Genomic DNA, 54,502 nt, shown 5'->3' on the forward strand with positions numbered 1-54,502 from the left:
AGGAGGTTGGCAACATCAGTATACTTAACTGGTGTTCTATCTTTGGAAATAAAGGTGTTATTTTTCCATTTTATCTCGAGAAAAACTTCACTCTCCTGGCTCACTTGGTTATAGCCACGCACGCGCAGTTTCTTACGCATCTGAAGTCCAGCATGCTTCTCGTAGTAATCCTTGAGCTCAAACGAGTCAAAATAAATAGATCTAATTTCGTAAATGTTGGATTCCTGCAAGGCTCGATGGTTATCAGCAATCACATAGGGAAGTATGGCTTTACGGATTTCATCCATTGAGTACATGGGGATGAGATATTTGTCTTCTTGACGACCAGGCATGTATGAATCCTAAAACAAGTCTTTTAACATTTGGAAAACACTCTTTGAGTAAAACTTTACGGAAGCTTCCAGCAATTGACCTGGTACCAACAAACCTTCAGCATTGTCAATTCGAATACGCACCAGAATTAATTGGTTACTGCCAACCCTTAAGATGTGGTCATCAACCTGCATTTGTTCAGGTCGCACGATCTGTTTGAAATCAGGACCAATCAGGGTCAATTGAGATGTCCATTCAACCGTGCTATGGGATCCCCCCTGGATTGGCAACATGGCTACCAGGGTATCAACTTGATCAATGCTCATGAGGGTATCCGGGGATAGTGGGAAAGATAATTTTCCAGAAAGTGGACTCACAAATGTCATCTCCATCAGCACATCCCGAGCCAGCGCTAATTTTTTTTCTTCATCGGCAATCTGCGCACGATAGACATCTAATTTCCTGGATTGGGCACCACTCAGGGCAGATCCAAGATTGGCTTCAGCGATGGAAACCCGGATGGCATCCAGTTTTTCCCGGCGCACTTCAAGGTCATATTCTTGTTGAGGTATAATCTTCCCATCCAGGAGGCTTTTTGTACGCTCCAGGATTTTTTGCTGTTCTTCCAGACGTGTTTCAGCATATGTCAGCTGGAGTCTGGCTTCTTCAATTTCAGTTGCTTTGCTGCCGGAGCGTTCAAATTCAAGAGAGGCTTTGAGCGTATTGATATTTCCTTCAAGACTTACAATTTTGTCAGCAAGTGTTGATGAGTAAATCCAGGCCAGGGTATCCCCTGCAGCCACAAACCCCTGAGATAAACCGGGATTTGCCTTATAAAGGACAAGTCCTCCCCGATCTGGCACCAAACTCCTGGAATCGAGCGTACGATTCCGCCATAAATCATTATGAAATGTGGAGTAGGAGCCATTTCCATTGGATATGACCTGGAATTGAGTGGAAGCGGTAACCACAGCTTTGAGCGAGGTTCCCTGTGGAAAAGGAACAAACATAAGTATCACAATTAATACTGACGCGATTGCGATGTAAGGGGTTGTCCGCTTGTGCTTTACAATCATCTAGATACCAAATTCCTTCAGATTAAATCGAATTAGTTTTCAAAGCATGAGACGCTGTAATCTTAACATCCATTTGCTACAATTTAAAAAACCATTGACCTCACATTGGTAACTCACAACAAACCTTGATCATGGAAGATAAATCATTTTCCTGACTTGCTGGTTGTCACCTACTGCAGCGCGATAGAGATATACACCTGCTGGAACGAACTGTCCATCAATATTTGTACCATTCCAGAAAAGATATGGGTCACTATCCTCGCCGATTTCAAAGGTCTTTACCGTGCGTCCCCTTACATCTAATATCTCCAATTTCAATGGCGTTTCGGTTTGGGTCGTCACAGGGATAGTCGTGGCACCATTGAACGGATTTGGAAAATTTTGTCCCAGCGTGAAGGCAGTCGGTACTTCAGGAAAAGTATATGCTGAATCAAGGGTAAAAACCATGGCTCTCAAGTTGGGACCTGATTCCAATATTTGTAGTTTTAATTCATGCTCACCAATGGGAATATCCAGTCCTTCGATGAGCAGGGGTGTATAGGTTGTCCAACTTCCTGTGACTGGAGTATCTTCAATCGTAATTAAGACTTCACCATCCAGGAATAATCGGAGTTTTCCAGAGTAGGATGTGCTGGCAACTTCTATGCTCAAATCATATATCCCGCCATATTCGGCAGTAAAGGTGTATTTCATCCATTCACCTTGGGTGGCCCATCCCACATTTGGGATTCCAGAAGCCTCAATTTGCAGATCAACGCCATCATTTCGGTACTGGTGACCATTATTCCAGGCAGTGTAATCATCCCAATGGACGGTTTCATACACATCATCTAAATATGCTACCCCTTGAGCACCGATGTCGTAATCGGCAGTTAGGATGGACCCGGGAATGCTGTGATCCGTGAAGGGTAGATTCTGAGAACTAAACTCAGGGCTGAACCAGGAGGCTACCACCCCAGGGCTAAAGCGACAATTCTCTGTTTTGAGGTTATCAGCCAACTCCATGAGAATTGTCAGAGAGGTGAGTGAACTGGGTTTGGGTCCTGTTCCCTGCCAATAATTTCTCAATAAGTCCCAGTTTGCCGGTCGCGAAGCTGAGTAGGGACTTGTAATGGTGTCTACTTTCTTGGTTGTCCACCAACACCACCCAATATCGTGTTCTTCGAACAATTGAACAGCATCATAAAACCAGGTATTTGAGTTTTCACCAGTTTCACTCATCCACAGAGGCACATTATTCTGACCTCTTAAATTGAGATAGCTCTGGATCGAGCCCTGGTCATTGGTGCTCCAGTATTTGTGAAAACTATAGGACATGTTGATATCAAATGGAGGAGTTAGCCCCGTAAAATCCGTTGCATACCAATTGCCTTCGATAAAAAGAATATGGTTGTTGTCCACAGCTCTTATGACATTGCGAATGCTTGAGTACAGGGAACGAAGATCCTGGGCAGTTACACCTTCGGGGAGTACAGGTTCATTGAGTAAGTCGTACCCACCTACCCAGGGTTCATCAACATAGCGTTGGGCAATGGCTTCCCAGATTTCAATAGTATGGGACTTATTGGAATCTGCGAGCCAGAGACGAGCCGTACCATCGCTGTCGCTAATAGGACCATGGTTCTGTCCTCCAGGTGCACAGTGCATATCCAATACCACATATATCCCAACATCAGCACACCAGGCGATCAAGGAATCAGTAACTTCAAAGCCCCAATCGCTCCATACGCCACGTGCTGGTGAGAACATATTATAGTGAAAGGGCATGCGAATATGATCGAATCCCCATTCAGCCAACTCAGCTATATCCTCTCGGGTCACATAGTTCTCGTGGTAGGCTGCATAAAATTGATCAGCCCCTGCCTCCCCTACCACATCGATAATATCATTTCTAATGGTTGTTGGAGATTGGGAAATGGTATGCAGCATATATCCCTCTGGAACCAGCCAGCCGCCCAGCCCCATGCCTCGCATGAGGGCAGGAATCCCCTCTGCATCTACAATATTGCGACCTTCGGCATGGATAAAAGCCTCAAGAGATACAGAGCTCAACACCATTATCAATAGCAATAAATTTTTCTTTAGAGTGCGCATAAACCTTTGATCATCCAAAAATATTATTTTAGCAGGATAACTTTCTGACTGCCCTGCTGACTCTCCGAACTTACCTGAATTATATAGGTCCCACTTGCCAGTGATACACCAGCCTGATCCCGCCCATCCCAACGAATTATCTGACGACTACGATCATTCCCATTCAACAAAGATTGGTGCATTAAATTGCCTAAAGTATCATATATGGATACTGTTAAATCAATGGATGCTGGTGTTTCCAGGGAGAGTTGAACTTCCCCATTGAAAGGATTTGGGTAGGCCGGCGACAGGTAGAAATCTGTGGGACTGGCACTCCGATCCTCATCTACTGATAAGGCAGGTCCATCATATCCTGTATTGGTTGGAGTGGTCATGCATAATACCAAAAATCCACCATTAAATACAGCGTTGGCAGGTGTGAAATCGACGTTATTCCCATCCCAGGTATGGGTCGCTTTCTGCCAGCGCGATGTGTCCCAATAATCAAAGTCATCCACCCAAAGTGGGGTAAAATCATTATTGGTCCCTACGGATCCATTGCCTGGATCATAGGCAGAATAGGATACCCAGTCGTAAAATGCATAAACTGGCAAGATATCGGGATTAAATGACCCTGCCCAGGTTGTGTTTGAAGGTTGCCAGATATTCATCATAATTTTCTGAGCATGATACACCGAATCTGCTCGCTCGCCGGACACAGTACGTATGAGTCGATCACCTTCATACCAACGAATAGCATCTGGTGTCCATTCAAAGGCATAGGTGTTAAAATCCAGATGGGGATTTACGCTGAGAAACACTTCAGACGCACTTCCCCATTCGTTCTGTATAATGACATTGGTCGATACTTTATTGTTGAGTTTGCCCATCCATTCCAGGTCAATTTCGTTCCAATGCTGTGTTCCGCTTAGTCCTTCTGCATGATAGTCTCTATAAGTGAAAAAGGAGCTCACAACGCCATGACCTGCCGCTGACTGCATTCTAACTTCAAAGCGACCGTACAAAAAACTTTCAAAGGTCCTGTACTCTGCCCCCCGGTACAGTTTTGCATAGCTTGTCACTGAGAGTAGCAGCAATAAACCTGTGGTAAAAAATCGGATTTTAGGGACAATTCTTATGGACATAAGGCTCTCATTTCAGCAATAATATTTTTCTGTTTTGTTGGAAATTGTCGGTTGAAAATCGAACGAAATAAACGCCACTGGCAAGATCACTGCTCTGCAGGAGGATTTGATAATCCCCTGGCGTATACATTTGAGAAGCTAAGGTTTTTACTTCAGCCCCTCTCAAATCATATAGTGAAATTTTGACCTCAGCCGTTTCGGGTATTGAAAATTCCAGACGGGTTGTATCATTAAATGGATTGGGGAAAATTTTTGTCAATTCATATTGTTGAGGGTGCGCTGGCATATCCATCCCAACCCAATAGCTGCCATCAATTTGAATGGCATTCAATAGTGGACCTGCATAGGCATAGGATTCACCATAGATGGTGGCTGCACCCACGATATCCAGGGTTCCATCAGTTATTTCCCAGCCAGTGAGTGTGACAGTATGGATACCATTATTCCCAGATTCTGCATAGACATCCAACTCAGCTACAACCAGGGAATCTTCCACAAATAGCTCGAATACCCGCTGCCCTGCGCCTGTATAATAGTGTTCGGCAAAATGGAGCTGAATATCAAAGACTCCAGGTGAAAGTCGAACATGATAGCGAGAGTATCGATTGAGTGAGGTTGCCATGACCGAATCCAGGTCGGTGCCTTCAAGATCGGGGTAATTATGTGCAGTCTGATAATTACCTCCATCATGACCATATTCCACCTCTGTGGACCACCATTGGTCAGGCAGGAATCCATTTGCACCAGGTCCAGCGCAATCAATATTGATGGGCAGTTCCAGGGGAGTCGGCATGATGATGGATGAAAAGGTAACGGCCTGTGAGTTGCCATTGACGGATTGATCCAGAACATTCTGGGCATATACAGTCGCTGAAGAACTAATATCCAATCCCTCAAGACTCAACTCAACGGTCCGTTGGTCTTCATTTAAAACAACCGAACTAATGGGGTAATTGGGTATGGAAAAGATTGTGGATTGACTGGTGTGCTCTACATCCAATTCTTTATTAAATCTAACGATAACTGAATCTGAGTTATGAGCCCTGGCCCACAAAATAGACGGGGCATTCGTATCATTGTAGCCCTCGTACCCTGGCCGGGTAAGGCAAAGTATCATATAGCCATCTTGATAAACAATATTTTCATCCATGAGAACTGAATTGTTCCCATTCCAGGTATGGTTATCACTTTTTTCCCATAATGAATCGGTGTAGGCGTCAAAATTATCAGTCCAAAGTGGGGAGAAATTAGAATCGGTACCCACACTACCCGTTCCTGGTGTATAGTCTGCGCAGGATACCCAATCGTAATAGGCGTACCTGGGCATGGTGCTGGGATCAATAAATCCAACCCAATCTGTATAGGAAGGCGTCCAGATATTCATCATGAGCTTGGCGGATTGGGAAAGTGTTGAGATATGCTCCCCAGTCTGTCGATAGAACTCCTCACCATCAATAAACCAGGCGACATAGTCAGGGGTCCATTCAAATGCGTAATTGTGAAAGCCTATGTGTGGATTAAAATTTATAGGGTGTTGTCTCAGATGTGAGCCTCGTTCATCGATGACATTCACATCAACATTATCAGCCCAGCGACCCAAAACTTCAAAATCGATTTCACACCAATCCGTTTCCGGGAAGGAATCATTATAAGTAAAAAAGCTGGCCAGGAAGCCTTCCCCCTGTGGGGATTTCAGACGCGTTTCAAAACGTCCGTATTGAAAATACTCGTGGGTTCTTAACTCAGCCCCACTGTAGAATTGTGCATGACCGCTACTCATTACAATGAATGAGGTAAGCAGGAGAAGTAAATATTTTGTGTGGTGTCGAAACATAGCTAGTCCTCCATTTTCCTACCATAATTCAATTTATTATCCGTTGTGAGCCGCGGAAAAGCCGGTACACTGAGTGGGAAGGGCACATTGCGGTTACTCACCACCATGGGGATGTTACTCAACTCTATATCCTCGAACATATCCGTGTCGATGCGAATAACATCTGAATACTTGTTTTGAAGTGAATCTATATAAGGATTCATATAGGTTTCCAGAATTTCAATTTCACTGAGCACCAATGAGTCAGATAGACCGCCCATAACGGATCTAAGATAATCATTACGGCTCTGGCGACTCACATAGTGATCTTCCCACATCTGTGAGGCTTGGACCACGTTCGGAACTCGATCATAACCAAGATCATAAGCCTTCTGTGCGAGATAGTAGTCCCGTACCATGTCAGCCATGGCAAATTTCAACTGCTCAGGGAATTCTCTGTGGGACATTTTCTTATTTCTGAAGACCAGAGGATGCTTTTTCAGGTAGGCTTCAAACCTGTCTACAGTCCAAATATCCCCACTTACATCAAATAAAACGGCATCACCTGGAATGCCACCAGGAAGATCGTTAAGGGATTCGGTAAATACCTGTTCCTCGGCATTCCACACTGCTCGATTGAGCATTTTCTTTTTTTCTTCAGGGGATCTTAAATACAGTTCTGCAGTTCTTGTGGAATAAGATTTGAATACTTCTCGATTGAGATTCATTTCTTTCTCTGCCATGATAGCGCCAACATAACGTTTGTAGATGCCATCTGCAGCACTTTCAACGAGACGGGTATGTACATCCTCCCATTGTTGCATTTTGGCTGCTTCAGTCACAGCGGGTCTATCCACCCAGCTTTTTAACTTGATGGCGATATAACTTTGATCTTCCAGGGCAAAGGGTCCGATCACAGCACCCTTTTGATGATGGGCATTAAAAATGGCGGACCTGATATTTTGATCTTCCCTGTCAAACCAGGTCAGAGTCCTTTCAGGGATGCTATCTGAACCAGCCAATGTCTTGGAAAGTGTCTCAAAATCATAACCATCAGCGGTGGCTGTATTCCAGGAGTTAGCAGTATTAGAATCTGGTAAACTCACAAATTGAATTGTATAGGTTCTGCTGGCCAGACGATTGGCAAGTTTCAACTCTGTAGTATCAATCTCAACCTTGCTAAAGGCCTGTTCTTTATAGAGCCACTGTCTCATGGTCTGTTCTTTGCGACCATCCATATACGCTCTAAAATCGGCATCAGCCTTGATGGGCGAGTCCGGGTATTCCAGAGCCAGTAGTTTTTCGGAGATGAGACTGTTCAATATGATCTTGCGATGGATATAATTGGTACCGCTACAGTAATCGGGACGAATGGTGTATTCTGAGCGGCGCATGAAGTCCTGATTTGTAATAACACGATCACCCACTTTTGCCAGGATTTCACCTACTGGAGGAGTTTCTGATTCGCAGCTTACTAAAAGCAATAAAGCCACCCCAATAGTTGCAATCAGGGTGGCTTTCATTGATGGACAATTCATGTGTTAGAAGGTCAGGCCAAGTGTATAAGCGTGAGTCCTCCCCATGATTCCTGCTTCTTTAAAAGCGTAATCAACTTTTACGGACCGATTCCCCATGGCAAAGAGTTCAATCCCTCCACCGGCGGTCAATCCAAATTCAGTCTCATCCATATAGAGAGCCTTATAGCCACCCCGGAGATAAAATTTACCGGCATTGGATATCTTGAGGGCATATTCTGCACCCATGTTGATTGATTCGGAATTGTTGTTGGGATGGAGAGCATCAACAGCCAGGGTTAAGGAGCTGAAACGGTTCTGAATAGGTTTGTAAGACAGTCCAATTCTGAACATCAAGGGGAGCTCCCAGGCCTGGGTTCTATACTGACCAATTACATCTCCATAGTTGCCGGTCTCATCGGGGGAAATGTCAATGGGCTGGACAAGGTCGATACCATCATATTGCATGCGACTACCATAATTGGAAATACTCATACCAATATCAAGACCACTCCCCTTCTCACCACTTGGTGAAAAGAACATGGTTTTGACTATCACACCAAGGTCGATGGCAAACGCAGAGGCACTCTCATGCCAGATCTGGGAATTGATCATTTTAGCCGTAGCACCAAAGGAGAACCAATTGGCTATTTTCCTGGCATAAGAGAGGCCCACTGCGAAATCATTAGCTGTAAAAAATTCACCGGTTCCATCCTGGTTAGCCAGATTGGTCACCTGCATTTCACCGTAACCAACCTGGGTCAGGGATATTGCAAGTGTTCCGACACCTGGCATGACAACTGCACCACTGGCGAATATAGTATTAATGTCTACCAACCAGGGCTGGTACATAAGGGAGAAGGAACTCCGATCCAGGTAGGCAACGCTGGCTGGATTCCAATATACAGAACTCAAGTCACCGGTGACGGCGACATAAGCTTCACCCATGGCTGACGGTGCACTGCCCATTCCTATTTCCAGGAAACTGGCAGCTGTGGAACCATAACGGTTAATTTGTTCACCAAAACCTGTAGATACAGTGATAAGGATAATGGCCAGAAAGATTGCGGTACGTTTCATTTCAAGCCTCCTTATTTGATAACGGCAAATTTGCCGGTTCTGGTTTCGTGGGCATCAGGGCCCGTTGCTTCAATGTGATAGAGATACATACCGGCTGCAATTTCCAGCCCCTCCCTGGTTAACATATCCCAGTGAACAATCCCGTTCTCCGGATCTGCGTTGTCGACTTCAATGCGATCCACAAGGGTTCCACTCACTGTGAAAATATTGATAACACACTCAGCGGGGATATGAGTGAACATTAATTTTCTGCGTTGGTTTAGAAATGGGTTGGCGACTGCCGTCTCCATCATATTTGTTACAATATATGGATTAGGTACAACCTGAATACTGTCCATCTTGGTGGCAAGACTAACCAGATCAAGAGCTTCAGTGCTATTTACCGTGAACCGCAGGGAATCTGTTTCCCAGAAGGGCCTATCAAATTTGATTTGATAAACATCATCTGGTTCAGGGAATGTATTCGCTGTCACAAACTTGAAGTTGATCTCAAAAGCGGTGGCCTTCCAGCGATCGCGATCCTGAACACCAACAAGGATCTTATCATCAAAGATGTTGAATTCACCATCGTCATTAAGATCGATAGCAACCATGTCAAATTTTTCATGGGAATTATTGCTATCAACAAAACTTGTATTGAGGACATAAAAGCTAAAGGGCTCCTGCCAGAGGACATCCAGGCCTGAGGTTCCATCAACATCTCGTACAGTACCTCCACGGGCAATACCCACATAGGCAGAGTCATCATTGGTAAAGATGATATCATAATCCCATGCTAATAACCGAGATTCAAGTACGGAAGGAATAATGTTTATCAGACCATTTCCAGTGAGCCAGCCTGAACGAGAATAGCTATACTCAGGTTCCAGTACGCCTGGATCAATTTCAAGCTGCAGGCCGTCAAATACATCTGTGGTTACCCCATCAGGATTGATGGTCACGAAGTCTGAATATCCTTGCCCGACCAGGAGAGAATCTCCCTCGATACTGCGGATATTTTTACCGGAGAAGTGATCTACATTTTCACTATACACCAACCTGCTACTATCGGTTTCATCCAGGACGGAGAAACCGCTGGTAGAATAAAAGATCCCATGCTCATAGCTACTCAGCTGTTTTATCGTATCTATTTCAAAAGTAACAATGTAGGTATGATTCTCCTTGAGTGATGTATTGGACAGGATTTGTGGGGTAACCGAGCCCGTGCCAAACAAATTGTCAGGTTCTTCAACAGTAAGATCTGGCTGAACGAATCCCGCTGCAGTTTGTCTTGGCGTTATAATGGCAACATTCTTACCGTATGAGCGCACTTCTTCTGCTTCATCCAATTCAATGACTGCATTATTCTCAGAGGGAGAAATTCCAGGACCAATATCAGGTGCACCATAGTCATATGCCACAACAGCATAGTAGTAAGTACGACCATTCTGCACACTATTATCTATATATCGGTGTGATAATCCTGTTTCAGATCCAAGGTAGTAGGCAGTTCCGTTCAAAAGACCGAAATCTGTAAAGCCCTGTTTTCCGTCTTTCAAATCACATTGGAAAATAGATGTTTTAAAGGTGGGCTGACCAAAACCATCTGTGATAATTTCTGGATCAGCGAGGAATTTATCTGTAGAACGATATATTTTATATCCTTCAAAATCATTGGCATTACCCACAAAAGGATCACGTGTACGCGTATCTGCGATATCATCCCAGGTCAGGATGACTCGGCCATCAGACGGCGTGGCTGTAAGGGTTGGCATTTTTGGTGGCTGGGCGAAGCGGTAATCTTTTTCATAGATTACCTGAACAATTTTCTTGAGTTCATATAATGCAGGTGCCCTGTGATCCACATCATTCAGTCCATCAAGATCATCAAAGGAATGCAACTCACTCATTGATATGCGCTCAGTTAATCCCTGTTGTAAGGGAAATGGACCAGAAGCAAACACTTCAATTAAGTTTGATGTATTGGTAGTGTATTCCTCCAGAGTATCAGACGCAATGAGGTTCCACATGGCCTGGTCATTCTTAAACCAGGTTGTGGTGTTTGATATGGAGTGGCTGGGTACTGGGAACATCTGAAAAGCAGTTAACCCCACCATGTCAGATTCAGAGACATCGGTAAAGTTAAAGTTTGGTTCGCAACCTTCACCTTCCATGAATGAAGGCATATGGTCACATTCACCCAAATCTGGACCGTAATAGTTTAATTCACCAGGTCCTACCCCATCCAGTCCAACATCATCTCCAAAATATTCGGTTAGCTGGTAGATGCCATCACCATTGGCATCAAATCCATCTTCCCAATCCTGATCTTCATCAGCATCCCAGTGATCACGAAGATCTGATTCTGCCAAATTATAAAAATCCAAGAATTTTGTAAGATCATCAATACCATCATATGGACCGATAATAGAACCAGGAACATTATCTCGTTCTTCATTCAAGAGACCATCGTCATCGTTGTCAATGAAATCATTGGGAACGCCAGGACTTTCCAAATAGGCAAAACCCATGGTACCGGTCTTGACATTTCCGACGCCACGACCACTCACATCCCAGGAATAGGACATATCCAGTTCATCATCGAAATAACCTTTCTCATCATCACCATCAGATGCACCGACAGCACTGTGGCCGATGGCATTGTCAACCCAGTAACCGAAAGCCACTTCCAGCAGGTCATAGTCTGAGGTATTGGCAATGGTGTATTCCCAAAAAATAGCATCACGAGCCTGAGGGTTATTCCACTGGAATCCCCGCTGGGCAACTCGCAAACCTAATCCGCCCCAGGGAGCACCAGGTTGCTGAGTTGCTGTACTCTGAATCACTTTGCCAGGTCTGGGAAAATATTTCACCTGATCTTCCAGCCCCAGGTATTCCTGGTCCTGTGCATCATTGACCACAAAATAGGCTTCCATGTCAGCATAGATTACACCACGACCAAAACGGCCATTCCATTCACCAGGCCATTTTGTGTTGAGTCCAACTGAGGGCCAGCCAGCAGTCGGCCAGGATTCTTCGAGATGACTCATGGCAGGATATTCACTGGTTAAGTTGGAATATCCTTCCACAGGATATAGACCCCACTCCACATCACCTAGAAGGTTTCTATCCATTTCCTCGCGATAACTGGTTTGGAGATAATAAAGGGTGTGATGGTCTTTGGTGACCACTTGAGCCCAATCTGTCAAGGGAACGGTGTCTATAGCTGCATCAGTATCTTCGATATATACTTTTGCACCGAGAAGCAGCCCGATTCCATCAACCATTTTTGAACCAGTTGAGTTATTTGGCCAACGAGAAACATTGGGTTTCTGCCAGGCTGAAAGTTCAGTGGTATTCTGGAAGTACATCAGGACCCGATTACCGGTCATGTAGCCTTCCCGTTCAAATTCAGGATCCCCGGCTGGATCAATCGGTCCAACATAAGGGCGACCCTGGGCCAGGAGCGTACTGGTTCCCAGAGCAAGGGAAGCAATTAATAGTAACAGGAGATATGGACGAATTCTCATTACATCCTCCTAAAAGGTGAGGCCAACGCCAAGTTTGATCTGGCGGGGGGCACTAAAGGCTGAAGGGTCTTGGTAAAGTTCACTATACTCGAAAAAGTCTTCTTTAAAATTAGACAGATCAGCATCAGTGACAATGGCAGTATAGGCACGTCCTGTTTCGCCATTCACCCAATTTTCATTTAAACGATCGAACAGATTATAAATTGACAGGTCAAATTTGAGATCCATTCCTCTCAGGAGTGACATTCTATAATAGGCTGTCAGATCGGCGTGATAACGAATGGGACGGTAATCGTTATTGGGGTAAAGATTTACACGAGCCAGAATACTTTCACCTTGTGGGGAGAAGGTATAAGGAGCTCCAGAATTGAAATATCCAGTAATAGATAGTCCATAGTTTGGTCCAACATAGCCAAGGGTTCCGTTGAGAGTATGGCGTTGATCCCAGCTCATGGGAATAAATTTGTTTACTGGATCCTGACTGGAACCAGCCCGATCAAATGCCTGCTGTGGAGAATCAGCGTTTCCACGGGTATACTGAAGCGTATAGTTCAACCAGATGTTGATTGGATTCTTAAAGACATCAAACTTGACTTCCAGACCACGAACATTGCCGTAATCCTTGTTGGTGTACTGACCATATTCTATTTGATTATATGTGCTTATTATCTTTGTACTTAACAAGTTGTAGATGTCCTTGTAGAAGAGAGATACTTCCAAGCCCATACCAGGTCCAACTTCCTGCCACAGACCGATTTCATAGGCTACTGTTTTTTCAGCTTCAAGATTTGAATTTCCTGTGGTAGTGGCATAATCACTTGGTGCCACCAGGAAAGATCCATTTTGATACATGGCATACATGGGTGGCAGCTGGAAAAAGTGACCATAGCTAAAGTGCAGTATGGCTGCACTACCCAATTGATAGGCAAGACCTATTCTTGGACTGAATTGAGAGGTTGTGGGTGTCTCTGGGTAGGTAGAAATACGCGTGCTATCATTCTCAAAATTTAGTTGATTGGCTGGATTGCGCAGATCACTTGGATAGGTTGTGGCCGGGTCAAACCAATCGTATCGAAAACCATAATTGATGACCATCTCATCATATTCCATTTTGTCTTGAATATATCCGGCAAAATCAGATGGTTTCACCGTATAGACATCAGCGTAAACAGAATTGTCACCATAAATAATTGGTTCATACAGCATGGTTGCTAATTCTGTACCTTCATGAACGTTGCGGATGCTATACCATTGATTGGTGAGTTCATGCTGAACAAAATTGAGACCTGTCTTGATATTGTGATGGGAGTTAATCTGCCAGGTCATGTCTAATTTGATACCATTGTCAACCATCCAGCGCTCACTATGGTCCTTGTTTTGACCACCCGTGTTAACCCCAACACCATAACTATTTGAATAGACATCATTTACATACTTGTCGCTCAATGGATCTTTATATAAATAGTTGCCATTATAGGTGTCTGTAGAGGACAACTTTAACTCATAGAAAAGGCTGTTGGTAAGTAGGTGATTCAGTTGAAATACTGAGAAATTGGATTGACGGTAGCTGCTGGCCATCCCATGAGGATTATAACGTGACCCATGATCGTAGCCATCCCAGCGATCATTATTGATGGAGTGCATGAGTGAAAACTTGATACCACCATTGAGCTTAAAAACCAATTTCCCGAGAAAGGACCGATTCAATGAACCATTCATTGGTACCAGGACACTATCCCCTGTAGCCTGGGTGATCCAATTGGCGCTGGTGTCCGGCGTATAATCACTGTAGTCATCTACACTGTAACGTGAGATGCCATTGAGGTGATTGCGATTGTTTTGATAACGTGTATTTACGAAAAAGGTGATCTTATCACCAAGTACAGGACCGCTCAGTTGAAATTTGTAGTCTTCGTTCTGGTTTGCGTAAATGGAATCAATGCCCTTAAATATATGATTGTTCCCCGTCATATAATTGGCCATTCCAGTATAGAATGAGCCATGAAATTCTTTGCCGCCGTCTTTGGTAACCGCGTTAACCACACCACTCATGGCGCGGCCGTATTCAGCGTTAAATGTGCCTGTAATAACTTCCAGATCACTGATGGATTCTGGCTCAATCTCAACCGAGGCTGAACCACCGCCAAAACTCTCATCAACGGGGATACCATCAATGAGGTATGAAACTTCTGTTGAACGGCCACCTCTGAAGTGACCATCTACCACACCGGCCTGCATATTTACAACTGCTCCCAGACTTTCAACCGGTAAAATGTCCAACTGCTCTGATGAAATATTCTTGATGGTACCTGTCTGATCCTTTTTCATGGCCATGCGTGCAACTTCAACCACAACAACTTCACCGGTAATAGTTGCAGTCTTCATTCTCACATCGACTGGTACGGTTCTGTTTATTGAAACCGCAATACCCTCAACGATAACAGGGGCATAACCAATCATATCCACCCGCAGATCATAGTGCCCTGGGCTGATATTGAGGATGTAATATCTTCCTTCAATATCTGCAGCTGCACCCATTTGGGTGTCCAGCAATATGACGTTGGCGCCGGGGAGCGATTCACCAGTCACATCATCAATAATGGTTCCGGCAATTTTTCCCGTTGTTTGAGCCTGGAGGCCGCCAACAAGTAGGAGTGACAATCCAGTGATTGTCAATATTCTGCGATGGAGTTTACCTAAGTCAAATTTCATCATCATATACCACTTTGCTAAGTGAAGGGGGAAAGGACTTTTTTTGTCCCTTCCCCCCACAGTTTATAACTCTATATCAACAACAATCTTATTTCATTAAGATCATTTTGTGCGTGCTAGTATAGTTACCAGCTTCCAGGCGGTACATATAAATACCTGAAGCGAGTGCTCCAGCCTGGAATTGAATCTCATGAGCGCCAGCCTGCTGAACATCGTTCACCAGAACCATTACTTCCTGACCCAAAACATTATATACAGTCAATTTTACAAGTTCGGATTGGCCGATTTCATAATTGATGATTGTACTTGGGTTGAAAGGATTAGGATAGTTTTTGCTCAATCCATATGTAGCAGGTGTCTCGACATCATCGATTGCAGTACCACCTGCACCAATAAATGAATATGACCATACAGCAGTTGTCTGCCAGGCGTTATCAGTATTGGTTGGTGAGCTCATGACGTTGCCTTCCCAGGCACTACCGTCATTATCATGGATAACAGGTTCCATAATTATACGATCGCCTTCAACGGGAGTATAGCGTGCATCAGTGAAGCCACTGGCTGTTGCCAGGGAGTCTAAGGAAACCTTAGCTTCGAAGACATAATCAGGATTGAAACCTTCAAAATAGTAGTTTCCATCGCCTGTAACTGACATGGTCAGCTGACCATCAACGTCACGAACCAGGGTCTGATCACTGAAAACCAATTTGTAGTCTGGTTTGTCTCCGCGATACATGGCATTGTGTCTTGGACCTGACTGGTCATACAGGCCAAAGAAGAGCTCAAAGGCATCCATATCCCACCAGTTGCCTTCACCTACATAGCCATTATAGACATTGTCTGTCACTTCTCCGGCTATATACATGAAATCATCATCCATGGCAATATAGAGGTTTGCTGATGCATCATCATTGTTGTCTACAGCACCCCAGATAGCTGAAATACCCCATGAGTTAGGATCTCCAATAAAGAAAGGAGTAACATCTGCCCATTCATCCAGAAAACCATCAGCAACAAAGTTTGCTGGTGCATCCAATGAAATAGTTGGGATTCCAAGAGCTGTGTTGGAGTATGAACTTGGTGATAAACCTGGCTCGCTTGTGTTTGCAGAGGCATCTGTACAGGTTACAGCATAGTAATAATCAACAGCTGCATCGTCAGTCGCTGTATACAGGTAATGAACGACACTTGGTGCACCTTCAAGATGGCCTGCTTTAAGAACATCTACGGCAGGATCTTCAAGATCAGTGATTGGAGACATGCTGGCGTAGACGGTATACGTTTCACCTTCTTCACCAGGAACATCTTCCCAGGTTACCAGATTGTAGTTGGTACCAGGTAAGGCACTGACATTAGCTGGTGGTGGTGGAGCTGTAGTATCAATGTTACCCATATTCATGAAATACAGATCATCAAAGGCATAATTAACATTGGAACCATCCCAGCGAGTAGCTACTAATACAGCACTCACTTGAACTGTTCCTTCTGGCATTACCATTGTTGTAGTGTACATCTCATAATCTGTAGTTGTCTCAAATAAGACATCACCAGTTGAATTGAGAATGGTGCCACCACCATCTTTGGCTTCAATCTTATATCCACCGAAAGCACCTTCACCAGGAGTTTCAGAGATATTTTTGATGTAACCACCCAATTCCCAGGTTTCACCCTGAGAAGCGGGAATAGAGTCTTCTGAATAGAAAACGGCCCATGCAGCACCATTCTCAGTACCCAGTTCAGCAAACTTCTCGCCTGTGCGAGCAATTCCAGCGTCAGAGACAATGCGTGCATGTGCAGCGCCATCACCGGCGTGTGCAACACCCCAACCAAAATGGTCGTCCTGTTCATCAGCAGATTCAAAGCCACCGTTGGTCAGTTTGTTTTGTGAACCAGTCAGTCTGAAATCATCAAAAATCACGGAACCAGTAACCACATCACCAACTCCACTACCACTAACTGAGAACTCAAGAGCATAGCCTTTGATGCGATCTTTATCCAACTGGAGGTTTCCAGGAGAACCTGACCAACCTGTGTGGGTAAAACCGGCATTGTCCCATGAATCAGTACCTTCAAGCAGCATGTTTATGGTGTGCCAGCCTGGTGCATCATCCAGGATATAACTGAATGAATACCAGAATTCGCCCAGATCACTATAACTGGAGTCAGTGATATCACCATAATCGAGAAGATTAAGTCTCAGGTGAACCCGACCCAGAGAATCCTGGGGAACGATATTATAGTAAGAGAAAGTGAGACTATCATATAAAGACCAATCATAAACTCCTGTACTCAGGGTATCTGGATAACGATGCTGGATTTTTGTGTATCCTCCCCAACCTTCAGAATTATGAATGCTATAGTCTACTCTCATTGCTGCGGTACCTTCCAAAACGTTGTCGGTAACGTAGCTGGTTTCAATCCAGCCAAGAGCTGGATCGGCGTTGGTGCTAATAGCATAGTGAGCAGCGGGATTATCAGCTGACCCACCCTCTGTCACTGGATCAAACCATTCCCAATAGTTGGTGTCAGCGGCAGCAACATCAAAATTATTGATGACCTGTGCATGACCCACAACCATGAGGAGCATAAGAACCATGCTAAAACGTAACACTGTCTTCATTGTGTAACCTCCTTGTGTTGTTGTATCTTCATATATTATGCAAATCTTATCCAAAGGGCAAGAATGGCAACGACTAACACTATTGATGCGACAATATTATTTCTATTCCACTTGGCGTCCTGAACATCCATTCTACGACTGAGATCAGTCTGCATCTCAGATGCAGTGGCCATGGTGAGACCTGATATCTGACGTTTGTTCGGTGCTTCAGTAAACAAGCTCACCGTCACGACCACACCAACGGATACCAGGAACAGGAATATGGCAAAGTGTAAAAAATTCATTGTGGCGAACCAATCAAAGCTCCCCAGAGAAGTGCCGGATTTAACCATAATTTCGAGAATAAAGCGCAAGGCTCCCAAAACAGCACCAACTCCCAAAGCGGATATGGCACCTTGTGAATTAGCGCGACTCCAGAAGATGCCCAGTATAAATACTGCAGCAATGGGTGGACTGATATAGGCCTGGACACTTTGCAGATAAACAAATAACTGACCACTCAACATGGTAATGAGTGGAACTGACAGAACACCTAGTACAACCATCACTGTGGTGGCCAATCGACCCACCAGGACCAGCTCTACTTCAGAGGAGTCAGGTCTAAAATTTTTATAAAAATCAATGGTGAATAAAGTTGAGGTACTATTAAAGACACTGGCCAGTGATGACATCAAGGCTGCCAGCAAACTGGCAATGACAATACCCTTGACCCCTGAAGGCAGCAAATAACTGGTGACCAGAGTAGGATAGGCCTCATCCCCTGTGGTGCCAAAAAGAGCAGCAGCAATCAGTCCAGGAAGTACCAGAATGAATACTGGTAAAATTTTAAGGAAGCCTGCAAGAATGGCTCCTGATCGTGCATGATTTATATTTTTTGCACTGAGGACTCGCTGGACAATGAATTGATCAGTACACCAATACCAGACTCCCAGAATAGGAGCCCCGAATATGATTCCAGTCCATGGAAAATCCGGATGATCAAAGGCTTTAAACATCTCAAAGTATTCTGGTGGCAGTTTGGCTTGCAGGCCAGTAAAGCCACCTACCTCGTTTAAGCCGAGTAATGTCAGGGCGATTGCTCCACCAATCAGGATAACAGCCTGAACCAGCTCGGTGTAGATGACAGCGCTTAATCCACCAGCTATGGTATAAATTCCAGTCACGATGATCAGCACGATGGCTGAGGTCATCATGTCCCAACCCAAAATTTTGTTTAACAACAATCCACCAGCAAACAGGGTCACTGAGATTTTGGTAATGACATAGGCAATTATGGAAACAGAAGTAAGATACATGCGACTGGCCTTGCCATAACGTCTTTCCAGGAACTCAGGCATGGTAAAAACACCTGATTTCAAATAGAACGGGACAAAAATCCATCCCAGAAACAGGACCATAAAAGCGGCCAGCCACTCAAAATGCCCAACAGCCAATCCACTGCTTGAACCGGTTCCAGCTAAACCAATAAAATGTTCACTTGATATGTTCGAAGCGAAAAGGGAAGCACCAATGGCAATCCAGCCGACATTTCTTCCAGCGAGGAAATATTCCGTGCTATCATTCGTTCTTCGGGAAAAATATATCCCTATTCCAATAACCAGGAGGAAGTACAGAATGATGACAGCGAAATCAAGTCCGCTCATGCATGACCTGTAGAACATTTGATAATTTGATCAATAATTTTCATTACTTACTTATTTATTAGTCAAATACTAGACCAGTCATGCCGATTCCTTCCCATCCCAGCTAGCCAGACCTGAAAATTGAAAAAAATGAAGGGCTCTTATTTGATGTGAAGTTGTTTGTATAACAGGGGTTTACAAATGAATCTCCAGTTATTAAAAACGAAAATATTAACTGAAATAATTATGGTGAGGGAGTGAGGTATCCTTATTCGGCGTGGATTTTGGTTATTATAGGAATAATAATGTTATTATAATGATAATACTGGGGAAGGTTTTATTTCAAGCCGAGTTCTTTGCACATCCGGTGAAAATTTGGGGGCGCTAATCCGAGCTTACCCGCTGCCTCTGTATCGGTGCGACTGTGCAAACGGACAAACTCAAAATACTGTTTCCTGAAATTTTGTTCAACATCCTTGAGAGGCATGATATTCTCTATTGAAAAGACTGGATTTGCCAATCCAACTACCGAATCCTGTGCCTGAACATCCATGGCAAGTTCAACGACCTCCCGGGTGATGGTATCACTGCTTAAGATCACAAGTCTCTGGGTCACATTTTTCAGCTGACGAACATTTCCTGGCCAATGAAATTGTTCAAGTAAACTCCAGGCATCATCGGTAATAGTTGGCAGAACAATGCTTAAGTCCGTGCAATGGTGACCCACAAAATAATCCACAAGCGTGCGAACATCTTCTTTGCGCTCTTTTAGTGAAGGTGCCTGAATATTGAGGATGTTCAAACGATAATAAAGATCTTCACGAAATAGATTCTTCTTCATCAGATCCTTAAGATTTTTATTGGTGGCTGCAATCACTCGCACATCAACATTATGACTCTTTTTCCTACCAATTTTATCCATCTCTCCTGTTTCGAGGACGCGCAATAATTTGGCCTGGGCCAGATAGGGTAACTCAGAAATTTCATCCAGAAATATGGTTCCATTGTTGGCCTGCTCAAATAAGCCTAATTTATCTTCTTTGGCTCCAGTAAAGGCTCCTTTTATAAATCCAAAGAGCTCACTTTCAATAAGTTCATCTGGTATGGCAGCACAGTTTACCGTGACAAAATTTTCATAGCGGCGACTGCTCTGATAATGGATGTTTCTTGCTATCAACTCCTTTCCGGTCCCTGACTCACCAATGACCAGTACATTGGCGTGGGTCGCAGCATACTTGGCAATGCGTTCTCTCACGGCTAGAATACTTTCGGATTCTCCAAGCATGGGCCGTTCCTGGACTATTCTGGCAATTTTTTTATCCAGACGACTCTGGGATTGCATGCGCTCATTCTCAAGCTGCTTTTTCTCAGCCGCATTCATGATGGTCAGGATGAAGTCAGTAGGCTGATAGATAAAATCCTCAATATCGGAAGGATATTTAGTTCCGAACCAGTAGGCACCACTTTCAATCAATTGATTGGCAAAATGCAAGTCAGTCTGGTTGATGGTCATCTTGGTGATGACAATAATCTGAATGCTTGGATCGACCTTTTTCAGTCGTTTGATGAGTCTTTCACCATACAAACCGCCTGATATCTGATAATCCAGAATAGCAACATCATAGGGTCCCTTTTGTTCAAGGGTCTGGATAGCATCTTCACCTGTTGAAACAATATCTTGAATACAAATTCTTTCCCGATGTGGGGCGATGGTGTTTTTTATTCGGCGAACATCAAACTCTTCATCTTCAATTAAGAGCACTTTTATTTGATCATGTTCCATAATTTATCCTACTGGGGCCTGCAGAGTAAAGCAGGCACCTCCCTCTTCTCTATTGCGCGCATCTATTACCCAATCACATCTACGACTAATTTCCCAGGCCAGATAACAGCCATATCCAGAATTCTGACTCCCATCTTTAGTACTTATTGATTCCTTGAAAATAGCCTTTCGACCTGTTTCGTCAGCTGTTAGCAATTCTGGTGATAAACCTTTCCCATTATCGCATATATCGACAATAAGTTGGTTTAGATGACGGTCGAAACGGGTTTTAATTTCCAGGGTGAGATTATGATCTACATTGTGCTCAATGGCATTCTGGATCAGGGGCTCAATAATCTCCCAAACCACATACTCATTGACGTGCAAGATGGGTATATCATCAGCAAAATCAAGCTCTACGCTGACTGCATTGCTCTCGCTAACCTTATATACCCGCTGAAATATGTTTTCCACAACAAACTGAATAACCTCATTAATATTGGTCTGAAATATTGGATTTCGAATGACATGAAGGGGTGGATCATAGGTTTTCATATCATAAATGACCCGGGACACAAAGTTTGCATATTTGGTGACGCGATTTCGGGTTTCATCCAGGTTTTGATCCCGTAAACTCCTGAGATCTTCTTTGATAAACCCCATCACTTTTTCTGCCTTGTGATGGGTGTGGTAAATACGTTTTGTAAACAGGGATTCTTTCTGGTGTTCCACTTGTTCCCGAAGTTGCTTTGACCGTTGATCAAACAGTTGATGCTGTACTTCATCCCGTTCTTGCGCTGTATAGGAGTATATGAAAAACATAGCCAGGAATCCCACAAGAATGAGACCTGTAAACAAGACGCCACTTTGATTGTAGGCCGATTCGATGAGGGATAGAAATCCTGCTACGTCAGGCGTTACACGCATATAAGCAGCGCCGGCAATCTCCCCCTTGTCATAAAAGGGTACCAGCACATGGAAGGTATTGTTGCCTTCCAGGGAACTGACTATTTGTTCATCAGTCAGCAAAGAGTGGAAATGCTCATGGTAGTACAGAATGGCATTCTCAGCAGCAGGTTGATTCTCAATCATCAGGCTGGAATCTGGATCAAGATAGAGGTCATATATTTCCGCTCCTTCTCTCAGGGCAGCCACCTCCCCACCCTGACTTACCAGGAGATAAACCTCATCAATATTCCTTTGGAGCATCTGCTGACTTAACAGCTTATCAAAAGATTGAATAGTGCTTTGTCTATTTTCTCCATTTATTGAATTACCAGTTCGACCATGCTCGATGAGAAGTTCAAGGGCAGTCGTGGTGAGATCAGCAACTCGTTCTGCCGAATCTCGTCGATAATATTCCATGGCCTGTTGGAAAATCTGATGCGTAGACTGACTGTTGATGAAGGAGAGGGCCGTCTGGAAAACAACAACCACGATAAACAACACGAGGATGTGTTGAATCTCAAAATGATAGCTCTCAAATCTTTGCGGAAGTTTCAAAATGGGCTTCCTCTTTCCAGAACCTCTTCGATTTCCTCTTGTGCTATTGTCAAACCAGCTTCAACACCGATTTCTCCAGACAATATTTGGTGCAGCCTGGTTGAGAGAATATCAGAAATGAGTGTATACTGATCAAGCATAGGTCGATGAAGACCTTTCTGCATCATTTTCTGAATGAGTTGCAATCTTTCCTGGCGAGGTCCCGATTCGAGTCGGCTATAAAACTCCCGCTGTATAGGGAGCAGACCTTCACTTTCATAGAAAATTTCCTGGCCCTCCTTTGATGCCGCAAATTTCATGAATTCGATTGAGGCATCCTTGACAGGTGAATGTTTGGAGAGCATCATATTCCAACCACCAAAGACGGGTGTGGATTTTCCTCCCTGGAAATGAGGGACAGGTGCTATCTCCAGTTTTTTGAATAATTCTGGATCAAAACGTTGATAGCCCTCATTGTTGACTGTAGGCCATCCTCTTACAAAGGGAATGTCATTTGCCAGAGCGAAACGAATACAATCGTCTTCAGTCATTGCCAGGGCTTCATGAGGGGCGAAGTTGGTTCTGAACATCTCTCGCATAAATCGAGTACGCTCAACGACCACAGAATCTCTCAGATCCAGGAGTTTGCCAGTCATTTCATTCTGCAAGGACAATCCCAGAATTTCATTAAAATTGCAGATTAATCCTTCATAGGCTACTGCCTGGGGGACGAACATGGGTTTCCCTGGAAAATATAGAGCCCTCAGTTCCAGCATCTCTTCCCAGGAAATGGAATGCCTGATACGCTCTACGATTTCTGCTCCATCTGGCAGGGCCAGTATCAAATCCTTTCGGTAGTATAAAGCTCCAATATCTGTGTAAAGAGGAATGGCGTATAAAATGTCATTTACATAGCAGGTTTTAAGCGGTTGAGGCACCAGCTTTTTTAGGAGCTGTGGTGCAAAGTATGGGGCAAGTGGTTCGGCCCATTTGGTAAATCGAGGAACCCAGATCAGATCGACTGAAAAGACATCAATCCTACTGCTTCGGCTGCGTAAGTTCCTGGCTATCAGTTCTTTTCTCTGATTGGTGTTAAATTTTGAAAAGGGCAAATCAATTGCGATTACTTCAATCTCGCCTTCGTGCAATTCATTAAACTGTCTAATAATTTCGGCGTGACCGACACCAATGTTATCAGCGAAATAAACTCTCTCAATTCCGTCAGTATTTAAGGGGTTTGTTCCCAGTGGAAATGAAGAAATCAAAAATGATATAAGGAAGATCAAAGCTCCGATGGAAAACAAAAAAGGTAAACTGGTCGATAAGGTCTTTAGCCTTGGCCTTTTTTGGTGATCTTCTTGTTCTTGAAAGTTGTCCATTTTATTGAAATGATAATAATTGGCGTATCAAAACAATACAAGTCCTAAGTATGTCTTATCAGAGAATCTATTGGTTCAACGCACCGTTAAATTAATCTACCAAACATTTTCCCAACCATACATCACGAAAAGCTTGAAACCTGTGTTCAGTCTGTCACACAAGCTTTTGATCTTATCGCCATATTTACAATTACTTAAGCAAGGAAGTATGGATTAGAAAGGGTTTGCCGAATCCTTCCCTTCAATTGAGATCTAAAATCAAAAACTTATTCCAGGGCCAATGATTGAGATATTATTCAATTCATGGCACTCATATTGAACATCCCCAATGGTAATAGTTGGGGGGGTTCCTTTTATCTATTTTCCAGGAGTTTAGATGCAAAATATTTTAGCTTCACATAAATTTCTTTTTACGCTCATGTTAGGGTTGCTCTTAAGCAGCTGCAACACGACTGAACCTGTGGTAAGACAAGAATCAGTCCATGGTAAAAGTGTTGAAACCATTGTTGAAATGATGACGCTCTCTGAAAAAGTTGGGCAAATGACACAGGCGGGCAGGAAATATCTCGTTAAGGAAGAAGATATTAAGGATTACTTTTTGGGATCTCTTCTCAGTGGAGGTGGCTCTGCCCCTGAAAATAATGAGCCAAACTCCTGGGCAGATATGCTTGATGGATATCAGGGATATGCTGCCGAAACCCGTCTGGGAATACCCCTCCTGTATGGGATAGATGCCATTCATGGCCATAATAATGTGGTGGGTGCAACCATCTTCCCCCATAACATTGGCCTGGGGGCTACTGGAAATGCTGTCCTCGTGGAAGAAATTGCCAGAATTACAGCCAGAGAGGTGCGTGCTACGGGAATTAATTGGACCTTTGACCCTTGTGTCGCTAACTCTAGAGATGAACGTTGGGGCCGCGCTTACGAATCATACGGGGAAGATCCTGCTCTCATATCAGCCTTGGGTCGCGCTCAGGTTGAGGGGTATCAAGGAACCTCATTGAATTCCCCTGAAGCCATTGCGGCATGCACAAAACATTATATCGGTGATGGCGCTCCTGCCTGGGGTACCGGTTCTGGCGGCAACATTGACCAGGGGAATGCCCAGATTTCCGAAGCCGAATTGCGGGCACTCCATCTCCCTCCCTATCAGGCGGCAATTCAAGCTGGAACTGCCACCATCATGGCATCCTACAATAGTTGGAATGGCCAAAAGCTCCATGGACACAAATACCTCATGACCGATCTACTCAAAGGTGAATTGGGGTTTGAGGGATTCATCGTTTCTGATTGGGCTGCCATCGATCAACTCCCTGGTAATTATAAAAGTGATATCATCGAGTCAATCAATGCCGGTGTTGATATGGTCATGGTGCCAGGGAATACTGCTGGTAGCGGATCCAGTTACAGAGAATTCATCAAAAAGTTGAAACAAGCTGTGAATGAAGGCTCAATTGAGATGTCACGGATTGATGATGCTGTCACCCGTATCCTGAATGTGAAAAAAAGCATGGGACTGTTGGATGCGCTCTATTCCAATGACCGTAGTTTAATACCGTCAATTGGTTCTCCAGACCACCGGTCCGTCGCACGTCAGGCGGTGCGGGAATCCATGGTATTGCTGAAAAACGAAAATGTTCTCCCCCTTTCCAGGGACTTGTCCACCATCGTTGTGGCCGGGCGAGGTGCAGACAATGTGGGCATGCAGTGTGGTGGATGGAGTATCGCCTGGCAAGGTGGCATGGGTGATATCACACCTGGAACAACGATGTTGGAAGGGATAGAAGCAACCGTATCAGCTGCTACCCAGGTCATTCACTCCCCTGATGGGGTGGCCGCATCCAGTGGTGATGCAGTCATCGTCGTGGTTGGGGAAGCACCTTACGCCGAGGGTCAGGGAGACCGGGATGATCTCTCTTTGTCGAATGAGGATATATCAGTCTTGAATCGAGTGAAGGCCAGTGGCAAACCCATGGTGGTGGTCCTCCTCTCTGGTCGGCCAATGATTGTCACCGATATAGTCGAAAACTCGGACGCTTTTTTGGCTGCCTGGCTCCCCGGCACAGAAGGGAACGGCATTACCGATGTGATTTTTGGGGACTACAATCCCACTGGGAAACTTTCAGTGACCTGGCCCACTGACATGGGTCAAATTCCAATTAACGTTGGTGATAGCAACTACTCCCCGCTCTTTCCAGTTGGATTTGGATTGAGTTATTAAGCATTGCGCTTTTAAAACGAAGGAATTAAGCTGAAGCTGATATGAAACAATTACCAAACATCTTCTCCTCTGCTGTCTATTTCATTGCTGTGGCTTTACCTTCCCTGCTTCTGGGTCAATCCCTGATGCTTAATGAAATCGTTGCTTCCAATCGGGCAAGTCTGAGTGATGAGGATGGCGACACACCTGACTGGATTGAAATTTACAATACGTCCTCATCTACCATTGATCTACAGGGTTTTGGTCTATCTGATGATATCAGCGACCCCTATAAATGGACATTTGAAACTGGGCAAATTGGCAGTGGTGGTCACACCATCATTTTTGCTTCAGACAAAGACAGACAGAGTATGAATATCAATTGGGATCTCATGCTTGACGAAGGTGATCTATGGCGCTACTTCGTGGGAACTTCCAACCCACCTGCTAACTGGAATGCTTTGGATTTCATTGAAAATCAATGGTTGGAAGGTCCCAGTGGATTTGGCTATGGGGACAATGATGACAATACTGTCATTCCAATCACCATGTCAGTATATATGCGCAAAACGTTTACATTAGCAGATACCTCATCGCTGCCAGGAATGCTATTTCATATCGACTATGATGATGGATACATTGCCTATCTAAATGGAATTGAATTCTCACGGGCGAATATGGGCGCACCTGGTACGACCGTAAACAACAACACGCCTGCAGCATCCTATACTGAACCTTCATTACCGGGCGGAATTGACCTCCCCTACACGCTCCTGCACAGAGATTTATTCGTGGATGGTGACAATGTCATCGCAATTGAGGTGCATAACCACTCCACCAGCTCATCTGACATGACAGCCATTCCTTTCCTGAGTATGGGTGAACTGGGTGGCTCTGGCTCTCCTTTACCTGACTATCTGCTTGTTCCAGGACAGAGCCAATTTCACACCAATTTTAAAATTAGCAGTGATGGTGAGCTGGTAATGTTAACCAGTCCTGATGGAGGGAGTCTTGACTCAATTAGAGTTCCCGAGTTACCCTCTGATATAAGTTGGGGTAGAGAGCCTGACGCCAGTGCCAATTTATATTATTTCAATCCTCCAACACCAGGTGAGGCTAATGTGGGAGGATTCGCTACCCTGGCTGAGCCACCTACTCTATCCCCTGAACCAGGATTTTACAATGGCGGCATCGCCTTAAGTATGGGTACCGTCCCTCCAGGCCGGATATATAAATATACCACTGATGGCACAACACCGAACCTGGGTTCCGCTACCTATTATGCACCCCTGCCCATTACCCAGACCACTGTAATTCGAGTCTTGAGCTGCGCCTTTGACGGCACAAATCCCACCCAATCATCCTACAGCTATTTTATTAATGAAGACCCCTATCTTCCAGTAGTGTCACTCATTTTTGATCCAGGGGCTTTCTTTGATAATGATACAGGCATGTATGTCATGGGATCAAATGCATCTCAATCATTTCCTCACTTTGGTGCAAATTTCTGGGAAGATTGGGAACGGCAGGTCCATCTGGAATATTTTGAGGATGGAGATGATTTGAGTTATGCTGCTTCAGCTGGCGCAAAGATTTTTGGAGGCTGGAGTCGTGGGAATCCACAGCGCTCAATCTCGCTTTTCGCCCGGGGACGCTTTGGAACCAGTAAATTTGATTACCCCTTCTTTCCCGAGTTGGACATCGACGACTTCGAGGCAATCGTACTCAGGAATTCAGGCAATGACTGGAATGCTTCAGGCTATCGGGATGGCTTTATGACCGGCCTGGTATCTGAGAGGGATATTGACAAACAAGCTTTTCAGCCCGTTGAAGTCTATTTTAATGGGGACTATTGGGGTATCTACAATTTGCGTGAGAAGGTCAATGAGCATTTTGTAGCAAGTCATCACGATCTTGACACCGACGATATTGATTTATTGGGAATGGACGGCAATGAGGTGATTCATGGTGAAAACGGACATTATATTGATCTCATTGATTATGTGAATACCCATGCCCTTATCTCTGACCTTAATTTTGAGTATATCGAAGAACGCGTAGATATCGATAATTTTATTGATTACCAATTGGCTCAAATCTACTTCGACAACCAGGACTGGCCTGGCAATAATATAAAATTCTGGAACTCCAGACAACCTGGCAGCAAGTGGCGATGGATTTTATATGATACTGATTTTGGTTTTAGCATATGGAGCACCAATAACTACATAAGAAATACCCTGGAATTCGCCACCGATCCAAATGGACCGGGTTGGCCAAACCCGCCCTGGTCCACCCTACTCTTGCGGAAATTTTTGACCAATCCTGGCTTTAAACAAGATTTCATTCTGACAGCCTGCGACCTGTTGAATCAGCCGTTTAAATATGACAAAGTTGAGGCAGCCCTCAATGTACATCAACAATGGCTTTTGCTCTCACTACCAGATCATATAGCACGCTGGAATCACATCAACATTACCAACTGGTATAATGAGGGGATCATCATGGATAATTTTGCCTTGAATCGCCCCCATTACATGCGCAATCATTTCAGGAACAAGTTTAATCTGGGTGCTGATAGTGATCTTCAAGTCAATGTTGAACCTGCAGATGCTGGCCTGGTGCGAGTACATTCCATTATCCCGGAAAACTATCCATGGGTTGGTACTTATTTTTCGACTGTCCCCCTTGATGTGCGCGCCGTAGCTCTACCCGGTTATCAATTTTCACACTGGGAAGGCATATCAGGGGAAAATGTAGACCTGACCATAAGTATGCTGTCTGATGTCGATCTAACCGCTGTTTTTGTCCCCGTATCTCCTGAGGATGGGGCTGTGGTTATCAACGAGATCAACTACAATTCTGCCAATGAATATGACTCAAAGGACTGGATCGAGTTATATAATGGAACGCCTGCCAGTATCGATCTGGAGGGGTGGACAGTAGGTGATGGTTCTGATGATAATCAATTTGTGCTGCCTGATATAGTAATTCCAGCTGAGGCCTATCTCATTGTGTGTAGTGACTCCCTAGCGTTTCGAAATATCCATGGAGATTATCCCTGCATTATTGGCGACCTGGATTTCAATTTCAGCAATGGTGGAGAACTCATTCGACTTTTCAATTCTGATGAAATCCTCATGGATAGTGTTCGCTATGATGATGAAGACCCGTGGCCTGCTGAACCAGACGGTGATGGGCCAACCTTGGAGCTAATGCATCCCAGTCTGGACAATGCAATAAGCTCAAGCTGGGCAGTATCTGATAATCTGGGGACACCTGGTGCACAGAATAGCCGCTTCGCCAATCCCTCTGCCATCGTTGAACATAACCGACCTGCAGATTTTCGTTTGGGAATGGCCTTCCCCAATCCTTTTAATGCCAGAGTTAGCATTCCATACATCGTTCCGGAGACAGAATCATTTCAGATTGTTATATTTGATATCAGGGGTCGTATGGTTCATTCTGAAACCATCAATTCATCGAGTAGCGGCAGAGGTTTATATCAGTGGGATGGTACCAATGAATCTGGAAAAGACTGCAGTTCTGGAATGTATGTGGTTCGTTTAAGTCAAAACGAACTCACCACTTCCAGGAAAATTGCTCTCCTCCGATAGGAATAGCTACTCAACCAATTTAACAGTTCCAAAATTTGCCGGGGATTGATAGGCATTGTCCCGAGTGGCATACCAGGAAATTTTACCGTTTCTGGTATTACTATCATTATCATTTATATGAACATCAAGACCTAAAAAGTGGTCTGCAATTGCCATCCCATTGAGACTATCCCAGGGAATGGCAAGCTCTAGCATATATCCATCTTCATGGCGGACCTGCTCAAAGGTCGCCCCCTCAAAATAAGCACCAATATCTGCATACAAATTTTCACCATCCAAAACAAATCGCAGTTGGAATTCATCTTCTCCAAAGAATTTTGCTTTGCTATTATCCGCGTCCAGATAAATCTCGATGCCATCGTTTAAATGGTCTACTGAAGAGTTTGTGCTAAGACTATCGTCACGAACATCTATATAGAAATACAAGTTTTGCCAGTCCCAGAGAATGCTAAACCAGGAGCTGAGATCCTCCCCACCCTGGATGGACCCTGTGATGATATTTTCCAAAGTGAGTCGCTGTACTCCAGTCCAGGTTTCATCTAACAATCCATCTATTTCTGGGGGGATCTCTGTTCGCTTTACTTGAACCCCTTCAAATTTTTGCCACGAAATTTCACACGGAGACGTTTGAGTACTCCCCTTTTGATTCCACACCTTAACATGGAATTTGCCAGATTGCTGGGCCATGGGAAGCTCATGGAGCAACAGCTCATATCCTGTAACATGGGAAATGACCTGATTATTGCGATACCATTGATACTCCAGTGGATAACCAGTTGCTTTGACCCGTAAACCCCCTGGATAACCCTCCATTATTTCCATATTTGCAGGTGCTTGAATAATCTTTGGTTTCTTTATTTCCATAGTCCGAGTGTATGCTGTGGGATCAAGAGGATGCAACGACTCAACCATTCCCGGGAAAAAGTCACAATTGATGGAATTGGTGAGGAGAGCCTGTTTAAATAACCAGCGCTTCGCCTGCCATTTGCCAGGCCGGGGACCTGCCCCATTCCAATAGGCAAGAATCTTTTCAAACCCTGGCGTCTTTCCAATGCTCCAAGGTTGTCTATTCAGCTCAAATTTTTTATGGGTCCACCAGTTCCAGCCCACATTGGCTTCTGCAAGAAATTGAGTGGAACGTCTATATAATTCCCAGGGAGGATCCTGCTCACCGGTCTCACCATGCCAGAGGGGCATATCATATTTTTTACGCAAATCATCCCAGCGTTGGAGACCTCTCTGGGTGTTTGTAGGTGGGTAGGAGTGGAAGGCCATGACGAGATGTGGATCCCAATCCATGGGTTCAAGGACAGAAAAATCCTGAGCCCAGTCATCACCTTCAATAAAAATGATGCCCTTGCTATCTGTTTCACGAATGACTCGTGTGATAAGAACATACAATTCCCTTAGTAATCCAGGATCCACCCCATCATATCTTGCCAGAAGTGGTTCATTCAAGAGATCGTAACCAACAATGCAGGACTTTTCTGCGTATCGTCTGGTGATGATGTCCCAGAGATCAATAGTCTGAGGCCAATAGATGGACTTTTCTGTCCAGAGGCGGGCTGTACCATCACTATCTGAGATATTCTCGGCATTCTGGCCACCAGGAGCTCCGTGAAGGTCCCAGATAACACCCATGCCTGCTGTTTCACACCATTCCACGAAAGCATCAAGATATTGAAACTTACTCTCATCGTAAACATAGGGTGCTTGAGATGGTTGTTTATCTCGGGGTTGAAGCATGGAAGCCAGCAAAGGTACTCGAAGGGTGTTCACTCCAAATGATTTCATGGTCTCCACATCTTCGCGAGTCACAAAATTCGTATAATATACGTCCCAGAACTTCCGGGCATTTTTTGAACCAATGAGGTCTTCAATTGCTGCTTCGAAATGTCTGGGTCGGTCGAGTTTTCTAATGCCCCACATGTATCCCTCAGGGAGCAACCACCCCCCCAGACCAATACCGCGAAGTTGAACGATCTCCCCAGTCTTGATATCGATGATATTCTGCCCATCCGTTGTATAATAAGCTTGAAGATTTGATCCTAGTACCAGCATGAGGCAGATTGACAGGAAGCACGTGGTTGTTTTCATTTTAATCCTCGGTAAGAATGACTTAGAATATCAATTGCCTCAGGTCTGCCGGATTCTGTTATATAGGCGGGTCTGAGCAGATACAATGTTTTGTTATCAAATATAAAGTGGCCAGAATAATGGCAATATAAATACTGCGACTAATCCAAAAAGAATAACCAGGGGCAAACCAACACGGGTGTAATCGGTGAATCGATACCCACCAATACCCATGACCAGGAGATTAACTGGATGGCCAACAGGACTTAAGAAACTGGCTGAACTACCGAGAGCTACAACCATGGCCAGGGCATAGGGTGAAAGCCCCAGATTTGTAGCCGTAGCAATAGCCATGGGAGCCATGAGGACAGCCACGGCCGCTGTGGGCATGACCTGTGCAAACAGACAAGTAATGATGTATAATCCAGCAATAATCCCCTGAGGTCCTAGAAAAGCCAGTGAACCCAGCAGGTTATCTGCAAGCAGAGTGGTCACTCCTGTTTCATGCATTGCAACTCCCAGACTCAACATCCCTGCTATGAGCATGATTGCCCGCCATTCAATGGCTTTATAGGCTTCATCCATGGTTAGACATTTTGTTAATACCATGAGGACAGCTCCAGCCAGGGCTGCGATAAAAATAGGTAGCCATCCTATGGCTACGGCAACAAGGACACCAATTTCAATTCCTGCCGCAATCATGACTTTGTCTTTTTTATATATCGGCTGATCCAGACCACTGATGATGAGGTAATCAGCCTCCTGCTGCAGCATGCCCAGGTTTTGCCGCAATCCGTAAACCATGAGTGCATCCCCGGGTTCAAGTACAAAATCACGGAGGTTCGTCCGGTAGGCCCTGTCTCTACGCCAGATCGCCAACACAGTAAGCCCAAATTTTTCACGGAAGTACAATTCACCAATGGATTTGCCTGCTGCTGAATTGCGAGGAGAAAGGGTGATCTCAGCCACGCCGACTTCGTCAGATTCCAGACGCTCCAGATCATTCTTGGATTGTTCCTCCATCTCCAGATTCTGCAAGCTGTGAAGAATTTCTAATATTTCGGGCTCGCCTATGACGATGAGTATATCATTTGCTTCAAGCTCAGAATCAGGAGGAGGCATAAAGATGACCTCATCCCCTCTTCGAATTCCCAAAACGTTGATTCCCAGGGTGCTTTTTAAATGACTGCGGGCTATACTTCGAGTTGCCAGCGATGATCCTTCAGGGATGTGAATCCCGATGAGATGCCGATGCAATTTATATTGCAGGGCAACCTTGCGTGGTGATACGTAGCTGAACCCACTTACCTGATTGCTATCTGCCATGGCATCTAGTTTGTCTGTCTGACCAATTGATATGAGCAGATCATCGGCGTTAAATCGATAATTTCTCAAACGCGAAACCCGTACCTTGTCTTTCTGGATCACTGCGATAATGTTTATTTCAAAGGAATTACGGGTCCCTGCTTCCTTAAAGGTTTTTCCAATAAATTGAGAATCGGGAGCAATCTTAAATTCGGCAAATCGGATGGCTTCATCCAGCTCATGTTCACCAATCAGCCAACCACGTTTCAGAGTCAGCGTTTTCCAGTCTCGGAGTATACCAACCTGATCCCTTCTGCCGCCTACCAACAATTTATCTTCGGCACGTAACTGAGTATCTGGCCCGGGAGCCAAGAGGGTTTTCTCTCCCCTGAGAATGGCCAGGACATTGAAACCCAGTGCTGATCCCAGTCGACTCTCAGAGAGATTTTTGTCCTTCAACGCAGAATTTTGGGGAATGCTCATGGTCAAGAGGCGTTCAGTGAGCTCATATTGACCATTTAAAGTATCAGCGATGGACGTTGATCGACCCAGGTCTCTGTTTGGGAGGAGGTGTCTTCCAAATACAACGAGATAGGTGATGCCAATGAGCATGGCGATCACACCGATGGGTGTAAAATCAAACAATTCAAATGCTTCTAGCCCCTCCATTTCCAATGCATTGCTGATAAGAATATTGGGAGCCGTAGCAATAAGTGTGGTCAATCCACCAAACAGAGATGCAAAAGCCAGGGGAATCAACAATTTTGAAGGGGAGCGACCAGTCCGATGGGCAATCTCCATGACCACAGGCAGCATGAGAGCGGCCACGCCAATGTTATTCATTACTCCCGATAGCGCGCCAACCGTCACCATCATGATAACCAATAATTTGATTTCACTGTTTCCAGAGAGTTTGAGTATTTGACCCCCCAGGATTTGAGCTACACCGGTTCTGACCAGACCAGCGCTTAACACCAGAACAGAGGCAATGGTGATGATGGCAGTATTGCTAAATCCTGCAATGGCCTGGGAATGTGTGATCAATCCAAAAATGGAGCAAATGAGTAGTACCGATAGGGCTACCAGATCCACTCGAAGCCATTCAGTAACAAACAGCAACACTGCTCCCCCAAGGACTACGAGTACAAATATCATGGAAAAAGTCATCTATTACCTGTCAGTTTAAATTTTTAACCTTGATCTGATACGCTCAGTGAATATTTGAAAGGTAAGGGGAAAACGTCAGCCTTGCAAGAAAACAAGGTCCCACCCCTGGCAACAATAGTAGTGCAATTTCAACGGATAAATTCGTGAATTAAAAAAAGAATTGATTTTCAAGCGTGTTATATATCTATCGAAGAAGGGTGACCTTATATACGTTTGATACATATGTATCCTGATGGACAAGAAAATAGACCCCGCTTGGTAGATCAGTCGAGGCATTTGATTTCCCATCCCATTGCAGACTCAATAGCCCACTTTCATCGGCCACGCCTGAAATTTCACGGACTACACGCCCTCGAATATCCAATATCTCCATCCTTGTGAAACCAGATTGAGAAATATGCATTTGAATGGTTTGTTTGGGATTAAAGGGATTGGGATAGGCAGAGAGCACTCTGTGATTATCCGGCGCTTCTATCCCCAATTCCTGGGTTTGAGAATCCATCCATATCAATCGGCTCATGATCCAGTCTCGGAGATAATTCAACTCATGAGCATAGCTTTCCCCAATGTAATCATTTGGCCAGACCCATTCGCCGATCACCGGCCAAAGGTCAAAATTTCTATCTATTGCTGGACCAAGATGACCTACCAGAGAATCCACCGTATCCATCACATGGTCATTGGATAAAACATCACCCCTTAACTCCTGCCATCTTGCATTAAAAGCGAACCTGAAGGTGTCATCATCCCAGATGAGGTACCACCAGAAGGGAATTCTCCAGGGGTCATCTCCAAAATTGGTCTCCATATACCAGCCCACCGTATTGGATCCATCGTAATAGTTGGCATTTCCGAAGGCCAGGTTGAAATCCCAAACAGGACCAGTATGGAATCTTGGATCATTGCTGTCTTTGTCTTTGTAAATAAATGAGCTCAGTCGATAGCCATCGACATTTTTAGCAAACTCCTGCATAATGGCGTAATCAATAAACTGCTCCCAGTCAATTTTATTATAGTAACCATCCTGGGGATCCAGATAAGTGCCATCCTCAAACATCTGCTCAAATTCATCAATATAATTCTGGATGTAGCTCTCTTGCTCTGGAGCAATATCATCAGCTGCTGGATAATGATATTGATAGTAGACTCCCCCATATTCAGGCAATGAAGGTTCAGAGAACCATCTATCAGTATTTTCTCCTGCCCATTTATCAACTTTAATGATGTAGCCTCCCGTCAGATCATCACCTTCAATCTCATCTGGGTTGAGCTTGGCAATGTCTATACGGTTATTGTCCCTTTTAATTTTCTCCATCAGGATATAGACGCCCTGATATTCATCATTGATGAAGAGTTCAAAAGCCTTGGTTCGACTGGCATAATTTCCAGTTTGTCGTGCCAGCGTATACACGAGGTCATTGCGAATAAGGGTTTTGTCAGAGTAAGGTGCATGAAGAATCCAGTCATTCTCCGAGGGGAAACCCATTAGTTCCACATTCAGGTTTTCGCCTGCTTCATCCCTGGTTTCTACGGCATATTGCTTTTTGGGGTACATTTGTGATGAGGCACCGCGAATTTCAATACCAATATGACCATTGTACCCTGTCGAGGGATCGGTGATGTTATTTTCCATTCCAGGTCCATTGTCAATGACGCGCATCATGGAATGAATTTTAGGTTCGTCGGGAATTGTCTGCCCCTCCGTATCTATAAGCACAAGTGGAAGTAATGATGTGAAAGGCTGGGGTGAGAAAAACCATTCTGGGACCTCGCCAAACATGGTAGATGCATCCATAATGTTAAATGATAACCAGAATCGCCCAGTTAGATCTGAGGAGCTTGCCGAAATATTCTGGACCTGAACGGCAAGGACATTCTCACCAGCATGAATTAATGTGGGAAGTAAATCACCACCGATTTGCTTCATGCCAGGCAGTTGATCACGATACATATTAGCCTCATGGCCCAAATTCATACCCTCATCAAAGGCGACAAATGATCCTGGGGTTCCCATATTCGGGCTTCGGAAAAGCTCCTGCCCATTCAAATAGGCAATAAAACCGTCATCATAATCATAGTGAAGCAATCCTGCTGTGATCTGGTCCAGGGAAGGGATGCTAAAGGTTGTGCGGATATAGACAGCTGATACTCCAGAGATGATGGTTCCATCATCATTATCGCCAAAGCCAATTCCTCCTGTACCCTGTAACCAGGCAGTATCATCAAAATCGGGGTTCATCCAGTCCGCAGGCGGTTCAGCTACTGCAGGATAATAGCTCCATATATCATTGTCATAGACTGCAGTTTCCCAATGTTCCTGCGACCATCCAAGTGTCAGTAGCGTGAGCAAGAGTGTTATTAATTTATTCACTAGTTTTCCTGATATTCATATTCATCATCTGCGCCAAGATAACATTCCATCAAGCTTTTTGTATCTAAGAAATGGAAACGAATTACTAACCATTTTCATGCAACATAAAGTCAAATGTTTATTAGTATGCGGTGAATCAGATATTGGTTTCAGAGTGAAAGGTATGTGTGCTCCCAGGGGTGGTAAAGGAAGTTTAGTTAAATGCTTAGTAACATAAAGACCAGGTGGAGTTCAGAGTTTGGCTATCGCCATATCCTGGTAGTAGCCTTCCCGCTCATATTGAGCACTGGATCCTGGTCCATACAACAATTTGTTGATCGCATGTTTCTCAGCTGGCACTCTGAGGAAGCCCTGGCTGCAGCCATGCCGGCAGGGATCCTCAACTTTACCTTTATCTGCCTTTTTATCGGTACGGTGAGCTATGCAGGAACTTTTGTATCTCAATATGTGGGTGCCAAGGAGGATCATAAGGTTGGCATCGTCCTGTGGCATAGTTTCTATCTTTCTCTTTTTGGAGCAATTATTCTGCTCCTCATATCACCTTTTTCAGACTCATTGTTCAGGCTGGTGGGGCATAGTGAGAAATTGCAGCTCATGGAGAGTACTTATTTCCGGATTCTCTGTTTTGGGGGTTTGGGTCCGATCTTATCCTCGGCATTTGCAGGGTTTTTTACTGGTCAGGGTCGCAACTGGCCCGTCATGTGGGTCAACGTATTGACAACCGCAATCAATTTGGTTTTAGACTACCTGTTAATTTTCGGTGTTGGGATTTTTCCTGAAATGGGGATAGCCGGGGCTGCCATCGCCACCATTATTGCCGGTTTTTGCTCAATAGCAATGTACCTCGTGTTAATTTTCAGACCTCAAAACCAGCTCAGATTCAAGGTCTGGGAATCGCGGTCATGGGATGTTTCATTTGTGAAGCGCTTTCTCAAGTACGGTTTACCCAGTGGAGGTCATTTCTTTCTGGAAATCATGGGTTTTACCGCCTTCATCCTCATTCTGGGACGCATAGGTCAGATGGAGCTGGCTGCCACAAATATTGCCATCAATATTAATAGTCTGGCCTTTATGCCAATGTTTGGACTGGGAATCGCTGTATCAATGATGGTTGGTCAGAATATTGGAGCCGGTAATCCAGAGACAGCCAAATATGCAGCGAACTCAGCTGTTCAACTGGGTATGGTATATATGCTTGTATGCACCTTCTTTTACGTCGTCATTCCACAGGTCTTTATTGCTCCCTTTGCCGCCTCTCTGGAGACTTTCAATGTTGCCATCATCTTGCTGCGCTTTGTAGCGGTTTATGCAGTATTTGATACCTTGAGCATATTGTACTCATCAGCTATTAAAGGCGCCGGTGATACCCACTTTGTCATGCGAGTGACCACTGTTCTTTCCATCTTCGTGCTTATTATCCCCACCTTTATCGCTGTAGAGTATTTTGACTCTGACCTCTATCTGCCCTGGACCTTCTGTGCCCTTTTCATCGTGGCCATGGGACTTACATTTCTTGGTAGATTCTATGGTGGAAAATGGAAAAATATGAGTGTCATTGAGACATCAAGTTTTCTGCCTTCCCAACATCCTGCAACCCCCATCGCCCCAGAAATGTGATTTCCGGAACCACTAGATCGTAACATTAAAGATTTATAGGTAACATTTACCTTTTCTCTTGACTTACCTCCCTTACGACAAATACTTTGTACGGTAATCGAACAAAGTATATTTTGCATTGAATGATTTGTTGATATAAGGAGTTTTCCATGCATTCAGAGAATAACAAACTGATTCGTCCCTTAGCCAGGGGACTTGCCATCAGTCTCATTGTTATGATTGCATTCTCCGTCTCCGATTGTACAAGCGGTCATGTCGCTTCTGTCAAAGTCATTTCAGATAGCACGGGTCATAAGCTAACTGTAGATGGCACTGATTATTTCATCAACGGGATGAACTGGGACTATTACCCCATTGGAACCAATTACAGCTATATCCTGTGGGACCAACCCGAGGAATTTATTCTCAAAGTCCTTGACGATGAGATGTCCGCCATGAAAGCCATGGGTGTTAACACTATTCGCCAATATGTAGGCGTTCCACCTCGCTGGGTCAAGTATATCTACGAGACCTACGATATTTTCACCATCTTGAATCATCCTTTTGCGCGCTATGGAATGGAGATCGATGGTAAATGGATTGCCAATGTGAATTATGGCGATCCAGCAACACGAGATCAAGTTCTGGCAGATGTCATATCAATGATAGAACAATTTCGCTATGTGCCCGGTGTACTCATGTGGCTATTGGGCAATGAGAATAACTATGGTTTAATCTGGGAATCTTCTGAAACACAGGATATGCCTGAAGCCCAGGCTAATCACCTGCAGCAGGCTCGCGACCTGTATTCACTTTTTAATGAAGCCATCAGAATTATTCATATACGCGACAATCGCCGACCGGTAGCCATAGCCAATGGAGATGATCAATTTATAGATCTTATCGCCCAGGAAATTAAAAATTTAGACATTTTTGGAACAAACAGTTATCGAGGCGCTTCATTTGGTGACCTCTTCCAGGTCGTAAATGATAAACTAGGCGTACCTCTGTTGTTTACTGAATTTGGTGCTGACGCTTATCATGCCACGGAAATGCGTGAGGACCAGACCTCACAAGCCAGGTATCTTCTGGAAAATTGGGGTGAGATTTATAGTAACTCCAGAGGTCACGGTACCATTGGAAATGCCATTGGCGGATGCACATTCCAATTCAGTGATGGATGGTGGAAGTCAGGACCTGATGATAATCTGGACATTCATGATATCCATGCCTCGTGGGCCAATGGTGGTTACTTCGAAGATTTTGTTCATGGTAATAATAACATGAACGAAGAATGGTTTGGCGTCTGCGGCAAAGAAGCCGCTGAAACTGAGGGCATGTACAAGCTTTTGCCTCGTAAAGCTTATTATGTTCTGCAACAAGTGCATCAGCTGAATCCCCTCTCCCCTGAATTAAGTCTGGAAGATATTCAATCGCATTTCGCAAGCATTACCAGCAGCCTGATGGACACGTTGTCATCAGAAAGCGAAAAAGCCGATGAAATGATTACGCCATGACGACAGGGGTAAAAAATCAAGATCCTACATCTGGTGTAGGATATATACAGCCTGACTTCTTTGGCTACCGCAAGGTCGACCGTTGGGAAGCCAGACCTCTGGCAGATTCAGTGCTCCATTTGATTCGGCACGAACACCAAATCTCCCGGGCAGAGATTGCCAGACAAATTGGCCTTTCAAGATCTACAGTCACTGAAGTAATCAGAGACCTCCTTCTCACAGGCTATGTCAAAGAGGTTGGCTCCGGTGTCTCCAGCGGTGGTCGAAAACCCATCGTACTTGAATTTCAAAATGACCATAAGGTGATCCTGGGGATTGACATCGGAGCTACTCATGTATCCGCTGCGCTGATGAACCTGGGTGGTCAAGTTCTGGCATTCGAAAAACGCAGCTATTCTGTGCGGTCTGACCCTGAGGGTACCCGTAGTCTGGTCTTCCAGCTTTGTGATACCTGTCTCAATCAAGTTGTGGATGGGAACAAGCGTCTCCTGAGCATTGGTATCGCACTCCCCAGTCCTGTGGATCCAGATCACCCCGAATGGATTTCTGAAGTCGTGATACCTGCCTGGCGCGGGAAAAATGAGTTGGATATCCTTCACAGTCATTATGGTGTCCCAGTCTATGTAGACAATGATGCCAACCTTGGTGCCCTTGCAGAATATCGCTGGGGTGCCGGTCGTGGATTTGAAGACCTGACCTATGTCAAGATAGGTTATGGAATAGGTGCTGGATTCGTGCTCAATGGAGAAATCTACCGAGGTTCTACTGGAATCGCAGGAGAAATGGGACACATGCCAATTGGAGCAAGCGATGTGGTGTGTGAGTGTGGTCTTAAGGGTTGTCTCACAACCCACGTGGGTGGAAAAGCCATGTTTGCCCGTGTCGCTGAACTCGCGGACAAATATCCTGAAAGCCCCTTGGCAAAAGGGACATTAAATCTTGAGGAAATTGAACTGGCTGCCCATAATAAGGATGAGTTAGCCCTTCAACTTTATCAGGAAACTTCTGAATACTTGAGTACTGCTATCACGGGCTGGATCAATATGATGAATCCAGGACGTGTTATTCTCGGTGGAGCAATGAAGGAACTGCAAAGCCGTTTATTGGATCCCGTTCAGGAAAAAATTAAGGCGTGTTCAATTGTAGGATCTGTTCCTATTACGGACATTCGAACCAGCGAACTTGGACATAAAGCAGAAAGTATTGGAGCAGCGACATTGGCTCTGGAAGGTGTATTTGCGGAACCAGGTTTTTATAGAAATGATCTTGAGCCCATACCAGAATCGAACCTTTAGTTTGTTGAAAATTATTAGGGATGTTGAAATGATCCTTTCAGATATATCAAATATATTCTCTTTAAGAAATGAGCAATGAAGGAGTCTCGCACATGAGTGCAAAAACACACTACAAAACTGCACCAGAAGATCGAATTTCGTTAAAACAGAAATCGGCATATGCAGTGGGTATGCTGGTAAACAATCTCCAGGCTGCTGCACTGCCTGCCATGGTAGTTATCCTCAACCTGGGTCTCGGTATGGATGTCTTGTGGGTAGGTCTCATTGGTGCCATTCCTCGCATTTTTGACGCGGTCTCTGATCCCTTGCTGGGTTACATCTCAGACAATACTCGAACTCGTTGGGGCAGACGTCGTCCCTTCATCTTCGCCGGTGCCATTTTAGCCGGAATCATTTTTGCCCTCATGTGGCAGTTACCCTCTGGCTACATCGACATTCTTGACAAGACTCCCATCAAACAACACCAAACCATTGCTCATAGCGAATCAGATGCCGTCTTTAATGATGCCGGTGGTGTGATCCTCGATTACTCAGATGAAACCATGGCCCAGGCCAACTTTGCTTTTTACGGACCAAAGTCACTTGCTGCTGAAGCCGGTTCAAGTCTGGCCACAAATCTTGACGGTTTCCCTCAGGTTGAAATCAATGTTGATATCCCTGAGTTCGAGTCATTTCAGGTCGTCTTCAATGAAGCCGCTTCTGCAAATGGTATGGCAGGCGAGTCCTACTTTATTGAGCTTACCGGGGAGATGTCTGAAGGCAAAAAGGGTAATCTCTACAAGTTCAAATTAGCTGATCTAGTCAGGAGTACCTCCATGGGAGATCAGGCTGGTAATGAAACCCTTGATATCCAAGCTCTGGATAATATTTCTATTCATCTCGCTGGATTGGTTGGGACTGGAACTGCCACCGTTCATTCACTCAAGTTGAGAAAGAGCGAAAAATTCTTTGTCACCTACTTCTGGTACTTCATGGCCATGTCCATTCTCTTCTTCCTGGCCTATACGGTTTTCGCCACACCTTTTGTGGCTTTCGGTTATGAAATGACACCTGATTATCATGAACGGACACGTCTCCATGCCTTTGCCAACACAGTGGGTCAGCTGGCCTGGCTGGGTGTCCCCTGGTTCTACGCCATCATGTCCAGCACACTCTTCAGAGACACCGTACATGGTGCCCGTACGCTGGCGATCGCTGTTGGTATCATCGTCGCAGTCTTTGGAATAATTCCCGCCATCTTCTTAAAAGAGAGGCAAACTCTGGAACCTGTAAAAAATGCAAGCAAGAGCATCGCTGAAAACATGAGCGAATTCTTCAAGGGAATTGTGACCACTTTCAAGTGCAAGCCCTTTGTGAAATTGTGCGGCGCAACTTTTCTGGTTTTCAATGGTTTTCAACTCGGTATGTCTTTCTCCATATATGTCATGATCTACTATCTCTTCGGTGGAAATGATGGGGATGCTGGAAAACTCATGGGGTGGTTTGGGATGCTTACCTCCATTGCTACCCTGGGTGTCATTCCATTGACCGGGTGGATCGCAACCAAGATTGGGAAGCGTAAAACCTTTCTCATTACGATCTCACTATCCATCCTGGGCTATGCCATCAAATGGGTGGGATACAATCCTGACTATCCATACTGGCTCCTTTACGCAGCACCTTTCGTGGCCTTTGGTACAGGTTCATTATTCACATTAATGGGATCAATGATTTCTGATGTGTGTGACTATGACGAGCTCGAGACCCATCAACGTCGGGAAGGCGTTTTTGGAGCCATTTACTGGTGGATGGTCAAAGTGGGTATGGCTCTGGCAGGGCTGATGACAGGAATTTTACTTAAAGTCTCCGGTTTTGATGTGGCTCTGGGAGCAGCTCAGGGAGAAAACACGCTCTTCCTGATCCGAGTATTCGATGTGGGTATTCCTCTGGTCACCTCGTTGATTGCATTGTGGATTATTTCTACTTACGGGCTCACAGAAGTAAAAGCATACGATATCCGAACCCAACTCGAAGCCAGACGCGGTAAAGTTGCTGCGGCAGATTCTACAGAAAATTAATAGAGGGGTGATTTAATTATTATGAACAGAAATATTAAACTAGGGGGCTTTACCCTCCTATTCATGACCCTCCTGATTGTGGCTTGTGGTCCCAAACCCGAGCTCACACCACAATCCCAGGCCAAGTCACTTGCATCTACTTCTGAGATCCTGAATACCTCTGCCAGCGGGAGTAAACTTGCAGTGCAGGAAAACGTCCAATTCAAAGCGGGGCAAGCAGAAGGTATTGTTATTCAGGTTTTCCCCGATAGTGTAAAGCAAACCATTGATGGTATTGGAACCTCATTCACTGAATCTTCAGCCTTTGTTCTGGCGCATTTAGAACCACAGGATCGTATGAAGGTTATGCAAAATATCTATGGTGAAGAAGGAGCCAATTTTTCTCTGACTCGAACCCATATCGGAGCCTGTGATTTTTCTGTGGAAGGCAAGTATTCATACGCTGAGCAAGCTGGAGATACTGAGCTTAAATCCTTTAGCATTCAAGAGGATCTGGAGGGATTTGCTCCAGCAGACTATCCAGGAATCAAGGACAGCAAGTACGATCTCCTACCCATGATTCAGGAAGCACTAAAGATCAAACAATCTCAAAAGGATTCTGAACTTCGCATTATCGCCTCTGCCTGGACAGCTCCGGCCTGGATGAAAGACATTGAGATGTATTTTCAGCCCATGACTGCTGAGAATAATTGGCAGGGCACCGGCGGTTCATTAAAACCCGAGTACGTCAGCACCTACGCAGATTATCTGGTTCGTTATTTTGAGGCCTATAAGGCTGCAGGAGTCAACATCTGGGGTCTTACTCCTGTGAATGAACCCCACGGCAATAATGGTCAGTGGGAAAGCATGAACTTTAGCCCTGAAACTCAGAGTGAATTTGTTCAGAAATATCTTGGACCAGGTCTACGTAAGGCTGGATTCGGGAATGCCCGGCTATTGATCTTTGATCAGAATCGTGATGGCATTGAGGAATGGTCAGACGTCCTCTACCCCGCTGATGTGAAAGAAAAATATATCTATGGCATGGCAGTACACTGGTATGAAAGCACCATCAAAGTTTATGAAGAAGTCTTTGATCGAGTCCATGCCAAGTTTCCTGATTACACCATCGTCCATACAGAAGGCTGCATTGATGATCTAGGTAAACCTGCACCCGCTGATTGCACAGATCCTGAAGGACGTACCGAGAAAGACTGGTTTAAGAATGATGAGTTCTGGTGGACACCCTCTGCTTCGGACTGGGCCTATGCTGTGCCTTGGGCAGGTGAAGCGGGAAAAGATCATCCGCTGTATACACCGGTTCATCGCTATGCCCGCAATATTATTGTAAGTCTTGACCACTGGGCCACTGGCTGGGTTGACTGGAATATCGTCCTGGATCAGCAAGGAGGACCCAACCATGTTGGTAACTTCTGCGGGGCTCCGATCATGATCGATACTCAATCTTTGGATGTCTATTACACACCGATCTTTTCCGTGCTGGCGCAATTCAGTAGAACCATCAGACCTGGTGATAAAGCCTTGCAGACTCAAGCATCTACAGACGGTTTAGGTGCTGATGATCTCCACTTTTGTGCCACCGTCAACAAAGCTGGTTTGATGAGCGTACAGGTGCTGAACACAACAGCCGCACCCATTCAATACAAATTGCAGATTGCAGGCGAGTTTGCAGACCTGAGCATTGCTGAGAACTCAGTGCAAACTGTCAGGGTCCAACTTTAGACTATTATTGGCCACTCCAGAAGTTTTGGCCAATACAAATTTTTGATGAAAGGTGATAAATTGAATTCATCTCCTAAACCCACCTACCAGTTAAACAAGAATGGTGACTTCGTCATCAGCAATTACAACGCTGCCAAGCCATTCTCCAGTTTCTTCCCGGGAATAGCCGGAAAAATGGGCATCCCCATGTGGATATTCTATGTAAATCGTGGACAGGGTATCTGCAGCATGGGCATCCAGGACAAGGAGAATCCCATCATGGAATTCCTCCCTGCAAACTGGGCCTATCAATTGGCACCTACACAGGGTTTTAGAACCTTTCTAAAATTTCCTGAGAGTTCTGGCGTCACCTTCTATGAACCATTTCAGGACCATATTCAGGATAAAAATATTGACCGCACCCAGTGCATGAAGATATCCCCCTCCAACCTGGTATTGGAGGAAGAGAATAAGACCCTGGGGCTGCGTTTCACCGTTGAGTATCATTCTATCCCGGAGGAAAGCTTTGCTGGGATCATCCGAAATTTGCATATCACAAACCTGAACAAATCAGATGTAGCTTTCGAAGGGCTTGATGGTCTGCCGCTTATTATTCCCTTTGGTATTGGCAATTTTGGTCTCAAGAATATTCGACGCTTGATGGAAGCTTTTGTTGAGGTAAAGAATTACGATAACAAAGCACCTCTGTTTAAAGCCAAGGTCAAACCAACTGACACACCCGATGTGGAAGTGCTTGAACGTGGAAATTTTTATGTTGGATTTGAGAACAGCGCGAAGGGTATGCAAATACTCACTCCCATCGTTGATCCCGAAAGAATCTTTGGAGCCCATAACGACTATTCCTACCCAGATTCTTTCCTGAGCACCCCTTTTGACCAGCTTCTGGATCATCAGGCCTTCGAGAATCGCTATCCCTCTGCCATGGGTATGTTTTCCAAAACCTTAGGTGCCGGAGAAACCTATACAGTGAGTTCTGTGATCGGTCATGCTGAATCTCAAGACGCCTTGAATGCGCTCCTCCCGTCTATTATGAGTAAGGATTATTTCAGCAACAAGGCTCAGGACAGCATCAGAATCAGTGATGAGTTGACTCAGAAAAATCTCGTTGTGAGTCGGGAACCAGTATTTGACATGTATGTCCGTCAAAATTTTCTGGATAATGTGCTGCGTGGAGGTTTTCCCTACACTTTTGAAGGAAAAAACTCAAAGTCGGTTCTCCATCTTTATTCTAGAAAACATGGCGATCTCGAACGTGATTACAATGATTATCGCATTACTCCCTCCTTTTATTCTCAAGGGAATGGCAACTTCAGGGACATCAATCAAAACCGCCGCTCCGATTTGTTTTTTAATCCTGATGTCCAATCTGGAAATCTTGAACATTTTGTGAATTTGATTCAGTTGGACGGCTTTAACCCGCTTGTGATTAAGGAAGTTAAATATAGCCTTGAGGATGTATCAAGGGGCAGAGACGTCCTGGGACAACACCTCGAGCCATCAGTAGCTGAGCAGGTGTTTGTATATCTTGAAGATGAGGTCACTCCTGGTGAACTATTATCCTTTTTAGGGTCTCTGGGCGTAGAATTCCCAGACAATGCCGATAGTCTGTTGGGAGATTTGCTGCCATGTTGTAAAAAAATTCATGATACAGATTTTGCTGAAGGTTACTGGTCTGATCATTGGACATACAACATGGATCTGCTGGAAAACTACCTGAGTATATATCCGGAAAATCTCAAATACATCCTTATGGATTACCAGAAATTCACCTTTCATGACACAGCCTACAAAGTGCTTCCCCGGGATGATAAATATGTCATCTGGGAGGACAAAAAGATGCAGTTGAATTCGGTCTCCTTTGATGAAGAGAAAGCTGCTGTCATCGCCTCTCGAGAGCATGACCAACATCTGGTACGTACCAACTTCGGTTTGGGAAAAGTTGTTGAAACTTCCCTGTTTATCAAGTTGATCTGCATCATCACAAATAAAATTGCTTCTCTCGATGCATCTGGAATAGGTGTTGAGATGGAAACCGACAAACCGAACTGGTATGATGCGCTAAATGGCATCCCTGGTCTCATGGGTTCCAGTCTCAGCGAAACGCTGGAAATCAAGCGACATGCGACATTTCTTTTGGATTTCCTTAAGGAATCAAAATTGCTCGATACGGAGGTGGAAGTATTTGCAGAGTTGAACACCTTCATGCAGAAGATTTCTGAGCTGCTCCCAAGCGCTACCAGGCCATTTGAGTATTGGAATGCAGCAACATCTGCCAAAGAAGATTATCGAGAAAAAACCTTGTACGGGATCAGTGGAAATGCAACTCCAGTTAAACTGAGCTGGATTGCTGATTTCCTCACTGCATGTGTGGCAAGGATTGACGAGGGGGTTGCCAGAGCCTGGAACAGTGATGGCACTATTCCCTATACCTATTTTACCCACCGACCCAAAGACTTTGAACTTATTGAACTGGTTGCGGATGATGGTCGAAAAACCATCAAAACAAACGCCAAAGGCTTCTCCTGTTTTCGCGTAAAAGCCTTCGAATGTATTCATCTTCCACTCTTCCTTGAGGGTCCAGTCCATTATCTACGTTGTCAACCGGATCAAGAGCATGCCCTTCAAGTCGCCACACACATTCGTAAAAGTGGTCTCTTCGATGAAAAGCTTAAAATGTATAAAGTTAATGAATCACTTACGGATCAGCCCATGGAGATCGGGCGTGCACGCACCTTTTCACCAGGATGGTTTGAAAACGAATCAATTTGGCTCCATATGGAATATAAGTATATGCTGGAATTACTTCGGAACGGTCTCTACGACGCTTTTTTTAAGGATTTCCGGAATGTTTTTATCCCTTTTCTTGATCCTGAAGTTTATGGACGCAGTATTCTTGAGAACTCATCCTTTCTGGTCAGTAGTGCCAATCCTAACCCAGGCCTACATGGTACAGGCTTTGTGGCACGATTGAGTGGTGCAACTGCTGAATTCATCCATATCCTCATCGAGATGGCTGTGGGACCAACCGCCTTCGCCATGAAGAATGATAAAGAGTTGATCTTTAGTGTCAATCCAGTTCTTCCGGCCTGGTTGTTTACCAGCGAAGCGCAGACTGTACACTTGACTCACCATGGTGAGATCCACTCCCATGCTATCCCTGAGAACAGTTTCAGTTTTATGTTTCTCGGTGATATTCTGATAAGCTACATAAACCCAACCAGACAGAATACATATGGTCCCGGAAGCGTTTCACCAGCGGAATGGTCACTCTATGATGATGCAGGGAATATTCAACATATCAGTGGAAGCAGGCTGGATCATGACACAGCCATGATGATCCGGTCAAAAAAGATACGACGTATCGAGATTACACTAAAATAATTTTAATGATCAATCCTTTGACGGGGAGTTGTACATGAATAGATATGAAAAACAGATTACGGAATTAATGTCCAAAATGAATCTGGACCAGATGGTTGGTCAACTGGTTCAGCCTGAGCGACAGTTCGTGACACCAGCGCAGGTAAAAAAATACCATATCGGTTCAGTTCTCAGTGGCGGAGGTTCCGTACCTGGAGATAATGCTCCCGAGGATTGGATCGCCATGAATGATGAATATTGGGCTGCCTCCATGGAAGCAGATGAAGATCACCTGGCTATTCCGATTGTTTATGGTGTAGATGCCATCCATGGGAACTCCAATGTGACTGGTGCAGTGGTATTTCCGCATAATATAGGGCTTGGAGCTGCAAGAGATCCCGATCTCATGGAGCGAATCGCAAAAACAACTGCTCGGGAAATTGCAGTGACTGGTGTGGAGTGGACATTTGCTCCAACCCTGGCTGTTGTACGCAACGACCATTGGGGGCGCACCTATGAAAGCTATAGTGAAGATCCTAAAATCGTATCTGAATATGCACCCCGTTTTATTGCTGGCCTCCAGGGAAATTTTGGAGAGGAAAACGTTATTGCCTGCGCAAAGCATTTTGTAGGAGATGGAACAACGGTCCATGGCATTGACCAGGGGGATGCTCAAATCGATGAGGCTGAATTGCGTCGTCTACATATTCCTCCCTATCAGGCTGCCATAGAAGCAGGTGTTCTCACCGTCATGGCTTCCTTGAACAGTTGGAACGGTCTCAAATGTCATGAGCACCGCTACCTGCTCACAGATGTCCTGAAAGATGAATTAGGATTTCAAGGTTTTATTGTTTCAGATTGGGATGGAATTGATTGTCTGGCTGAAGATTTCGGAAAGGCTGTAGAGCTGGGTCTGAATGCAGGAATGGATATGTTTATGGTCACTGAAAAGTGGCAGGAGTTTATTGAACACGCCAAGTCACTTGTTCTCGCTGGTAGAGTCCCCAGGAAACGCCTGGAAGACGCAGTCAGAAGAATTCTCAGGGTCAAATTCGAATTTGGTTTATTTGACAAACCCAGACCTGCAGAGCGCAAACTTTCCAGACGAACCGAGATATTCGGTTCCAGGGAACACCGTGAAGTTGCCCGAGAAGCAGTGCGTAAATCTCTGGTTATGCTCAAAAACGAAGAGGCATTCCTCCCCCTTGATAAAAATGCCCGGATTCTGGTAGCTGGCAAAAATGCCAATAATCGTGGTCACCAGTGTGGTGGGTTTACCGTTAACTGGCAGGGCGCCACCAGCAATGACGAGATTCCTGGTGGTCAATCCATCTGGGAGGGCATTCAAGCACTTGCTCCTGGAGCAGTTTTAAGCGAAAATCTGGATGGTGACGAAGCCAATCCTGATGCCCATGATGTCGCCATCGTAGTCATCGGAGAAACACCTTATGCAGAAATGCTAGGGGATGTTCGGGTCCCAGGATTGCTGCAAGAATACACCACTTTTCCCAATAGCACTCCAATACCCATTGACGATACCGAAGTGGCAGAAGTCTATGCCACGAATCTGTATCTCCACGAGATGCATCCCGAAGATATTGCAGTTATTGAAACAATTAGAGCGCGAGGCATTCCCGTGGTAACTGTCATGGTTTGCGGTCGTCCCCTGGTGGTTGAAAAAGAACTTGATGCATCCACCGCCTTTGTCGTTGCCTGGCTACCAGGATCAGAGGGTCAGGGTGTAGCTGATGTCCTGTTTGGTGATTTTGATATTCAGGGAAAACTGAGTGTTTCCTGGCCAAAATATGACAATGAGAACTGGAATGTTGGGGACCTGGACTACAATCCTAGATTCCCATATGGCTTTGGTTTCCAGTACGACAAATCAAAGAGCTAAGGTTTGGCATTATGAAAATTCAATTTCCCAAAGGCATAGTCATTCTTCTTTTCAGTGCAATTCTGATTGGCTGCCATCATCGTTCAGCACTACCTGAGTCTGAGGTTTCCCAGCCTGAATCAAATGTCGCTGCTCTCGCCCTTCAAGTTGGTGCTGACCATACCCCATTTCTGAAGGAAACGCCATTTGTCAAACGTCCTTTCAAGCCATATATCGGTGAAGAATGGATAGGAAATGCGATTTCTTACGGGTGCTATCGCAAGGGTCAAGCCCCAGGTGTGAAAACGCCAACAGAGGCTGAAATTCTTGAAGATCTCAACATCCTGTCTCCCCACTGGAATCTTATACGGGTATATGGAGCAGATGAAGCTGCCGAACGTGTTCTGAAGGTGATTCACGAGAATCAGCTGCCCTTCAGGCTTTTACTGGGTATCTGGCTTGAGAACGAAACAAAACGTCCAGAGCGCAGAGCAGAAAACCTGGAACAGGTCAACAAAGGCATTGCATTGGCCAACCAGTATCCCACTGAAGTAATTGCCATCAATGTTGGAAATGAGTCCCAGGTCAACTGGTCCTGGCATCGCATGGATATGGATGTTTTGATTCAGTATATCCGGGCGGTACGTCAATTTACCAATCAGCCTGTTACCACATCGGACGATTATAATTTCTGGAATAAACCAGAGAGTAAGGCTGTGGCTGATGAAGTTGATTTCATAGCGCTACATGCCTATGCCCTTTGGAATGGTCAGCTATTGGACCATGCCATGACATGGACAGACAGTATCTACCGAGACATCCAATCAAGGCATTCTGATCTGGATATTGCTCTCACAGAAACAGGGTGGGCCACCACCTATAATCCCACCAAAATGGGTCCCGGTGAACAGGGCACATTGATGAAAGGTGAGGTTGGCATAAAGGCTCAGGAAAAGTTTATAACAGAATTTTGGGATTGGGCTGAAACCGGGAAGATCACCACATTCCTCTTTGAGGCTTTCGATGAACCCTGGAAGGGTGGCGGTGATCAATCCGGTCCTGACGAAGTGGAAAAACATTGGGGCATCTTTTATGAAGATCGCAGCCCCAAACAGTCTTTTATCAATTATCTCGCAGAACGCGAGAAACATCAAGAGCATCCAATGTAAGGTGATGATTTTTTAATCTCCAGGATGGGGGCGTAACAAACATTGGGTTACAAGTGATATTTGAGGTTAATGAAAATAAACGTGGAGAATACATGAAACATAAAATGATACAAACAAGCGTTTTAGCATGCTTGATATCCATGGCCAGCGTGGGCTTTGCCCAGGTCGCTCCCATTGATTTTGAGACAGAAGGCAATGGTGCCGATTGGACCTGGACTCCTTTTGAGAATGATTCTAACCCCCCTGTTGGTGTGGTAGCGAACCCGGATCAAACTGGAATCAACACTTCAGCCACTGCGGCTTCTTTTACGGCCCTCACCACAGGCCAACCCTGGGCTGGTTGTGAATCGCAACATGGAGCGGATATAGGTACATACTCTATAAATGTCTCCAATAGCACCATTAAGATCATGGTGTACAAGCCTGTACTCAGCGATGTGGGCATCAAATTGGTAAAGCCTGATGGCTGGTCAATGGGCGAAATCAAAGTAGCCAATACTGTCATAAATGAATGGGAAGAGCTCACATTTGATTTCTCAAGCCAGATGCAGGATGGGTACGATCAGATTGTGATCTTCCCTGACTTTGATCTTGCTGGTAGAGCGACGGATAATACCTGTTACTTCGATAACATCACCTTTTCAGGACAAGAATTGCCTCCAGGTCCAGCAGCCCACGCTCCAGTACCTACAGAACCAGCAAATGATGTCATCTCTGTCTTTAGTGACAGTTATGAGAATATCGCTGGAACCAACTTCTATCCTGGTTGGGGTCAGGCTACAGTAGTTACAGAAGTTGCCATTGAGGGCAACAATACACTGCTGTATAGCGGTTTGAATTATCAGGGAATCGAATTAGGCAGTACCCAGGATTTAACTGGAATGGAAAACCTTCACGTTGATTTCTGGAGTGCTAACTCGAATGCTCTTCAGGTTTTCCTCATCAGTGTAGCCTCTGGGGAACAAGCTTACACTTTCACAGTCAGTAATGATGCCTGGGTAAGTGTTGATATCCCCCTCACCACATTCTCAGACCTTGGTCTGGCACTCAATGATATTTTCCAACTGAAATTTGTTGGAGATGGTGATGTCTATCTGGACAATCTTTATTTTCTTGGTGAGGTAATAGTTGTCGAGGAAGGACCGAATGCACCCATCGATTTTGAAGTTGATGGTTATGGAGCAGATTGGACCTGGACAGTTTTTGAGAATGATTCGAATCCAGCTTTAGAAATTATTGCCAATCCGTTCAGCTCAGGGATTAATACTTCAGCAACAGTTGCCAAATTTACAGCCTTGCAAGCTGGTGCCCCCTGGGCTGGCGTAGAGTCCCTCCACGGCGGTGGAGACATTGGCACCTTTAGTTTTAGTACGACAAATAGTACGGTTAAAATGATGGTGTACAAAAGTGTCATCAGTGATGTGGGTATCAAATTCGCAGAGTCCAATGGTGAAGCCCAACCTGAGGTTAAAGTCGCCAATACAGTGATCAATGAGTGGGAAGAACTAACCTTTGATCTTTCTGGTAGCATCGGTATGGGTATTACAGGAATTATTGATCAGATCATTGTATTCCCAGATTTTCAAACAAGAACTTCTGAGAACATTTGTTACTTCGATAATATCACCTTCTCCGAGGGTGGTGGTGGACCAGGCGGTGCACCAGAAGTTGCAGCACCTGTTCCAAACGAAAATGCTTCAGGCGTTATTTCTATCTTTAGCGATACTTATACAAACATTGATGGCGTCAATCTGAATCCAGGCTGGGGACAAGCAACCGTTGTGTCTGAAGTAGCAATTGCGGGCAATAATACACTGAAGTATGCTGGTTTGAACTATCAGGGTACTGAGTTTACTGCACAGGATGTTTCAGGAATGAACTACATGCATGTCGACTACTGGACAGACAATTCAACTGCTTTGAACTTTTTTGTGATCAGCCAGACGCCTACAGTTGATAGTGATTATCATACCTTTGCACTAGCATCCGAACAATGGGTAAGTGTGGATATTCCACTGACAACTTATCCCAACGTGGATCTCGCTGATGTATTTCAGTTCAAGGTCGAAGGAAATGGAACTATTTATTGGGATAATCTTTACTTCCATTCTAATCCCGTAAGTGTTGATGACGTGGCTGAATTACTTCCACAGGAATTTGCACTGGAACAAAATTTCCCCAATCCATTCAATCCTTCTACTACCATACGTTATAGTCTGGTTGAATCAGGACATGTTGCCCTTAAGTTGTTCAATATCAATGGACAAGAGGTCGCAAAACTGGTAGACGAAATGGCTGGGTCAGGTGAATATATATATAACTTGAATGCTGGTAATCTCGCTGCTGGAACTTATATCTACTCACTCACAGTTGGACAACAGAGTAGTGTTAAAAAGATGGTGCTGATTAAATAACATCAGCTTGTAAGTATGGTCAACCAGTATTCCAGGTGAATACTGGTTGGCTTTTTATGCATATCAATTTTGAAAAGGTTATTGAATTGGATCAGAAGTAGAATGTTTTTAAAGAATTATTAACTAGAGCAAACTACTAACACCGACTAAGTTTATGGAGTGTTATAAAATTCAATTGCAGTACCAGCTCAAACAGACCTGACGCACTGGTTATATCGAATCGAAGTGGCGTGAATGCATAAGCAACAAATATCATTTTTGAAGATAGTTATAGTTTATCAATTAACCGAATTGGAGGATTTATGAAATCAAGAACGATTATCTTAATACTTCTGACTTGTCTATTGTCAATGGGAGGAGCGATTTTTGCTCAAAATGCTCCTGTTGATTTTGAAGTCGGAGGCAATGGTGCGGACTGGACCTGGATAGTAGCTGAGGATGGTACGAATCCAGCGCTGGAGATTATTGCCAATCCCGTGAGTGGTGGCATCAATACCACTGCAACCGTTGCCCAGTTCACAGCAGAACTAGCTGGACAACCCTGGGCTTTATTCCATTCAGAGGGTATTGGCGAGTTTACTTTTGATGCCACAAACTCTACTGTAAAAATCATGGTTAATAAACCAGTGATCAGTAATGTCGGCCTCAAATTTGAAGG

At 44.7% G+C, this 54,502-nt stretch carries 29 protein-coding genes; 12 read left to right on the top strand and 17 right to left on the bottom strand.

What is annotated here, in order from left to right; translation table 11 throughout:
* From ISR87_06305 to ISR87_06370, 14 genes are all read right to left on the bottom strand, one after another.
* On the bottom strand, positions 1–332 hold a 332-nt coding region (locus tag ISR87_06305), incomplete at its 3' end, for a VTC domain-containing protein (GenBank protein ID MBL7025053.1).
* A gap of 9 nt (positions 333–341) precedes the next feature.
* Positions 342–1,388, bottom strand: coding sequence for a hypothetical protein (locus ISR87_06310; protein ID MBL7025054.1), 1,047 nt, complete (start codon positions 1,386–1,388; stop codon positions 342–344).
* A 129-nt stretch (positions 1,389–1,517) separates the two neighbouring features.
* Entirely contained in the window at positions 1,518–3,482 is a 1,965-nt protein-coding gene (locus tag ISR87_06315; protein MBL7025055.1) for a cellulase family glycosylhydrolase, read from the bottom strand.
* A 23-nt stretch (positions 3,483–3,505) separates the two neighbouring features.
* Positions 3,506–4,606 (bottom strand): family 16 glycosylhydrolase, encoded by a 1,101-nt coding sequence (locus tag ISR87_06320; protein ID MBL7025056.1) that lies wholly within the window; start codon positions 4,604–4,606, stop codon positions 3,506–3,508.
* A gap of 7 nt (positions 4,607–4,613) precedes the next feature.
* Entirely contained in the window at positions 4,614–6,440 is a 1,827-nt protein-coding gene (locus ISR87_06325) for a family 16 glycosylhydrolase (protein ID MBL7025057.1), read from the bottom strand.
* Between the two features lie 2 nt (positions 6,441–6,442).
* The gene (locus tag ISR87_06330) at positions 6,443–7,942 is read right to left on the bottom strand and encodes a hypothetical protein (protein ID MBL7025058.1); all 1,500 of its coding nucleotides are present in this window, start codon (positions 7,940–7,942) and stop codon (positions 6,443–6,445) included.
* An 18-nt stretch (positions 7,943–7,960) separates the two neighbouring features.
* On the bottom strand, positions 7,961–9,013 hold the full coding sequence (locus ISR87_06335; protein ID MBL7025059.1) for a PorV/PorQ family protein: 1,053 nt from the start codon (positions 9,011–9,013) through the stop codon (positions 7,961–7,963).
* 11 nt (positions 9,014–9,024) lie between these two features.
* On the bottom strand, positions 9,025–12,522 hold the full coding sequence (locus tag ISR87_06340) for a hypothetical protein (protein MBL7025060.1): 3,498 nt from the start codon (positions 12,520–12,522) through the stop codon (positions 9,025–9,027).
* Between the two features lie 9 nt (positions 12,523–12,531).
* Positions 12,532–15,234: a TonB-dependent receptor gene (locus tag ISR87_06345; protein MBL7025061.1), complete on the bottom strand. Its 2,703-nt coding sequence runs from the start codon at positions 15,232–15,234 to the stop codon at positions 12,532–12,534.
* A gap of 88 nt (positions 15,235–15,322) precedes the next feature.
* Entirely contained in the window at positions 15,323–17,854 is a 2,532-nt protein-coding gene (locus ISR87_06350; protein ID MBL7025062.1) for a T9SS type A sorting domain-containing protein, read from the bottom strand.
* 35 nt (positions 17,855–17,889) lie between these two features.
* On the bottom strand, positions 17,890–19,497 hold the full coding sequence (locus tag ISR87_06355; protein MBL7025063.1) for a sodium/solute symporter: 1,608 nt from the start codon (positions 19,495–19,497) through the stop codon (positions 17,890–17,892).
* 316 nt (positions 19,498–19,813) lie between these two features.
* A complete protein-coding gene (locus ISR87_06360; protein ID MBL7025064.1) occupies positions 19,814–21,259 on the bottom strand; it encodes a sigma-54-dependent Fis family transcriptional regulator in 1,446 nt (481 codons plus the stop codon).
* A gap of 3 nt (positions 21,260–21,262) precedes the next feature.
* Complete coding sequence (locus ISR87_06365) at positions 21,263–22,741, bottom strand: ATP-binding protein (GenBank protein ID MBL7025065.1); 1,479 nt, start codon at positions 22,739–22,741, stop codon at positions 21,263–21,265.
* Positions 22,738–24,006 carry an extracellular solute-binding protein gene (locus ISR87_06370; protein MBL7025066.1) on the bottom strand — a complete coding sequence of 423 codons (1,269 nt, stop codon included), beginning with the start codon at positions 24,004–24,006 and terminating at the stop codon, positions 22,738–22,740. The genes ISR87_06365 and ISR87_06370 overlap by 4 nt, the downstream gene beginning before the upstream one ends.
* A gap of 469 nt (positions 24,007–24,475) precedes the next feature.
* On the opposite strand from ISR87_06370, the gene ISR87_06375 reads away from it, so the two are divergent.
* Both ISR87_06375 and ISR87_06380 read left to right on the top strand, forming a co-directional pair.
* The gene (locus ISR87_06375; protein MBL7025067.1) at positions 24,476–26,323 is read left to right on the top strand and encodes a glycoside hydrolase family 3 C-terminal domain-containing protein; all 1,848 of its coding nucleotides are present in this window, start codon (positions 24,476–24,478) and stop codon (positions 26,321–26,323) included.
* 41 nt (positions 26,324–26,364) lie between these two features.
* The gene (locus tag ISR87_06380; protein ID MBL7025068.1) at positions 26,365–29,919 is read left to right on the top strand and encodes a CotH kinase family protein; all 3,555 of its coding nucleotides are present in this window, start codon (positions 26,365–26,367) and stop codon (positions 29,917–29,919) included.
* A 6-nt stretch (positions 29,920–29,925) separates the two neighbouring features.
* Here the strand turns inward: ISR87_06380 and ISR87_06385 are convergent, their stop codons facing one another.
* From ISR87_06385 to ISR87_06395, 3 genes are all read right to left on the bottom strand, one after another.
* Entirely contained in the window at positions 29,926–32,016 is a 2,091-nt protein-coding gene (locus ISR87_06385; GenBank protein ID MBL7025069.1) for a cellulase family glycosylhydrolase, read from the bottom strand.
* A 96-nt stretch (positions 32,017–32,112) separates the two neighbouring features.
* On the bottom strand, positions 32,113–34,455 hold the full coding sequence (locus ISR87_06390; protein MBL7025070.1) for an anion permease: 2,343 nt from the start codon (positions 34,453–34,455) through the stop codon (positions 32,113–32,115).
* Between the two features lie 196 nt (positions 34,456–34,651).
* On the bottom strand, positions 34,652–36,838 hold the full coding sequence (locus ISR87_06395; GenBank protein MBL7025071.1) for a CotH kinase family protein: 2,187 nt from the start codon (positions 36,836–36,838) through the stop codon (positions 34,652–34,654).
* Positions 36,839–37,039: 201 nt separating this feature from the next.
* Between ISR87_06395 and ISR87_06400 the strand changes: the two genes are divergently transcribed.
* The 10 genes from ISR87_06400 to ISR87_06445 all read left to right on the top strand — a co-directional run.
* Positions 37,040–38,455 carry an MATE family efflux transporter gene (locus ISR87_06400; protein MBL7025072.1) on the top strand — a complete coding sequence of 472 codons (1,416 nt, stop codon included), beginning with the start codon at positions 37,040–37,042 and terminating at the stop codon, positions 38,453–38,455.
* Positions 38,456–38,604: 149 nt separating this feature from the next.
* On the top strand, positions 38,605–39,951 hold the full coding sequence (locus tag ISR87_06405) for a hypothetical protein (GenBank protein MBL7025073.1): 1,347 nt from the start codon (positions 38,605–38,607) through the stop codon (positions 39,949–39,951).
* The gene (locus tag ISR87_06410) at positions 39,948–41,246 is read left to right on the top strand and encodes an ROK family transcriptional regulator (GenBank protein ID MBL7025074.1); all 1,299 of its coding nucleotides are present in this window, start codon (positions 39,948–39,950) and stop codon (positions 41,244–41,246) included. Before ISR87_06405 ends, ISR87_06410 begins: the two co-directional genes overlap by 4 nt.
* A gap of 92 nt (positions 41,247–41,338) precedes the next feature.
* Positions 41,339–43,303: an MFS transporter gene (locus ISR87_06415; GenBank protein MBL7025075.1), complete on the top strand. Its 1,965-nt coding sequence runs from the start codon at positions 41,339–41,341 to the stop codon at positions 43,301–43,303.
* 21 nt (positions 43,304–43,324) lie between these two features.
* Entirely contained in the window at positions 43,325–45,025 is a 1,701-nt protein-coding gene (locus tag ISR87_06420; GenBank protein ID MBL7025076.1) for a glycosyl hydrolase, read from the top strand.
* A 60-nt stretch (positions 45,026–45,085) separates the two neighbouring features.
* Positions 45,086–48,406, top strand: coding sequence for a hypothetical protein (locus ISR87_06425; protein ID MBL7025077.1), 3,321 nt, complete (start codon positions 45,086–45,088; stop codon positions 48,404–48,406).
* 34 nt (positions 48,407–48,440) lie between these two features.
* Positions 48,441–50,282, top strand: a complete 1,842-nt coding sequence (locus ISR87_06430) for a glycoside hydrolase family 3 protein (GenBank protein MBL7025078.1) — start codon at positions 48,441–48,443, stop codon at positions 50,280–50,282.
* A gap of 11 nt (positions 50,283–50,293) precedes the next feature.
* Entirely contained in the window at positions 50,294–51,430 is a 1,137-nt protein-coding gene (locus ISR87_06435; GenBank protein ID MBL7025079.1) for a glycosyl hydrolase family 17, read from the top strand.
* 92 nt (positions 51,431–51,522) lie between these two features.
* Positions 51,523–53,844: a T9SS type A sorting domain-containing protein gene (locus ISR87_06440; protein ID MBL7025080.1), complete on the top strand. Its 2,322-nt coding sequence runs from the start codon at positions 51,523–51,525 to the stop codon at positions 53,842–53,844.
* Between the two features lie 302 nt (positions 53,845–54,146).
* On the top strand, positions 54,147–54,502 hold a 356-nt coding region (locus ISR87_06445; protein MBL7025081.1), incomplete at its 3' end, for a hypothetical protein.

The sequence above is a fragment of the Candidatus Neomarinimicrobiota bacterium genome, from assembly GCA_016784545.1.
Lineage (GTDB): Bacteria > Fidelibacterota > UBA8477 > UBA8477 > JABMPR01 > JABMPR01.

Coding starts and splice junctions, on each gene's coding strand:
- ISR87_06350 (MBL7025062.1), bottom strand. CDS start 17,854: ATGAAGACAGTGTTACGTTTTAGCATGGTTCTTATGCTCCTCATGGTT.
- ISR87_06310 (MBL7025054.1), bottom strand. CDS start 1,388: ATGATTGTAAAGCACAAGCGGACAACCCCTTACATCGCAATCGCGTCA.
- ISR87_06405 (MBL7025073.1), top strand. CDS start 38,605: ATGCATTCAGAGAATAACAAACTGATTCGTCCCTTAGCCAGGGGACTT.
- ISR87_06415 (MBL7025075.1), top strand. CDS start 41,339: ATGAGTGCAAAAACACACTACAAAACTGCACCAGAAGATCGAATTTCG.
- ISR87_06440 (MBL7025080.1), top strand. CDS start 51,523: ATGAAACATAAAATGATACAAACAAGCGTTTTAGCATGCTTGATATCC.
- ISR87_06390 (MBL7025070.1), bottom strand. CDS start 34,455: ATGATATTTGTACTCGTAGTCCTTGGGGGAGCAGTGTTGCTGTTTGTT.
- ISR87_06345 (MBL7025061.1), bottom strand. CDS start 15,234: ATGAAATTTGACTTAGGTAAACTCCATCGCAGAATATTGACAATCACT.
- ISR87_06400 (MBL7025072.1), top strand. CDS start 37,040: ATGCTTAGTAACATAAAGACCAGGTGGAGTTCAGAGTTTGGCTATCGC.
- ISR87_06325 (MBL7025057.1), bottom strand. CDS start 6,440: ATGTTTCGACACCACACAAAATATTTACTTCTCCTGCTTACCTCATTC.
- ISR87_06320 (MBL7025056.1), bottom strand. CDS start 4,606: ATGTCCATAAGAATTGTCCCTAAAATCCGATTTTTTACCACAGGTTTA.
- ISR87_06330 (MBL7025058.1), bottom strand. CDS start 7,942: ATGAAAGCCACCCTGATTGCAACTATTGGGGTGGCTTTATTGCTTTTA.
- ISR87_06360 (MBL7025064.1), bottom strand. CDS start 21,259: ATGGAACATGATCAAATAAAAGTGCTCTTAATTGAAGATGAAGAGTTT.
- ISR87_06420 (MBL7025076.1), top strand. CDS start 43,325: ATGAACAGAAATATTAAACTAGGGGGCTTTACCCTCCTATTCATGACC.
- ISR87_06410 (MBL7025074.1), top strand. CDS start 39,948: ATGACGACAGGGGTAAAAAATCAAGATCCTACATCTGGTGTAGGATAT.
- ISR87_06340 (MBL7025060.1), bottom strand. CDS start 12,522: ATGAGAATTCGTCCATATCTCCTGTTACTATTAATTGCTTCCCTTGCT.
- ISR87_06380 (MBL7025068.1), top strand. CDS start 26,365: ATGAAACAATTACCAAACATCTTCTCCTCTGCTGTCTATTTCATTGCT.
- ISR87_06315 (MBL7025055.1), bottom strand. CDS start 3,482: ATGCGCACTCTAAAGAAAAATTTATTGCTATTGATAATGGTGTTGAGC.
- ISR87_06435 (MBL7025079.1), top strand. CDS start 50,294: ATGAAAATTCAATTTCCCAAAGGCATAGTCATTCTTCTTTTCAGTGCA.
- ISR87_06375 (MBL7025067.1), top strand. CDS start 24,476: ATGCAAAATATTTTAGCTTCACATAAATTTCTTTTTACGCTCATGTTA.
- ISR87_06430 (MBL7025078.1), top strand. CDS start 48,441: ATGAATAGATATGAAAAACAGATTACGGAATTAATGTCCAAAATGAAT.
- ISR87_06335 (MBL7025059.1), bottom strand. CDS start 9,013: ATGAAACGTACCGCAATCTTTCTGGCCATTATCCTTATCACTGTATCT.
- ISR87_06385 (MBL7025069.1), bottom strand. CDS start 32,016: ATGAAAACAACCACGTGCTTCCTGTCAATCTGCCTCATGCTGGTACTA.
- ISR87_06355 (MBL7025063.1), bottom strand. CDS start 19,497: ATGAGCGGACTTGATTTCGCTGTCATCATTCTGTACTTCCTCCTGGTT.